At 66.9% G+C, this 47,537-nt stretch carries 48 protein-coding genes; 26 read left to right on the top strand and 22 right to left on the bottom strand.

All coding sequences use genetic code 11. The features are described 5' to 3' along the window. The 4 genes from Q0L94_RS06770 to metE form a co-directional block, all read right to left on the bottom strand. The coding region (locus tag Q0L94_RS06770; RefSeq protein ID WP_296751590.1) for an efflux RND transporter permease subunit at positions 1 to 965 on the bottom strand (965 nt) is incomplete at its 3' end. Beyond that, positions 962 to 2,074 (bottom strand): efflux RND transporter periplasmic adaptor subunit, encoded by a 1,113-nt coding sequence (locus tag Q0L94_RS06775; RefSeq protein ID WP_296751591.1) that lies wholly within the window; start codon positions 2,072 to 2,074, stop codon positions 962 to 964. The genes Q0L94_RS06770 and Q0L94_RS06775, both read right to left, overlap by 4 nt. Continuing rightward, the gene (locus tag Q0L94_RS06780; protein ID WP_296751592.1) at positions 2,071 to 3,471 is read right to left on the bottom strand and encodes a TolC family protein; all 1,401 of its coding nucleotides are present in this window, start codon (positions 3,469 to 3,471) and stop codon (positions 2,071 to 2,073) included. Before Q0L94_RS06780 ends, Q0L94_RS06775 begins: the two co-directional genes overlap by 4 nt. Positions 3,472 to 3,628: 157 nt before the next feature. Then, positions 3,629 to 5,914 (bottom strand): 5-methyltetrahydropteroyltriglutamate--homocysteine S-methyltransferase, encoded by a 2,286-nt coding sequence (metE, locus tag Q0L94_RS06785; protein ID WP_296751593.1) that lies wholly within the window; start codon positions 5,912 to 5,914, stop codon positions 3,629 to 3,631. A 62-nt stretch (positions 5,915 to 5,976) separates the two neighbouring features. Here metE and Q0L94_RS06790 point away from each other — a divergent pair, with 62 nt between their 5' ends. The 16 genes from Q0L94_RS06790 to Q0L94_RS06865 all read left to right on the top strand — a co-directional run bounded on the left by Q0L94_RS06790 (position 5,977) and on the right by Q0L94_RS06865 (position 20,046). Then, the gene (locus tag Q0L94_RS06790; protein WP_296751594.1) at positions 5,977 to 6,930 is read left to right on the top strand and encodes a LysR family transcriptional regulator; all 954 of its coding nucleotides are present in this window, start codon (positions 5,977 to 5,979) and stop codon (positions 6,928 to 6,930) included. After that, positions 6,927 to 7,283, top strand: coding sequence for a winged helix-turn-helix domain-containing protein (locus Q0L94_RS06795; protein ID WP_296751595.1), 357 nt, complete (start codon positions 6,927 to 6,929; stop codon positions 7,281 to 7,283). The genes Q0L94_RS06790 and Q0L94_RS06795 overlap by 4 nt, the downstream gene beginning before the upstream one ends. A 261-nt stretch (positions 7,284 to 7,544) precedes the next feature. Then, positions 7,545 to 8,660, top strand: a complete 1,116-nt coding sequence (locus tag Q0L94_RS06800) for a nitrogen fixation protein NifQ (protein ID WP_296751596.1) — start codon at positions 7,545 to 7,547, stop codon at positions 8,658 to 8,660. Positions 8,661 to 8,700: 40 nt separating this feature from the next. After that, positions 8,701 to 9,126 carry a TOBE domain-containing protein gene (locus Q0L94_RS06805; RefSeq protein WP_296751597.1) on the top strand — a complete coding sequence of 142 codons (426 nt, stop codon included), beginning with the start codon at positions 8,701 to 8,703 and terminating at the stop codon, positions 9,124 to 9,126. A gap of 13 nt (positions 9,127 to 9,139) precedes the next feature. Further along, positions 9,140 to 9,889 carry a molybdate ABC transporter substrate-binding protein gene (modA, locus tag Q0L94_RS06810; RefSeq protein ID WP_296751599.1) on the top strand — a complete coding sequence of 250 codons (750 nt, stop codon included), beginning with the start codon at positions 9,140 to 9,142 and terminating at the stop codon, positions 9,887 to 9,889. Positions 9,890 to 9,902: 13 nt separating this feature from the next. After that, positions 9,903 to 10,586, top strand: coding sequence for a molybdate ABC transporter permease subunit (gene modB, locus Q0L94_RS06815; RefSeq protein ID WP_296751600.1), 684 nt, complete (start codon positions 9,903 to 9,905; stop codon positions 10,584 to 10,586). 71 nt (positions 10,587 to 10,657) lie between these two features. Beyond that, a complete protein-coding gene (gene modC / locus Q0L94_RS06820; RefSeq protein WP_296751602.1) occupies positions 10,658 to 11,734 on the top strand; it encodes a molybdenum ABC transporter ATP-binding protein in 1,077 nt (358 codons plus the stop codon). Between the two features lie 174 nt (positions 11,735 to 11,908). Further along, positions 11,909 to 12,304 carry a LysR family transcriptional regulator gene (locus Q0L94_RS06825; protein ID WP_296751604.1) on the top strand — a complete coding sequence of 132 codons (396 nt, stop codon included), beginning with the start codon at positions 11,909 to 11,911 and terminating at the stop codon, positions 12,302 to 12,304. Between the two features lie 276 nt (positions 12,305 to 12,580). Beyond that, on the top strand, positions 12,581 to 13,456 hold the full coding sequence (locus Q0L94_RS06830; RefSeq protein ID WP_296751606.1) for a DUF364 domain-containing protein: 876 nt from the start codon (positions 12,581 to 12,583) through the stop codon (positions 13,454 to 13,456). 25 nt (positions 13,457 to 13,481) lie between these two features. Continuing rightward, entirely contained in the window at positions 13,482 to 15,479 is a 1,998-nt protein-coding gene (locus Q0L94_RS06835) for a TonB-dependent receptor (RefSeq protein ID WP_296751608.1), read from the top strand. Positions 15,480 to 15,512: 33 nt separating this feature from the next. Then, positions 15,513 to 16,526, top strand: coding sequence for an ABC transporter substrate-binding protein (locus tag Q0L94_RS06840; protein WP_296751610.1), 1,014 nt, complete (start codon positions 15,513 to 15,515; stop codon positions 16,524 to 16,526). Then, on the top strand, positions 16,523 to 17,527 hold the full coding sequence (locus Q0L94_RS06845) for an iron ABC transporter permease (RefSeq protein WP_296751611.1): 1,005 nt from the start codon (positions 16,523 to 16,525) through the stop codon (positions 17,525 to 17,527). The genes Q0L94_RS06840 and Q0L94_RS06845 overlap by 4 nt, the downstream gene beginning before the upstream one ends. Continuing rightward, positions 17,524 to 18,282, top strand: coding sequence for an ABC transporter ATP-binding protein (locus Q0L94_RS06850; RefSeq protein WP_296751612.1), 759 nt, complete (start codon positions 17,524 to 17,526; stop codon positions 18,280 to 18,282). The genes Q0L94_RS06845 and Q0L94_RS06850 overlap by 4 nt, the downstream gene beginning before the upstream one ends. After that, entirely contained in the window at positions 18,282 to 18,821 is a 540-nt protein-coding gene (locus tag Q0L94_RS06855; RefSeq protein WP_296751614.1) for a nucleoside-triphosphatase, read from the top strand. The genes Q0L94_RS06850 and Q0L94_RS06855 overlap by 1 nt, the downstream gene beginning before the upstream one ends. After that, positions 18,818 to 19,252, top strand: coding sequence for a hypothetical protein (locus Q0L94_RS06860; RefSeq protein ID WP_296751616.1), 435 nt, complete (start codon positions 18,818 to 18,820; stop codon positions 19,250 to 19,252). Before Q0L94_RS06855 ends, Q0L94_RS06860 begins: the two co-directional genes overlap by 4 nt. After that, complete coding sequence (locus tag Q0L94_RS06865) at positions 19,249 to 20,046, top strand: class I SAM-dependent methyltransferase (protein WP_296751617.1); 798 nt, start codon at positions 19,249 to 19,251, stop codon at positions 20,044 to 20,046. The genes Q0L94_RS06860 and Q0L94_RS06865 overlap by 4 nt, the downstream gene beginning before the upstream one ends. Before the next feature lie 7 nt (positions 20,047 to 20,053). Here the strand turns inward: Q0L94_RS06865 and Q0L94_RS06870 are convergent, their stop codons facing one another. Both Q0L94_RS06870 and Q0L94_RS06875 read right to left on the bottom strand, forming a co-directional pair. Beyond that, positions 20,054 to 20,419, bottom strand: coding sequence for a DUF202 domain-containing protein (locus Q0L94_RS06870; RefSeq protein WP_296751619.1), 366 nt, complete (start codon positions 20,417 to 20,419; stop codon positions 20,054 to 20,056). After that, positions 20,420 to 21,325: a LysR substrate-binding domain-containing protein gene (locus Q0L94_RS06875; protein ID WP_296751622.1), complete on the bottom strand. Its 906-nt coding sequence runs from the start codon at positions 21,323 to 21,325 to the stop codon at positions 20,420 to 20,422. 212 nt (positions 21,326 to 21,537) lie between these two features. Between Q0L94_RS06875 and Q0L94_RS06880 the strand changes: the two genes are divergently transcribed. Both Q0L94_RS06880 and Q0L94_RS06885 read left to right on the top strand, forming a co-directional pair. Beyond that, positions 21,538 to 22,455, top strand: coding sequence for a ZIP family metal transporter (locus tag Q0L94_RS06880; RefSeq protein ID WP_296751625.1), 918 nt, complete (start codon positions 21,538 to 21,540; stop codon positions 22,453 to 22,455). A gap of 28 nt (positions 22,456 to 22,483) precedes the next feature. Further along, entirely contained in the window at positions 22,484 to 23,041 is a 558-nt protein-coding gene (locus Q0L94_RS06885) for a ferritin-like domain-containing protein (RefSeq protein ID WP_296751628.1), read from the top strand. Between the two features lie 11 nt (positions 23,042 to 23,052). Here Q0L94_RS06885 and Q0L94_RS06890 read toward each other — a convergent pair whose 3' ends face one another. The 3 genes from Q0L94_RS06890 to Q0L94_RS06900 form a co-directional block, all read right to left on the bottom strand. Continuing rightward, the gene (locus tag Q0L94_RS06890) at positions 23,053 to 25,422 is read right to left on the bottom strand and encodes a glycoside hydrolase family 15 protein (protein WP_296751630.1); all 2,370 of its coding nucleotides are present in this window, start codon (positions 25,420 to 25,422) and stop codon (positions 23,053 to 23,055) included. 95 nt (positions 25,423 to 25,517) lie between these two features. Beyond that, positions 25,518 to 26,321, bottom strand: coding sequence for an HPP family protein (locus Q0L94_RS06895; RefSeq protein ID WP_296751633.1), 804 nt, complete (start codon positions 26,319 to 26,321; stop codon positions 25,518 to 25,520). 18 nt (positions 26,322 to 26,339) lie between these two features. Then, entirely contained in the window at positions 26,340 to 26,687 is a 348-nt protein-coding gene (locus tag Q0L94_RS06900; protein WP_296751636.1) for a TusE/DsrC/DsvC family sulfur relay protein, read from the bottom strand. A gap of 103 nt (positions 26,688 to 26,790) precedes the next feature. Between Q0L94_RS06900 and Q0L94_RS06905 the strand changes: the two genes are divergently transcribed. Together Q0L94_RS06905 and Q0L94_RS06910 are read left to right on the top strand one after the other, a co-directional pair. Continuing rightward, entirely contained in the window at positions 26,791 to 27,639 is an 849-nt protein-coding gene (locus tag Q0L94_RS06905) for a LysR family transcriptional regulator (RefSeq protein ID WP_296751639.1), read from the top strand. A 19-nt stretch (positions 27,640 to 27,658) separates the two neighbouring features. Then, complete coding sequence (locus Q0L94_RS06910; RefSeq protein ID WP_296751641.1) at positions 27,659 to 28,054, top strand: hypothetical protein; 396 nt, start codon at positions 27,659 to 27,661, stop codon at positions 28,052 to 28,054. Positions 28,055 to 28,080: 26 nt separating this feature from the next. On the opposite strand, the gene Q0L94_RS06915 is transcribed toward Q0L94_RS06910, so the two are convergent. From Q0L94_RS06915 to Q0L94_RS06950, 8 genes are all read right to left on the bottom strand, one after another. Further along, on the bottom strand, positions 28,081 to 28,692 hold the full coding sequence (locus Q0L94_RS06915; RefSeq protein ID WP_296751644.1) for a cyclopropane-fatty-acyl-phospholipid synthase family protein: 612 nt from the start codon (positions 28,690 to 28,692) through the stop codon (positions 28,081 to 28,083). Positions 28,693 to 28,694: 2 nt separating this feature from the next. Continuing rightward, positions 28,695 to 29,408, bottom strand: a complete 714-nt coding sequence (locus Q0L94_RS06920) for a DsbC family protein (protein WP_296751647.1) — start codon at positions 29,406 to 29,408, stop codon at positions 28,695 to 28,697. 26 nt (positions 29,409 to 29,434) lie between these two features. Continuing rightward, entirely contained in the window at positions 29,435 to 30,703 is a 1,269-nt protein-coding gene (locus tag Q0L94_RS06925; RefSeq protein ID WP_296751650.1) for an FAD-dependent oxidoreductase, read from the bottom strand. Beyond that, positions 30,700 to 31,836 carry an FAD-dependent monooxygenase gene (locus Q0L94_RS06930; protein ID WP_296751652.1) on the bottom strand — a complete coding sequence of 379 codons (1,137 nt, stop codon included), beginning with the start codon at positions 31,834 to 31,836 and terminating at the stop codon, positions 30,700 to 30,702. Before Q0L94_RS06930 ends, Q0L94_RS06925 begins: the two co-directional genes overlap by 4 nt. Further along, on the bottom strand, positions 31,833 to 33,131 hold the full coding sequence (locus Q0L94_RS06935) for an aminopeptidase P N-terminal domain-containing protein (protein ID WP_296751655.1): 1,299 nt from the start codon (positions 33,129 to 33,131) through the stop codon (positions 31,833 to 31,835). Before Q0L94_RS06935 ends, Q0L94_RS06930 begins: the two co-directional genes overlap by 4 nt. After that, positions 33,124 to 33,813, bottom strand: coding sequence for an N-acetylmuramate alpha-1-phosphate uridylyltransferase MurU (gene murU, locus Q0L94_RS06940; RefSeq protein WP_296751657.1), 690 nt, complete (start codon positions 33,811 to 33,813; stop codon positions 33,124 to 33,126). The genes Q0L94_RS06935 and murU overlap by 8 nt, the downstream gene beginning before the upstream one ends. Before the next feature lie 89 nt (positions 33,814 to 33,902). After that, complete coding sequence (locus Q0L94_RS06945; RefSeq protein ID WP_296751660.1) at positions 33,903 to 34,442, bottom strand: hypothetical protein; 540 nt, start codon at positions 34,440 to 34,442, stop codon at positions 33,903 to 33,905. Positions 34,443 to 34,929: 487 nt separating this feature from the next. Further along, on the bottom strand, positions 34,930 to 35,937 hold the full coding sequence (locus Q0L94_RS06950) for a phosphotransferase (RefSeq protein ID WP_296751662.1): 1,008 nt from the start codon (positions 35,935 to 35,937) through the stop codon (positions 34,930 to 34,932). 43 nt (positions 35,938 to 35,980) lie between these two features. Between Q0L94_RS06950 and Q0L94_RS06955 the strand changes: the two genes are divergently transcribed. From Q0L94_RS06955 to Q0L94_RS06975, 5 genes are all read left to right on the top strand, one after another. Then, complete coding sequence (locus tag Q0L94_RS06955; protein WP_296751665.1) at positions 35,981 to 38,173, top strand: LPS-assembly protein LptD; 2,193 nt, start codon at positions 35,981 to 35,983, stop codon at positions 38,171 to 38,173. Next, positions 38,151 to 39,461, top strand: a complete 1,311-nt coding sequence (locus Q0L94_RS06960) for a peptidylprolyl isomerase (RefSeq protein ID WP_296751668.1) — start codon at positions 38,151 to 38,153, stop codon at positions 39,459 to 39,461. Before Q0L94_RS06955 ends, Q0L94_RS06960 begins: the two co-directional genes overlap by 23 nt. A 16-nt stretch (positions 39,462 to 39,477) precedes the next feature. Next, on the top strand, positions 39,478 to 40,467 hold the full coding sequence (pdxA, locus tag Q0L94_RS06965; RefSeq protein ID WP_296751671.1) for a 4-hydroxythreonine-4-phosphate dehydrogenase PdxA: 990 nt from the start codon (positions 39,478 to 39,480) through the stop codon (positions 40,465 to 40,467). Positions 40,468 to 40,551: 84 nt separating this feature from the next. Beyond that, positions 40,552 to 41,331 carry a 16S rRNA (adenine(1518)-N(6)/adenine(1519)-N(6))-dimethyltransferase RsmA gene (rsmA, locus tag Q0L94_RS06970; protein WP_296751674.1) on the top strand — a complete coding sequence of 260 codons (780 nt, stop codon included), beginning with the start codon at positions 40,552 to 40,554 and terminating at the stop codon, positions 41,329 to 41,331. 92 nt (positions 41,332 to 41,423) lie between these two features. Then, positions 41,424 to 43,151 carry an EAL domain-containing protein gene (locus Q0L94_RS06975; protein ID WP_296751677.1) on the top strand — a complete coding sequence of 576 codons (1,728 nt, stop codon included), beginning with the start codon at positions 41,424 to 41,426 and terminating at the stop codon, positions 43,149 to 43,151. Positions 43,152 to 43,162: 11 nt separating this feature from the next. Here Q0L94_RS06975 and Q0L94_RS06980 read toward each other — a convergent pair whose 3' ends face one another. Then, positions 43,163 to 44,242, bottom strand: coding sequence for an alkene reductase (locus tag Q0L94_RS06980; protein WP_296751679.1), 1,080 nt, complete (start codon positions 44,240 to 44,242; stop codon positions 43,163 to 43,165). A gap of 242 nt (positions 44,243 to 44,484) precedes the next feature. On the opposite strand from Q0L94_RS06980, the gene Q0L94_RS06985 reads away from it, so the two are divergent. Next, complete coding sequence (locus Q0L94_RS06985; RefSeq protein WP_296751682.1) at positions 44,485 to 45,078, top strand: DUF4202 domain-containing protein; 594 nt, start codon at positions 44,485 to 44,487, stop codon at positions 45,076 to 45,078. 37 nt (positions 45,079 to 45,115) lie between these two features. Here Q0L94_RS06985 and gloA read toward each other — a convergent pair whose 3' ends face one another. From gloA to gmhB, 4 genes are all read right to left on the bottom strand, one after another. Then, entirely contained in the window at positions 45,116 to 45,520 is a 405-nt protein-coding gene (gene gloA, locus Q0L94_RS06990) for a lactoylglutathione lyase (protein WP_296751685.1), read from the bottom strand. 154 nt (positions 45,521 to 45,674) lie between these two features. Beyond that, on the bottom strand, positions 45,675 to 46,358 hold the full coding sequence (locus tag Q0L94_RS06995; protein WP_296751686.1) for a SprT family zinc-dependent metalloprotease: 684 nt from the start codon (positions 46,356 to 46,358) through the stop codon (positions 45,675 to 45,677). Positions 46,359 to 46,362: 4 nt separating this feature from the next. Then, positions 46,363 to 47,085 (bottom strand): lysophospholipid acyltransferase family protein, encoded by a 723-nt coding sequence (locus Q0L94_RS07000; RefSeq protein ID WP_296751688.1) that lies wholly within the window; start codon positions 47,083 to 47,085, stop codon positions 46,363 to 46,365. Further along, positions 47,082 to 47,537, bottom strand: a 456-nt coding sequence (gene gmhB, locus Q0L94_RS07005; protein WP_296751690.1) for a D-glycero-beta-D-manno-heptose 1,7-bisphosphate 7-phosphatase, incomplete at its 5' end; no start/stop codon positions are given. The genes Q0L94_RS07000 and gmhB, both read right to left, overlap by 4 nt.

Below are 47,537 nucleotides of genomic sequence, written 5' to 3' on the forward strand. Positions count from 1 at the left end.
CGGTCGGAGTGCACCTGCAGGCGGACGCCGTCGGGCAGTTCGGCCTCGATGTCCGGCAGCAGCGCGCGAATGCGCTCGGCGACCTCGACCGTGTTGGCGCCCGGCTGGCGCTGCACCGCGAGCACGATGGCGCGGGTGCCGTTGTACCAGGTGCGCGCCTTGTCGTTTTCCACGCTGTCGACCGCGCGCCCGAGGTCTTTCACGCGCAGCGCGGTGCCGTCGTGATAGGCCACGATGATGTCGCCGAAATCCGCCGCGTTGGCGAGCGCCACCGGCGCCTTCACCGTGTAGGCGCGGGTGGCGCCGTCGAGGATGCCGGACGGCAGGTTGGCGTTGGCGCGCTGCACCGCCTCGATCACATCGGCGAACGTCAGCCCGCGCTGTTGCAGCCTGGCGGGATCGAGATACAGCCGCAGTGCGTATTTCTGCGAACCGAATACCAGCACCTGCGCCACGCCGCTCAGACTGGACAAGCGCTGCGCCACGCGCGAATCGGCGATGGCGTCGAGCTCGGTCAGCGGCAGCCGTTCGGCCGACAGCGCCAGATACAGAATCGGCGAATCGGCCGGGTTGATCTTGCGCAGCTGTGGCGGATCCATGCCCTGCGGCAGATTGCGCGCCGCCTGCGCGATCGCGGTCTGCACGTCCTGCGCGGCGGCATCGATGTCGCGATCGAGCTCGAACTGCAGGGTGATATTGGTCGATCCCTGGCCCGACTGCGAGCTCATCGACTCGATTCCCGCCACCGTCGCCAGCTGCCGCTCCAGCGGCGTCGCCACGGTGTTGGCCATGGTCTCCGGATTGGCGCCCGGCAACGACGCCGAGATGCGCAGCGTCGGAAAATCGACCTGCGGCAGGTCGTTTACCGGCAGCATCCGGTAGGCGAGCGCGCCGAACAGCGCCAGCGCCAGAACCAGCATCAGGGTGGCGACCGGGCGCTCGATGAACAGCCGCGACAGGTTCATCCGCCGGCGCCTTCGAGCCTGACCGCGCCGCCCGCCTTCAGCCGCTGCGGAATCTCGATCAGCACCGGCTCGCCGGCGGCGAGTTCGCCCTCCACCACATGCTCGCCGTCGAGGCTGCGGATCAGCTTCACTGGCTGCACCACGGCCTTACCGCCGCGCACCACATAGACATAGCTGCCTTCCTGCGCGTGCTGCAGCGCCGCTTCCGGCACCACCTTGGCGTTCGGCTCGATGCCCAGCAGCAGACGCACCCGCACCCCCTGCCCCGACAGCAGCGCGGGGGGCGCCATGGTCAGCCGCACCTTGACCGGCACGGCACCGGTGGCGGCGTCGACCTGCGCATCGACGAAGACGAGCTCGCCCTGTGCCCGCACCGACGCGTCCGCATCGAGCGCGATCCCGGCCGTCACCTTGCCGCGCGCGCGCGCCGCTGCCAGTTCGGGCCAGTCCTGCTGCGCCACGCTGGCGCGCACGTCGAGCGTTCCGGGGGCCAGGAGCGTGGTGAGCGGCTCGCCCCCCGCCTGCACCAAGCTGCCCGGCCGCACCACGATGCGGCCGACGCGCCCGGCAATCGGCGCGCGGATCTGCGCATACGCGACATCCAGCCGCGCCGACTCCAGTTCGGCGCGGGCGCTGCCGGCGCGGGCACGGGCGGCGTCCAGCGCCAGCTGCGCGTCGTCGAATTCCTGCCGGCTGATGTAGCCCGACTGCAGCAACGGGCTCAGCCGCTCGCGCTTTTTTTCCGCCTCGGCGGTTTCGGCGCGCGCACCCGTCAGCGTTGCCTGGCTCTGCGCGATGCGCGCCTGCGCCGGCCGCGCATCCAGGCTGAACAGAAGCTGTCCGGCACGCACACTGTCGCCTTCCTGCACATGCTGCTGCAGCACACTGCCGCTGGCCTGGGCGGCGATGGCGACCTGATGGGCGGCTTCCAGGGTGCCGGGCAGATCGATCACCCGGGGGAAATCGCGCACCGCCACCGGCACGGTTTTCACGCTGAGCGCGCGATCTCCGCCGGCCTGCCGGTCGCCGCCCGCCTGGTTCTGGATGCGATACGCCACGCCCGCAATCAGCGCCAGCACGACAAGGACGACAAGAATACGGAGTTTCATGGCAGGTTCGCAGTAGAGGCAGCGGGCAGACGGCCCAGGGCATGATTCAAACGGGAAAAGGCCGCCAGCCAGTCGGCGTCGGCCTGCGCGGCGCTTTGCCGGGCGCGCGCCAGGTCGGCCTGCGCAGTCAGCAGTTCGAGCAGGCTGCCGATCCCGGCGGCGTAGCGCGCCTCGGCGGCGCGCGCCGATTCGCTGGCGCTGTCGAACTGCACCGCCACGCCGTCGCGCCGCTCCTGCGCGTGGCGCACATCGTGGTACGCCTCGGTCACGCTCAGCGCCACCTGGTTGCGCTGGCCGTCGGCCTCGGCCTGCAGCCGTTCGGCGTCGCGTTCGGCGGCGCGCGCCTGCGCCGCCAGCCGGCCGCCGTCGAACAGCGGCACGGACAGATTCAGGCCGACGCTGTAAGTGGTGGATGGCGTCCGCTCGTCTTCGAGGAAAAAGGTGCGGCCGCTGCTGGCGGCCAGCGACAGGCTCGGCCAGCGCGCCGCGCGCGCACGTTCGGCCTCGGCACGCGCGCTGGCCGCGGCGGCCTGCAAGGCTTGCAGGTCGGGGCGGTTGCGCTGCGCCTCGTGCAGCAAATCGGCCAGCAGGGTGCCGGCTGTCAGCGTATCGGGCAGCGCGGTTTCCCAGTCCAGTTCCAGCACTTGCGTCTGCGCGATGCCGGTGGCCTGCTTCAATGCGGCCATGGCCTTGGCGTGATCGCGCTCGGCGGTCTGGCGCGCGAGTTGCGCCTCGCTCAGGGCGGCACGCGCACGCAACTGGTCGGCGCGTGCCGCCAGGCCGCCGCGCACCCTGACCTCGACCGCATCGAGGCTGGCGCGCAGGGCGGCCTCCTGCTGGGCCTGCGCGGCCTCCTGCGCGCGTGCGGCCAGCACCGCAAAGTAGGCGGCCTCGACCTCGGCGACGGTGTCCTGCAGGGTGCGGTTGTTGTTCAGCAGGCTGGCGATGAGCTGATAACGCTGGGCGTCGATGCCGGCGGCGCGCGCGCCAAAGTCGACCAGCACGTAGGCCAGACTGAGGCTGGGCCCGTAGCGATGGAGCGCGGGCACCGACGCCCCCGAACTCGACAGCGCGCGGCTATGGGTGAAGTTGAACTGGCCGGTGAGCGTGGGCCAGTTGGCGGCCGCGGCGGCATCCAGCCGCGCCGCCTCGGCCTGGATGCCGAACCAGGCGGCGCGCGATTCCGCGCGTTCGCGCAGCGCATGCTCGGTCAGCGCGGCCAGGCTGGCAAAGCGCACGGCACCGGTTTGCGCGGCCGCAGCGGCTGCAGGCAGCGCGCCGGGCTGCCGCCAGAAGGCGCCGGCGCGCGCGGGCAGGTCGAGTTCGGCTGCATGGCCCCACGACGGCAGCAGCGCAAGCGGCGCGCACAACAGGAGGCAATACGGAACGGGTTTCAAGGTGGCAAGATTCTAAACGAGTCCCGACCCGGACCGAGAAAGGCAGGCGCAAGTTCCGCGCCGCGCGGGCCGGACAGGGCCGGCTCATACGGCGGTGAAACAGGCACGACGCATCGGCTCAACAGGATGCTCCGCAGGCGCAAGCCTGCGGAGCCTTTTAGTGCGCCGTCTCTTCCAGCCGGCGCGCCTGCCGCAGGCTTCGGGCCGCCGCCACCATCTGCGAGAGCGCCGCCTCGGTTTCAGCCCAGCCGCGCGTTTTCAGTCCGCAGTCGGGGTTGACCCAGAGTTTCTCGGGCGCGATCACCTGCGCGGCCTTTTCCAGCAGACGGACCATTTCCGCGGCATCGGGAATGCGCGGGCTGTGGATGTCGTAGACGCCGGGGCCGATTTCGTTGGGATAGTCGAAATCGCCGAAGCCGCGCAACAGTTCCATGTCAGAACGGCTGGTTTCGATGGTGATGACGTCGGCATCCATCGCCGCAATCGCGGGCAGGATGTCGTTGAATTCCGAATAGCACATGTGGGTGTGGATCTGGGTGGCGTCGTTCACCCCGGATGCGCTGATGCGGAAGGCGCGGCTCGCCCAGTCGAGATAGGCCGGCCAGTCGGCGCGCCGGAGCGGCAGGCCTTCGCGGTAGGCAGGCTCGTCGATCTGGATGATGCCGATGCCGGCCGCCTCGAGGTCGACCACCTCGTCGCGCAGCGCCAGCGCAATCTGCAGGGCAGTGGCCGCGCGCGGCTGGTCGTCGCGCACGAACGACCATTGCAGCATCGTCACCGGGCCGGTCAGCATGCCTTTCATCGGCTTCCCGGTGAGCGACTGCGCGTAGCGCGTCCAGCCCACCGTCATCGGCTGCGGGCGCGACACGTCGCCGTAGATGAGCGGCGGTTTCACGCAGCGGCTGCCGTAGGACTGCACCCAGCCGTTCTGCGAAAACGCGAAGCCGGCCAGCTGCTCGCCGAAATACTCGACCATGTCGTTGCGCTCGGCTTCGCCGTGCACCAGGACGTCGATCCCCAGGGCCTCCTGTTTTTCGACGGCATGACGGATCTCGCGCTGCATCGCGGCAGCGTAGTCGGCGGCGCCGATTTCGCCCTTCCTGAAGCGCGCGCGGGCATGGCGGATCTCCGCCGTCTGCGGGAATGAGCCGATGGTCGTGGTGGGGAAGGCCGGCAGCCTGAAGCGCTCGCGCTGCAGCGCCTGGCGCACCGCGAACGCGTTGTTGCGCGCATCGTGCAAAGACGTCAGCGCGGCCATCCGCGCCGCCACCGCCGCATCGTGCACGCGCTGCGAGGCATGGCGCGAAGCCAGCGCCCGGGCATGCTCGGACAGCGCCGCGGCCGCCGCCGGGCGGCCCGCGTTGAATGCGGTTTTGAGCGTGGCCAGCGCGGCGATTTTTTCGTTGGCGAACGCCAGCCAGCTCTTGAGTTCCGCATCCAGCCGGTCTTCCCCCGCCAGACTCACCGGCACGTGCAGCAGCGAGCACGAGGGGGCAAGCCAGAGCCGGTCGGCCAGGCGCAGATGCAGGCCTTCGAAGCGCTCGAATACGGCATTCAGATCGCTCTTCCAGATATTGCGGCCGTCGATCACGCCTGCCGACAGCACCTTGGTGGCGGGCAGCCAGTCGATCACCTGGGCCAGTTCGTCGCCGCCGCGCACGCAATCGACGTGCACCCCGGCCACCGGCAGTTTCAACGCCACCAGCAGATTCTCGCGCAGCGGCCCGAAATAGCTGGCGAGCAGCAGCTTCATGCCCGCCGCATTCAGATGGTGGTAGGCGCGCTCGAACGCGGCGCGCCAGGCGGACGGCAAATCCAGGCTCAGAATCGGCTCGTCGATCTGCACCCATTCCACTCCCTGCGCCTTCAGCCGCGCCAGAATCTGCGCGTAGACCGGCAGCAGCCGGTCGAGCAGGTCGAGGCGGTCGAAGCCGGCGGCCTTTTCCTTGGCCAGCCACAGGAAACTGAGCGGGCCGATCAGCACCGGCTTGGCGTTGAACCCGGCGGTCTGCGCCTCCGCCACTTCGTCGAACAGCCAGTCGGTGCCGAGCGAGAATCGGCTGTCCGGTTTGAGCTCGGGCACCAGATAGTGATAGTTGGTGTCGAACCACTTGGTCATTTCCATCGCATGGCAGGCGGTGTTGCCGCGCGCCAGCTGGAAATACTGCGCAAGATCGAGCGTCTCGCCGAAACCGAAGCGCGCCGGCACGCAACCCAGCAGCGCGACGTGGTTCAGCATCTGGTCGTAGAACGCGAAATCCCCCACCGTGACGAAGTCCAGTCCGGCCGCATGCTGCCGCTGCCAGTTGGCCTGGCGTATGCCGCTGGCGACCGCGTTGAGCGCGGCCGCGTCGATCTCGCCGCGCCAGAAGGCTTCCTGCGCGAATTTCAGTTCGCGGTTCGGGCCGATGCGCGGAACCCCCAGTACGTGTGCCAGTGCCATGTGTGCTCTCCTAATGAACGATGGACGCCATGATGCCGCTGCGGATACCATGAGACAAACGAATGTTTTTCATTGACCACATGAACAATCATCATATTGAACTGCGCCACCTGCGCCTGCTGCAGGCGGTGGCGGAAACCGGCGGGCTGACGGCCGCCGCCGAGCGCCTGCATCTCACGCAATCGGCGGTGTCGCACCAGCTGAAGGCACTGGAGGAAGCCCTGGAACTGCCGCTGGTCGAACGCAGCGTGCGCCCGCTGCAGCTCAGCGCCGCCGGACGGCGCCTGCTGGCGCTGGCGCATGCCGCGCTACCGCTGGCGGACGCCGCACTGCGCGACCTCGCCAAGCTGAAGGACGGCGACGCCGGCGAATTGCGCATCGCGGTGGAATGCCACACCTGCTACGACTGGCTGATGCCGGCGATGGACCGTTACCGCGATGTCTGGCCGGGGGTGGAACTCGATCTGCTGGGCGGCTTTCAGGCCGACCCGGTGGGGCTGCTGCTGGACGGCCGCGCCGACCTCGTCGTCACCTCGGACAGCGTGCCGCGTGCGGGCGTCGCGTATGCGCCGCTGTTCGGCTTCGAGATGCTGGCGCTGCTGCCGCCGGCGCATCCGCTTGCCGCCAGGAAATGGCTGGCGCCGGGCGACTTCGCCGACCACACCCTGATCACCTACCCGGTGCCGGAAGACCGGCTCGACCTGATCCGCCGCGTGCTCGCCCCCGTCGGGATCAAGCCGCCGCGCCGCGAGGCGCAGCTGACGGTGGCGATATTGCAACTGGTCGCCAGCCGCCGCGGGCTGGCCGCACTGCCCGCCTGGGCAGTCGCGCCCTATCTCGAACGCGGCTACGTCGCCGCACGCCGCATCGGCAAGCACGGCCTGTGGGCCGAGCTTTATGCCGCGGTGCGTGAGGCCGACGCGACACGCGCCTACGTCGCCGATTTCATCGAAACCGTGAAGCGCGACAGCTTCGCCCGGCTGCCGGGCATCCGCCCGGCCATCGTTGCACCATGACACCGCGCCTCGCCTTCCGCCTCATTCTCGGCGACGACATCGCGCTCGGCCCCGGCAAGGTGCAACTGCTCGAAGCCATCCGGGACACCGGTTCGATCGCGGCTGCGGGCCGCAGCTTGGGCATGAGCTACAAGCGTGCCTGGCACCTGGTCGACACCATGAACCACTGCTTCAAAAGCCCGCTGGTCGAGGCCAGCAAGGGCGGCGCCCGCGGCGGCGGCGCGCAACTGACCGCACGCGCACTGGAAGTCGTCGCCCTGTATCACCGTCTGGAAGCCCAGGCACGCAAGGCGACCGATGCCGAGATGACCCGCTTGAGCCGGCATCTGGCGAGCCACGCCGATCGATCCTGAGCCCTGGAACCTTGCCTCCGCAGACGTGGCGGGTTTGGCAGTGCGCTCCGGCCACGACCGCTGCCGGGGTCAATGCTTGCAGAGTTCATTTTCGATATGACACAATGAACATATCGAAAAGAGCATCCATTTACATGCGTCATTCGGCTGGGGGCTTCCATGTTGATCCGCTTGCCGGCCGCACAACGCCGGCGCCATGCCGCGGCGATGCGGCCGCATCGCATGCGCTCCGCTGAAGCACAGCTTTTGAAGGCTTACGCAATGAACCGTCTGCATCCCTGCGCCGTGATCCGCGGCACCAACGCCGCGGCCTCGGCAACGGCGTTGCGTCTGGCCGCGGCAGGCTATGCCGTGCTGCTGGCGGACACGGCCGCGTTCGCCGTCGCCCGGCGCGGCCCGTCTTGCGACGGCACGCTGTCCGACGGCAGCGTCACGCTGGATGGAGTCGCCTGTCGGCGCGTGGATTCCGCAGCGGACTGGCTGCGCTATGGCGCCCACGACATCGCCCTGACCGCGCAAGCGCTGGAACAGGTGCTGGCCGATCTTTCACCCGAAGTGCTGGTGGACGCGCGCATGACCAGGCACGGCGTAGCGGATAGCCCGCGCCGCCTCGCACCCTTGCGGGTCGAACTCGGGCCCGGCTTCGCCGCCGCCGGAAATGCCGGTCTCGTCGTGGAAACGACCCTGGACGATCCGCCGGAAAACCTGAGCGGACATAGCCCGGCCCGGGAACCGGTCGGCGCGCCGCAGCCGGCGCGTATCGCCGCCGCCGTGGTCGATGCGCTGCGCCGCCGCCTCGGCCTGCTGCCCTTGGCCCGCGCCGCCATCGCCGGCGTGCTGCGCAATGCCGAGGCGGGCGAACTGCCGCTGTTCGCGGCCACTCTGGGATTCGATCGGCTGGAATTCAACGCCCTGGTTGAAACCCTGCAGCCGGGTGCGCGGCTGTCGATGCCCGATCTCGGCGAAGGCTATGCGCTGTGCGCGGTTCAGGAACCCGAGCTGTTCGATCCGCTGGCGCGAATGTTATGGGAACAGCGCGCGCCGGACCTGTCCGAGCGCCGCGCCCGCTGGCTCGCCCATGCCGTCGCCGCTGCCAGCTTCGGCCACCGGCACCTGTGGCAGGACCTGGGGCTTGCCGGGCGCGCGGAAACCACGGCCCTGCTGGACCTGCACTTTCCGGCGCTGGCCGCGCGGAATACCGCCGACCTGAAATGGAAACGCTATCTCTTTCTCGCGCTGGGCGAGCGGCTGGGTCTGGACGATCTCCAACCACCCGGCTGCGCGGGCTGCGACAGCCATTCGAGCTGCTACGGAGCGGCGCGGCCTATCCCATCCGGACTGCCGTCCGGCCACCGTCGTCCGGCCCGACCCGCTTGACGGCACCTTTCCCTCTGAACCACGCATCAGGAGGTCCACCATGCATACCAGTGCCCGCAACCAGTTTTCCGGTACCGTCAAAACCGTGCAGAAAGGCGCGGTCAACGCCGAGGTGATTCTCGATCTCGGCGGCGGCGTCGAACTCGCCGCCATCATCACCAATGCCAGCGTCGATCACCTGGCGCTCGCGTCCGGCTCGCCGGCCATCGCCCTGATCAAGGCGCCGTGGGTGATCCTGACCACCGACGAAAAGCTCAAGACCAGCGCCCGCAACCATCTGTGCGGCACCATCGGCGCCTGCCGCGAAGGCGCGGTCAACGGCGAGGTCGTCCTCGATCTGGCGGGCGGCAGGCAACTCGTCGCCATCGTCACCAACGACAGCATCCAGAATCTCGGCCTCAAGGCGGGCGTGCGCGCCTGCGCCCTGATCAAGGCCTCCCACATCATTCTCGCCGTTCAACCCTGAAAGGAGCGTCACCGTGCTGAAGTTCAAATTCCCCGCTTTCCTGCTTTGCGCGCTGGTTTCGAGCGGCGCCTTCGCTGAAGAAGTCCAGGTTGCCGTAGCCGCCAATTTCACCGCGCCGATGAACCGGATCGCCGATGAATTTGCCAGGGACACCGGCCACCAGGCCAAACTGGCGTTCGGCTCCACCGGCAAGTTCTACGCGCAGATCAAGAACGGCGCGCCGTTCCAGGTGTTCCTCTCGGCCGACAACGAAACCCCGGCCAAGCTGGAGCAGGAAGGCATGACCGTGGCCGGCAGCCGGTTTACCTATGCCATCGGCACACTGGTGCTGTGGTCAGCCAAAGCGGATTTCGTCGATGCCAGGGGCGATGTGCTGAAGAAAGGCCAGTTCAACAAGCTCTCGATCGCCAACCCCAAGCTCGCGCCTTATGGCAAGGCGGCGGTCGAGGTGATGACCGGAATGGGCCTGCTGGATGCGCTTGCACCCAAGTTCGTGCAGGGGGAAAACATCGCCCAGACTTATCAGTTCGTGATGACCGGCAACGCCGAACTGGGCTTCGTGGCGCTGTCCCAGGTCATGAAGGACGGCAAGGTCGGCAGCGGTTCGGCGTGGGTCGTACCCGGCACGCTGCATAGCCCGATTCGCCAGGACGCGGTCATCCTTTCGTCCGGCAAGGGCAACGCCGCCGCCGAGGCGCTGATGACCTATCTGAAAGGCGACAAGGCAAGGGCCATCATCAAGTCCTACGGCTACGAAATCTGATCCGGGCTGACTCATGGGTTTTTCCGACGCCGACCTCACCGCGATCTGGCTGACCCTGCGAGTGGCGGGCCTGACCACGATCCTGCTGTTCATCGTCGGCACGCCGATCGCCTGGTGGCTGGCCAGAACCCGCTCGAAGTGGAAAGCGCCCGTCGGCGCGGTGGTGGCGCTGCCGCTGGTGCTGCCGCCCACCGTGCTGGGGTTTTATCTGCTGGTGACGATGGGGCCGAACGGCCCCATCGGCCACTTGACCCAGTCGCTCGGGCTGGGGGTGCTGCCGTTCACCTTCTGGGGGCTGGTGGTGGCCTCGGTGCTCTATTCCATGCCCTTCGTGGTGCAGCCGATCCAGAACGCCATCGTAGCCCTGGGCACGCGCCCGCTGGAGGTGGCCGCAACCCTGCGGGCGAGCCCCTGGGACCGTTTCTGGAGCGTGGTGGTGCCGCTCGCCCGGCCCGGCTTTCTCACCGCCGGCATCCTCGGCTTTACCCATACCGTGGGCGAATTCGGCGTGGTGCTGATGATCGGCGGCAACATCCCCGGCGTCACCCGCGTGGTTTCGGTGCAGATATACGATCACGTCGAGGCGCTGGAATATGCCGAAGCGCACTGGCTGGCCGGCAGCATGGTGATTTTCTCGTTTCTGGTGCTGCTGGCGCTTTACACCTTCAACCCCAACAAGCTTCGGGTCACGCCGTGACCCGTGTCGCCGCCGGACCGACCGGCCGGGACACGCCGGGCGGCAGCCAGCGATCTGATGAATCCGCAACCATGAACGACGACATTCAAGCCGGATTCCTCCTGAAATACCCGGACTTCACCCTCGATGTCGATCTCCGCCTGCCCGGCCGCGGCGTCACCGCGCTGTTCGGCCACTCCGGTTCCGGCAAGACCACGCTGCTGCGCTGCATCGCCGGGCTGGAACGCGCGTCCACCGGGCGCCTCGTCGTCAACGGCGAAGTCTGGCAGGACGCCGGCCGCTTCCTGCCGACGCATCGGCGCCCGCTCGGTTACGTGTTTCAGGAAGCCAGCCTGTTTCCGCACCTCACCGCGCGCGGCAATATTGAATACGGCATGAAGCGCGCCGCCGAACCGCTGGACCGCGCCGCGCTCGATCATGTCGTCGACTTGCTCGGCATCCGCGCGCTGCTGGATCACAAGTCGGACCAGCTCTCCGGCGGCGAGCGGCAGCGCGTCGCCGTCGCCCGGGCGCTGGCGGTCAGACCCCGGCTGCTGCTCATGGACGAACCGCTGGCCGCACTCGACCTCAAGCGCAAGCAGGAAATCCTGCCCTACCTGGAACGCCTGCACGACGAGTTGGACATCCCGATGCTTTACGTCAGCCACAGCCCGGACGAAGTGGCGCGCCTGGCCGATCACATCGTCGTCCTCTCCGAGGGGCGTGCGCTTGCCCAGGGCGGACTGGCCGAGACGCTGGCGCGCGTCGACGTCCCCATCCAGCTGGGCGAAGACGTTGGCGCGGTGCTGGAAGGCACGGTCGGCGAACGCGACGCCGCCTGGCATCTGGCTCGCGTCGATTTCGCCGGCGGCGGCCTGTGGGTGCGCGATACCGGCCTGCCGCCCGGCCGCCGGGTGCGCATCCGCATCCTGGCGCGCGACGTCAGCCTGTCGCTGACGCATCAGGACGGCACCAGCATCCTCAACCTGCTGCAGGGCACGGTGACCGAAATCGCCGACGACAGCCACCCCGCCCTGGCCCTGGTCCGGGTCGAGGTCGGCGGCACGCCTGTCGTCGCGCGGGTGACCCGGCGCTCCGCCGCCGCGCTCGCACTGGCGCCCGGCCGGCCGGTCTGGGTGCAGATCAAGTCGGTGGCGCTGATTGGCTGAGATCGCCATCCCGACCGGCTCGGCGTCGCATCGGGCAGCGGCGAAGGAGCCGAACGCGAGGTTCGCGCGTCGCCCCTGAGCCGCGCCGGCTGAACGACTGCCGCGCCGTCGTTCAGCCGGCCGTCGCAAGCGGGTAAACTCCCCCGCTTTCACGCTTGTCGACAGGCTGTCACGATGAAACGTAAAACCGGTTCCGGCCCCAGCAAACCGGCCCACCCGCGACTGCGGGTGCTGTTGGGCGAGCGCATCGCCATCGGCCCCGGCAAGGCCGCCCTGCTGGAGGCCATTGCCCGTTACGGCTCGATCTCGGCGGCGGCGCGCGCAAACAGCATGTCCTACCGGCGCGCCTGGAATCTGGTCGACACCATGAACAAATGCTTCATCACCCCGCTGGTGGTCACCAGCGCGGGGGGGCAGCATGGCGGCGGCGCAAGCCTGACGGATTTGGGGCGCGAGGCCCTGACCAGTTACCAGGCCATGGAAATCAAGGCGGCACGCGCGGTCGCGCGCGAGTTCGAGGCTTTCCAGCGCTTCCTGGCCGCGCCTGAAAAGCCGCCCGCCGACGACTGATCGCCGGGACGGCCGTTTGGGTTGACACGGATCGGGGACATCGATATCGTTATATACCGTTGTGCATTACGAAAATGATCGGGCCAGCTCCCATCGGGCGAAAAACCGTCTTTTTTTTGGCCAGCCGATATGCACGCACATACATAACGATTCACGGCTGCGCCTTGGCCTGCATCAACACGGGACCGGCATCGATCCGGTGGCACTGTCCATGCCGGGCCGTGCTTCACGAACAGGAGATCAAAGTGGAAAACGCGTTTCAGAACGGGGTCGCCCATGTCTGACTTGCTGCGTGAAATTTCAGACGAAGTGGCCGCGCGGCTGGGCCCGGCCCAGGATCGGCTGAGCATCGAGCGCGCGGTGCTGGGCCTGTTTTTCGTCGGGGTGAAGCTGAGCAACGGTGCGGGTGGCGTCTGCGCCACCCCGCTGAAGGGCATTCCACAGGCGGTGTGCTGTCCTAGCTCCGCCCAGGCGATGCCGGCACCCGGCAAACTGCACGGCCGCTCCGTCGGCCAGGCGCTGGAGGATTTGCATCGCGGCGGCCAGCTGCGGCGGGCGCTGGCCATCGCCACCCTGAATGCGCTGGTCGAGTCGGTTTGGCAGCAGGACGGCGTGCCCGACGGCGTCAGCCAGAACGGCCGCGATGCCCTGTCCGCCCTGGACATCCAGCCGCACCACCACGTCGTCCTGGTAGGCGGGTTCCCGCCGTACATGCGCGAGTTCATACGGACCGAACAGTCGTTCAGGGTCCTCGAACTCGACCCCACGGTACTGAAACCCGAGGAACTCCCCTACTACGTCCCCGCCGCGCAGGCGGCGCAGACGATTCCCCATGCCCATGCTCTGGTCGTGACCGGCACCACCCTGATCAACGGCAGCCTCGACGCGCTGCTCGATCTGGCCCGCCCCGGCACGCAAATCGCGCTGATCGGCCCCAGCGTGCCGCTGCTGCCGGGCCCCTTCCTCAAGCGCGGCGTCGCGGTGCTGGGCGGGGTGCGGGTCGGCGACCCGGATGCGCTGCTCGATTGCCTGGCCGAAGGCGGGTCTGGCTACCATTTTTTCGGCAAGTCGGCCGAACGGGTCACCTTGCGGGCTGCGCCGCCGCGGTCCGGCGGGCTGCCCGATTCGACCTTTTGTTCACGTTTCCACTGATCCAAACCTTCCCCGGAGTCAACGCATGTCCCTCGCCAAACCGCGCATCCTGCCCGCCCTGATCGCCAGTCTTCTCACCCCGGGCGTCAGCCTGGCAGACGACCCGGTATTCGACCTCGGCACCATCACCGTCACCGCCAGCCGCCCGCAGCTTGGCGTCGTCGCGCCGGAGCAGGTCGCTTCCGTGGTCACGCGCGACGATATCCAGACGCACAACCGGGAAACCGTGGGCGACGCCGTCAACCTGCTCTCCGGCGTCACGGTTTCGACCAACTCGCGCAACGAGCAGACGGTTTATCTGCGCGGCTACGATCCGCGCCAGGCGCCGCTGTTCATCGACGGCATTCCGGTCTATGTGCCGTACGACGGCTACGTCGATTTCGGCCGCTTCGACACCGCCGACCTGGCCGCGATCCAGGTTGCCAAGGGCTTCAGCTCGGTGGCCTACGGCCCCAACACCCTGGGCGGCGCCATCAACCTCATTTCGCGCAAGCCGCGCAAGGCCTTCGAGGGCGACGTCAGCATCGGCTTCGGCGAGGAAGGCGCCCGCCGCACCGCGGTCAACCTGGGCAGCAACCAGGGCAGCTGGTACATCCAGGCCGGCGCCGCCTACCGCGAGGCCGACGGCTTCAGCCTGTCCGACGACTTCACGCCGACCGCCACCGAAGACGGCGGCCGCCGCGACAACTCCTACTACAAGGACAGCAAGGGGACGCTGAAACTGGGTCTCACCCCCGGCGGCGGCGACGAATACGCCCTCACCTACACCAAGCAGGACGGCGAGAAGGGACAGCCGCCCTCCACCGTGCCCACCGCGCGCTACTGGCAATGGCCGTACTGGGACAAGGAAAGCCTGTATTTCGTCTCGCGCACCGGACTGGGCGCCCACGAAACGCTGAAACTGCGGCTCTACACCGACAAGTTCGACAACGAGGTGAACAGCTTCACCGACAACACCTACACCACGCTCAAAACCAGCGGCTCCGGCAGCGTCGGCACCGGCCGCAGCATCTACCACGACAAGAGCGTCGGCGGCTCGGTTGAACTGGAGTCGCGTCGTTTCAGCGGCCACACCCTGCGCGCGGTGGCCCATTACAAGGTCGACCAGCACGAGGAGCGCGACGGCAATGCCTTGCTCAATGCCGACTTCGAGGACACCCTGCGCTCGCTGTCGGTGGAGGATGGCATCCAGCTGGGCGACAAGACCCTGCTCTCCATCGGCCTTGCCCACCACGAACTGGCCCCGGACAAGGTTTTCAAATCCGGCCCCGGCCCGGCCTACGCATTGCCCGACAAGCAAAGCTCGACCGATCCGCAGATCGGCCTGTTCCACGACCTCTCGCCAACGGCGCGCCTGTACGCCACGGCCGCCGAAAAAACCCGTCTGCCCACGCTCAAGGATCGCTACTCCGCACGCTTGGGCAATTTCATCCCCAACCCTGATCTCGGTCCGGAACAGGCGCGCAACTACGAAATCGGCTACCAGGGACAAGCCTGGGCTGGCGCCACGGTCGAGTTCACCGTGTTCTGGAACGACATCCAGGACAAGATTCAGGAAGTGCGCCCCAACCCGGCGCTGAATTGCTCGGCGACCAACCAATGCCAGATGCAGAACGTCGGCGAGGCGCGCATCAAAGGCGTCGAACTGGGTCTCAAGACCCCGCTGGGCAGTCGCTGGGAAGTGGGCGGCAACGCCACCTTCATGGATCTGGAAAACCGCAGCGATCCCACGGTCAGGCTGACCGGCATTCCGGAAACCAAGATCATCCTGCACGCACTCTGGCGGCCGGCGGATGCCGTGAGCCTGATCGCCTTCGCCGAGCACGACGGCAGCCGCTGGGCCTCCAACACGGTCAAGCTGGATGGTTTCACCACCCTCAACCTGAAGGCCGCCTGGCGGCCGATGAAAAACCTGTCCGCCGAGGCCGGCGTGAACAACGTCGGCGACGAGAACTACGAACTCGACCAGGGTTTCCCCGCCGCCGGACGGATGTGGTTCGCCAACCTGAACTACACCTTCTGAACGCGAGGCCGCCATGGCTGGAGATGCAACGACATGAAGCGACGCGAATTCCTTGGCGCGCTGGCTGCCCTCTCGACTGCGCCCTGGGCCCACGCCCTGGCCGCGCCCGCCAGCGGCCTGCATGTCTTCGGCGCGCCTCCCGCGCCGGAGCGGGTGCACCGGGTATTTGCCGCCGGCGCGCCGGCGGCGGTGCTGGTGCATGCCCTTGCGCCGGACACGCTGCTGGGCTGGCCCTGGCCGCTCGCCGACGAGGCGCTGGCGCTGCTTGCGCCCGCGGCGCGGGCGCTGCCGATGCTGGGGCGGCTGGCAGGACGCGGCAGCACCCTGCCGCTGGAAAAGCTCGTCGCACTCAAGCCCGATCTCATCGTCGACGCCGGCACGGTGGATGCCACCTACCTCTCCACCGCCGAGCGGGTGTGGCGGCAGACCGGCATTCCCACCGTGCTGGTCGACGGGCGGCTGGCCGACAGCGCCCGCCAGTTGCGTGCGACCGGACGGCTGCTGGGCGTGGCCGAACGCGGCGAGTGGCTGGCTCGATACGCTGAAACGACGCTCGTCGCCTGCGGCGGCATCGCCGCCCAGCGCCGGCCGCGCGTCTATCTCGCCCGCGCCGCCGACGGTCTGGAAACGCCGCTGCCCCGTTCGGTCAACGGCGAGTGCATCGAAGCCGCCTGCGGCATCAACGTTGTCCAGGGCGGGGGCGGCAGCCTGGCGCGCATTTCCCGCGAACAGATCCTCGCCTGGTCGCCCGAGGCTATCGTCACCCAGTATCCGGAATTCCATGCGCTGGCCTTGCGGGATGCTTTCTGGAAACGCCTGCCCGCCGTGCGCGAAGGCCGCTTGTTGCTGGCGCCTGCGGCGCCTTTCGGCTGGCTCGACGGCCCGCCGAGCGTCAACCGGCTGATCGGCGTGCGCTGGCTGGCCGCGCGCCTGCACGGCAGCGCCGCCCGCGTCGACTGGATCGAATTCGCCCGCGAATTTCACGCGCTGTTCTACGGCCATGCGCCGACCCGCGAGGAACTGGCGCGGCTGCCCGGCCTGGGATGAATCTGGTTCGCCACAGCGTCGGCATGCGCTTCGCCATCCTCTCGGCGCCCCTCGTCGCGGCGCTGCTGGCGGCCTTCGCCTTCGGGCCGTACCCGTTGTCGCCGCAACAAGTTCTGGCCGCCGTGTGGGCCGGGCCGGCGGCCGACAGCGACGCCGCCACCGTGGTCTGGCAGTTGCGCCTGCCGCGCATCGCCGCCGGGCTGCTGGTCGGCGCGGCGCTTTCCGCCGCCGGGGCGGCCTATCAGGGCATGTTCAGGAACCCGCTGGTTTCGCCCGACATCCTTGGCGTGTCCGCCGGCGCCGGGCTGGGCGCGGCGCTCGCCATCTACCTCGGCCTGCCGCTGGCGGCGGTGCAGGCCATCGCCTTCGTCGGCGGACTGCTGGCGGTGGCCGCGGTGGTTTTCGTCGCCGGCCGGGTGCGCCGCCACGACCCGGTGCTGGTGCTGGTGCTCGCCGGCGTCGCCGTGGGCACACTGTTTTCCGCCGGCATTTCGCTGGTCAAGGTGCTGGCCGATCCCACCGTGCAACTGCCCGCCATCACCTTCTGGCTGCTGGGCGGACTCAACGCCGTCGCGGCCGGCGACCTCTGGGTTGCCGCGCCCCTCGTCGTCGCGGGTCTGGTCCCCATGCTGCTGCTGCGCTGGCGCGTCAACCTTCTGTCGCTGTCGGACGAGGAAGCCGCCGCGCTGGGCGTGAACGTGGCGCGCCTGCGCGGCATTCTGATCGTCTCCGCCACGCTGATGACGGCGGCCGCCGTCTCCATCGCTGGCATCGTCGGCTGGATCGGCCTGGTGGTGCCCCATGCCGCGCGGCTGCTGGTGGGGCCGGAGTTCTCCCGGCTGTTGCCGGCCTCCCTGCTGCTGGGCGGCGGCTTCCTCGTCGCCGCCGACACCCTGGCCCGCTCGGCGGCGGCCATCGAACTGCCGCTGGGCATTCTCACGGCGCTGGTCGGCGCGCCGGTGTTCCTGTGGCTGCTGGCGCGGACGGGGCGGAGCGGATGAATGTGCTCGAAGCCCGCGGCCTCGCCATCGGCTACCGCCACCGGCCGGTGGGCGAGGACATCGATCTCGTCCTCGATGCGGGCGAGGTGCTGTGTCTGCTCGGCCCCAACGGCGGCGGCAAGACCACGCTGTTTCGCACCCTGCTGGGCATCCTGCCGCCGCTTTCCGGCACGGTGCGGGTCGCCGGCCGCGCACTTGCCGACTGGTCGCGGCAGGCGCTGGCGACGCAGCTCGCTTACGTGCCGCAGTCCCACGCCGGGCTGTTCGCCTTCACCGTCGAGGAGGTGGTGCTGATGGGCCGCACCGCGCGCCTGCCGCGTTTTTCCACGCCGTCGGTGCGCGACCGTGAGATGAGTCAAGCCTGCCTCGCGCGCCTCGGCATCGGTCATCTGGCTGACCGCGTCTACACGGAAATCTCCGGCGGCGAGCGGCAGCTGGCGCTGATCGCCCGCGCCCTGGCCCAGGAGGCGGCGGTCCTGATCCTCGACGAGCCCACCGCCAGCCTCGACTTCGGCAACCAGTTGCGGGTGCTGAAGGAGATCGATGCGCTCAAGCGCCAGGGATTGGCGATCCTGATGTCCACCCACCAGCCCGAACACGCCCTGCGCGCGGCCGACCGCATCGCCCTGCTCAAGGCCGGCCGCATCGTCGGCCAGGGCCCGCGTGCCCTGGCGACGGCGGATCGGCTCGCCGAACTCTACGGCGCCGATGCCGGCGATGTGGCGCGCAGCCTGCCGCAACTGGCGGGAGCGTGATGAGGCGCGCCGTACCCGCAGCGGAAACGCTGGCCGAATCCCTGCGCGACGCGGCGCAGCCTCGCCTGGTTCTGCTCACCGGCGGGCGCGGGTCGAGCAAAACCCGCTGGTGCGGCGAACTGGCGCAGGCCGCCCGCGACGCCGGGTTGAGCCTGGCGGGGGTGATCTCGCCGCCGGTGTATGCGGCGGGCAAGATCGCCATCGACCTGCTGGCCGTCGCCACCGGCGAACGCCGGCGGCTGGCCGAGCGGCCGCCGCCGGGCGAACCCGGCACCGCCGGCCTGGGCTGGCGCTTCGACCTCGCGGTGCTGGCCTGGGGCAACGCGATGCTGGACAATACTTCCGCTTGCGATCTGCTGCTGATCGACGAACTCGGGCCACTGGAATTCCGCGGCGAGGGCGGCTTTCTCGCCGGCTTCGCGGCCATCGAAGCGCGCCGTTATCGCCTGGCCGTCGTCGTGGTTCGCCCCGAATTGCTGGACACCGCCCGCGCCCGCTGGCCATGGTTCTCGCTGATTTACGACAAGGACATTTCATGAACCGCCCGCATCGCCTGCTGCCGCCTGCACCGCGTTTCTTCCCCGGCCAGCGCTGGCTCAATATCGGCCTGCGCTGCGCCCACCTTGTCGGCATCGCGGGGATGAGCGGCGGCTACCTGTTCGACCTGCCCGAGGCGCAATGGCGACCGTACTGGCACCTGACTCTGGGCACCGGCGGCTTGCTGATGCTGCTCTATGTCTGGACCGATTTCGCCTGGCTGCTGAAACTGAAAGGCCAGGCCATCCTGCTCAAGCTGGCGCTGCTCGCCCTGGCCCACTTTTATTTTCCGGACTGGCGCGACGCGGCCTTCATCGGGGTCATCGTCCTGTCCGGATTTTTCGCCCACGCGCCGGATCGGCTGCGTAGTTACGCCTGGGGCCGCACGGTGCGTCCGTGCGGTTCGGCCCGAATCGGGGAGACCCTGAAATGAACATTTCCGACATCGACTTCGGCCAGCTCTATCGCGAGCACATGGCCGCCGCCGGCGGGCGCGAGAAGCCGCCGGAGGAATGGGACGCCCGCGCCGCCTCGATGAATGCGCACGCGGGCGAAAGCGGCTACGTGTCCGAATTCGTCCGCCGCATGGACCTGTCCGGCTGCGCGACCCTGCTCGATGTCGGCTGCGGCACCGGCGCCATCGGCCTCGCCCTGGCCGACCGCATGACGCGGGTAGTTGGCCTCGACTACAGCCGCGGCATGCTCGACGCCATGCTGGACAACGCCGCTCAGCGCGGCCTGACCAACGTCGAAGCGATCCGCTGCGCCTGGGAGGACGACTGGAGCGGCGTGCCCGCCTGCGACATCGTCGTGGCCTCGCGCTCCACCACGGTGATGGACATGGCCGATGCGCTGGCAAAACTGGATGCCAAGGCGAAACGACGGGTCTATCTCACCAGCATGGTTGGCGGCCGTTTCATCGATGCCGAGGTGGCCGGGCTGCTCGGCCGCTCGCGGCCGCCGCTGCCGGACTACATCTACATCCTCAATATCCTCTACCGCATGGGGCGGCGCCCCCGCCTCGACTACATCGAAAGCGACAACCGCCTGGCCGGCACGGAGGATCTCGACGCATTCCTGCGCAAAGTGGCCTTCTCGGTGGGCGAATTGTCCGAGGACGAACGGGCACGCCTGGCCGACTGGCATGCCGCCAATCCGCAACGCGCCCGCCAGGGCGGCGCGCCCTTCCACTGGGCATTCGTGTCGTGGGACACGCAGCCCGCCTAATCGACGCCTACAGTTCGGAAAATAGATACACCAGCATCGCGATGCCCAATACCACCACCGTCAGGTTCATCGCGATCCCCGACCAGGTGCAATAGCGCGCGGGAATTTCGATCGGCTTCAGCGTCGCCAGCACACGTCGGAACTGCACGATGGAGAACCCGATCGCCGTCAGCGCCAGAACGATGAAGGCAATGCCGATCCAGAACGACAGGTCGCGCCCCGAGTGGCCCGGGTCCTGGCGCAGCAAGTGGAGAAACAGACCGAAGCGCTCCAGCACGAAGCCGAACGCCATCAGGGTGAGCCCGGTGCGGTTCCACGCCATCAGGGTGCGCTCGGCGGCGAAAAAGACGCGCGGATCGTTGAGATCGGACATTTAGACAGGCTCCACTTCGCCGGGCAGCGCGTTCTTCAGTGTCTGCGCCAGCTGCTCGAAGGTTTCGGGAAACGGCGCCCGCTTGCGCCACGCCAGGGCGATGGTGCGCCCCGGCGGCGGCGACTTGAAGGGGCGGATTTCGACCGCCTTTTTGCTGACGCGCGGCCCGGCGTCCACCGCCAGCGCCGGCAGCAGCGTCAGCCCCAGCCCCATCGCCACCATCTGACGCAGCGTTTCCAGACTGGTGGCGCGCACTTCCTCGCGGCCGCGCGAGCCGCTGCCGCAGACGTCGAGCGCCTGGTCGCGCAGGCAGTGCCCTTCGTCGAGCAGCAGGAGTTTCTCGTTGACGATGTCGGACACCTTCAGGACATCGCGTTTGGCGAGCGGGTGACCGGCGGGCAGCGCGGCCAGAAACGGTTCGTAGAACAGCGGCTCGACGCGCAGGCTGTCGTCAGGCACCGGCAACGCCAGCAGGCCGGCGTCGAGCTTGCCGTCGACCAGATGTTCGAGGATCTGCGGCGTCGTTTCCTCGCGCAGCAGCAGGCGCAGCCCGGGATGCTTTTTATGCGCCAGGGTCAACGCATGCGGCAGGTAATACGGCCCCAGCGTGGGAATCACGCCGAGGTGAAGCGTGCGCGCCATCGGATCCTGCGCGTGCCTGGCCAGTTCCTTGATGCGCTCCGCCTCCTCGACGACGTTGCGCGCCGCCTGCAGGATTTCGCGGCCGATCGGCGTCGGCGTGACGCGCTTGAGGCTGCGGTCGAACAGCGTGACGCCGAGAAAGTCTTCCAGTTTCTTGATCTGCGTCGACAGCGTCGACTGGGTGATGAAACAGGCCTCGGCCGCACGCCCGAAGTGGCCGTGATCGGCCAGCGCCACCAGATATTTGAGTTCCTGCAGGGTCATGCCGCTTATTCGATTTCATCAATCGGTTCATTCTAGACTATTCACGGGACAGCTTTGCGTTTGTGGTCTTTAATGCAATTCATCCGCTGTTCGAGCGCCGGTCAAACGCAGGAGAACCCCATGCCGCAATGCCCTTGCATGACCAGCGCCGCCGGCGAGGAGAACAGGCATGACGAAACGCAGACCGCGCCCACGCGGCCAAGCGTGAACGCATGAATACCGCCGCCCGCAGTCTGCAGGATTTCCTCGCCGACCCGCGCCATGCCCGCGCGGCGCGGCGCGGCAGCGGCATGCTGGCGCTTGCCCTGTTGGGCGGGCTGGCGTGGGTGGCCGTGGCGCAGGACGGCGCCCGCATCGATACCCCGATGGGGCAGGCGCTGGCCGGTTCGGCCATAGCGGCGCTCGCCACTGCCGTGGGTGCCCTGCCCGCCCTGTTCGTCCGCCACATCTCGGCACGCTGGGAAGACATCATGCTCGGCTTTGGGGCGGGCGTGATGGCGGCGGCCTCGTGTTTCTCGCTGATCCTGCCGGGGGTCGAGGCGGGCTCGGCGATACTGGGCAGCAAGCCAGCCGGCGCCGCCATCGTTGCCGCGGGGCTGGTGCTGGGCGCGCTGTTTCTGCTGCTGGCCGACAAGGCGGTGCCGCACGAACATCCCGGCGCCGGCCGCCACGGTCCCGACTGGATGCAGTTGCGCCGTGTCTGGCTGATGGTGTTCGCCATCGCCCTGCACAACTTCCCCGAAGGGATGGCGATCGGCGTCGGCTTCGCCGGGGGCGACGCCTCGGTGGGCATCCCGCTGACCGCGGCGATTGCCATTCAGGATATTCCGGAAGGCCTGGTGGTGGCGGTAGCGCTGCGCACCGTGGCGTATACGCCCTGGAAGGCCGCCGGCGCGGCCGCGTTGACCGGGCTGGCCGAGCCGCTCGGCGCCATCGTCGGCGTCGCGTTAACCTCCGGCTTCGCGCCGCTCTATCCGGCCGGCCTGGGTTTTGCCGCTGGCGCGATGATCTGGGTGGTATCGCACGAAATCATTCCGGAAACCCATCGCAAGGGGCACGAGCAGGCCGCCACGCTGGGAATCATCGGCGGCTTTGTTGTCATGATGCTGCTGGACACTACTCTGGGGTAAGTACTCAACGAATCGAAAGGAATCCACCATGGCCAAGACCTCATCCGCAACCCAACAACCCTTCCTGACCGACATCAAGACCCTGCGCGCCCGCGCGCGCAAGCACATCGAGGACGGCGCGGTCACCGCGGGCTACCAGGCCGACCGCGCCGTCGTGATCAAGCTACTGAACGAGGCGCTGGCCACCGAGCTGGTCTGCATCCTGCGTTACAAGCGGCATTACTTCATGGCCGGGGGCATCAATGCCGACACGGTGGCGCAGGAATTCCTCCAGCACGCCACCGAAGAACAGGGCCATGCCGACCTGATCGCCACGCGCATCGTGCAGCTGAATGGCGAGCCCAACTTCAGCCCCGACGGGCTGGCGATGCGCTCGCACGCCGAGTACGTCGAAGGCGGCAGCCTGATCGAGATGATCAAGGAAGACCTGGTTGCCGAACGCATCGCGATCGAGAGCTACGGCGAGATGATCCGTTACATCGGCGACAAGGACATCACCACCGGGCGGATGCTGGAGACCATCCTGGCGATGGAAGAGGAGCACGCCAACGATTTGTCGAGCCTGCTGGAGGATCTCAAGCGCTGAGCTGCGCAGGATCAGCCCGGCAGGGCGACGCGGGCCCTTTCCTGCATCGGCAGGCCGCGCCGGCCCTGCCAGTTGAATTGCAGGCGGCTGCGCCCCGCCAGCCGGGCCGCGTCCAGCCATAGCCCGTGCAGGCCCAGGCCGCAGGCAACGGTTGCCTGATCGGCCGGCGTGCTTGCGTCGTCCAGCCACAGCCGGACCGCCGCCGCCTCCGGCAGCACGATCCACAGCGCCTGGCCTTGCGCCACCCGGCGCACCGGGGCGCCGGGGGTCCAGATGGCGGCCGCCGCACTGGGCCGCTCGCCGCCGTAGCGCCGCCACACCGCAGCCGGGCGATCGAAGGGGTATCCCTGGATGCGCGAGGCGGCAAGCTTGACGAACTCGGCATGCGCCCACGCCAGCGGCATGGCGCTGCCGGTCGGCCGCCCCGGCCGGAACCGGCCGAGCGCCGGGGCGTCCCATATCTGTTCGGGGATCAGGCCATGGCTGGCCATGGCATTCATCGCCACCAGATACGGCAACGCGTCGCGGCCGGCGGCGAGCTCGTAGTGGCCGCGTTCGCCGCTGAGCAGCGGCCAGCCGCGCCCGCGTCCAGCTCCGTCGAATGCGCGGCCGTCGTCATGTTCGCCATAGCCGTCGCCGTTGTAACGGTGCCATACCGGCCCCAGCGGCGTTTCGGTTTTCAGCAGCGCGTCGGCGAGCGCCAGGGTATCGACGATCAGGGCGTCGTCGGCACGGCGCAGGCCGAGCCGCACCAATTGCAGGAAATCGGTGGCGATCTGCGCGTCGGCTGCAAGCCGGAGACCGTCGCCCCGGTTCTTGATCGGCAATACGCGCTGCATGGCATAGTCGTCGCACAGAATGTCCGGCGGCGCTTCGCGCACGTAATACGCAGGCACGCCGTGACGCGCGCCCAATGCGGTACCGCGTGCCACACACCAGTCTTCCAGCCGGGCATTCCAGAAATCGGCCACCGCCAGCGGCAAGTCACGTTCGGCCTCGGGCAGCAAGCCGGCGCCGGCCACCAGCGCGGCAATGCACACCGCGAGCGTAAACGGGCTGACGCCGGCGTCTTCCTCCCAGCGATCCTGCGGGCTGGCGGGACCCGCCTGCACCAGGAATGCCAGCGCGCGGCGCATGCTGGCCGCCACCACCATGCCGCCCAGCGCATCGCGTTCGGCCAGACTCGCGGCGAGCAGCACGGGAAATGCCGTCTCGTCGAGCTGGATTCCCGCCCAGTACGGCTTGCCGCCGAGCCACTGGTTCTGGTTCCAGTGGCCGTCGGCATTCTGCGTTGCCAGCAGATAGCCCAGCACCGCCTGCGCTTCGCCGACGCTGCCGAGCGCCAGCAGCGCCTGCGCCGATTCGACCAGATCGCGCGGCCATACCAGGTGGTAACCACCGCGCTCTTCGCCGTGATTGCCCCACGGCACCGACAGGCTCGCCACCATCGCCCCGAGAAAAGTCTTGTCGCTGTGGGTTTTCAGCACCTGCGCCGAACAGGCGAGCTGCGCCCGCAGTTCGTCCGGCAAGCCGGCCGACAGGGCTGCGCTATGGCACCCCTGGTGCCATCCCGTCCAGGCCGCATGCTGCAGCTCCAGCATGCGGGAAAAAGGCTGCATCAACGCCGCGCGTGCCAGTGCGGCGGCGGCCTGCATCGATGTCGCCAATCCCAGCGCCAGGGTTGCACGCGGCGCGACTTCCGCCATCAGCGCCACATTGCCCGGCCCGGCTGCGGCGTAATGCCAGGCCATGCGCCCGTTGGCGGCGAAATCCTGCCAACCGTCGGAAACGCCGACGTAGCCCGCCGACGCCGCGCCCAGCGCATCCTCGCCATCCGCCGTGCGCGCCAGCAGCGCCATCCCGAACGCCCCCTGCTCCGCCCACAGCACTCCTTGCCCCAGATGAGTCGCCGCCCATGCGCAATTGTTCCCGCCGGTGCCGCCCAGGTGCGGCGCGAGCAGGGCGTAGACGCGCAAGCCCGCCTCGCCGTCGAGCGCCAGATCGATCAGCAGCACATCGCGTGCCGCATCCGGACAGAAACACAGGCTGAGCGTGAAACGCGGGTGGCGGTGCACGACGGTCGGCAGCGGCACCCCCGGCGCGGGCACGGCCAGCGTGTAATCGGCGCCGCGCTTGACCTCGACCCAGAAACCGGCATCGTCGGCGACGATGAAGCCGAGGTCGCGAATCTGCGGAATGTCGATGCGCGGGCAATAGATCTCGTTGACGATGCCGTGGCCGAGGGTAAACCACAGCCGCGACGAGCCGATCGCGGTGCCGACCAGATCCTTGTCGGACGAGGTCCAGCTGGGTGCGATCCCGGGTGCGCCCGGGGCGTGTCCGGCCGCGGCATGCGGGGGAGGAATCCAGGGCGTATCCATTCGCGGCCCCTTCGTGGCGGTGTCATGACGACACCTTCACTTTACTGCAAACGTCTCCCTACTGCAGTGCCGCCCGGGAGCGCCGGGCAGCGGGGTCATGTCGATTCGACGGCCGGCACCGGGAGCGGTCCCGTTGTCTCGGGCGTCGCATGCTGATGTCCCAGCGCCAGCGCATAAATCTTCTGCAAATCCTCTTCGCTGACGTCGACGAAGGTATCGATCTGGCTCAATGCGTAAACCAGGTCGCTGTGCGGGATCATGCACTTTTCCTCGGAACCGGCGGAGTCCGCCGCCGCAGGCGCGCATACCGCAGGCTGACGCCACCACGCCTGCGGATAACGCCGCCAGGCAAACGGGTAGTTGAACGCCACCGCCACGATCAGCAGCACGACGACGCTCAGCAGCACGGGACTGAGCACGTAGCCGTAACCCATCGCATGCATGGCCTCGCCTCCCAGCACGGCATTCAGCGCAGTAGCCCCGCCCGGGGGATGCAGGCAGCGCAGGCTGTACATGGCCGCGATCGACAAGGCCACCGCCAGCGATGCGGCCAGCATCGGATCGGACAACCAGCGTGCGCAGGTGACGCCGACCAGCGCCGACACCAGATGGCCGCCGAACACCGACCAGGGCTGCGACATCGCACCATGCGGGGCGGCGAACAGCAGCACGGCGGAAGCCCCCATCGACGCAATGGTCAGCACACCCGCATTGCCATGCTCGGCCACCCAAAAGTTGCCGGCCCACAACACCGCGAGCAGGCCCAGCAAGCCGCCGACCGCCGACACCCAATGCTCGCGCTCCGAAACCGTGTAAGCGATCTTCAGCCCGCTCCAGCCCCGCATCAGGCTGACCTTTCTTCTGAGCGCGCGCTCCGACATCCTGTAGACAGTCTTCATCGTATCGGTGTCTCCGCTTTACACATCGAGCATCAATTTCAGCGGCTTGCGCATGCCGGCGACGCGGCAGGCCTGCTGCCCGTAGCCATGCGGAAACAGTTCGTACAAGGCCTGCTTGGCGGCGCGTTTGTCGCTGCCCTGCGCAGCCAGATGCTGAATGACCCGGCGCGCTTCGGGCACGCTCTCGTTCTCGGCGTACCAGGCGCGGATGAAATCGAGCACCTGCCAGTGGGCTGCGCTCAAGGTCAGGCCATCCTCGGCCGCCAGCAACGGCGCAAGCGTCCGGCTCCACTCGGCGGGATTCAGCAAAAAACCTTCGTTGTCGCGTTCGGGCATCAGGACGGCAAGGTCGGCACGGCTGTTCATCGCAGGCTCCCGGTTTGAAGAGGGGCCTAGTTTAGAGATCTCTTATATATCCTTCTAACGATAAATTTTGGTATCTAATATCGGAAAAACCGATATCTGAAAAATGGACACCGAACTCGCCCGTACTTTTCTCATGGTCGCCGCCAACGGCAACTTCGTCGCCGCTGCCAGCCGTCTGCACGTCACCCAGTCGACCGTGAGCGCGCGCATCCACACGCTGGAAACCACGCTCGGCGTGCGCCTGTTCCAGCGCGGTCGCAACGGTGCGGAATTGACGCCGGCAGGCAAGCGTTTCCTGCGCCACGCCAAGCATCTGGTGCGCACGGTGGAGCAGGCGCGCCACGATGTGGGCTTGCCCGAGGGGTTTCACGACGTACTGACGCTGAGCGGACGGATCGCGGTATGGGAGGGGTTCCTGCCGCACTGGGTGGCGTGGATGCGCGGGGCGGCGCCGGACGTGTCGCTGCGCCTGGAAGTCGGCTTCGAACCCGACATCATGCAGGGACTGATCGAGGGCACGGTGGACATCGGCGTCATGTACACGCCGACTTCGCGCCCCGGGCTGGTGGTGGAGCCGCTGTTCGATGAAACCCTGCTGCTGGTGACCAACGACCCCACCCGCCCCTGGCCGGATCCCGACTATATCCACATCGATTGGGGAGCGGAGTTCCACGCCTTGTTCAGCGAGCACCATCCCGAGATGGGGGCTCCCACCCTGGTTGCCAACGTCGGCTGGCTGGGCGTGCAGCAAGCGCTCATTTATGGCGGCAGCGGGTATTCCCCGCTGCGGCTGGTGCGGCATCACCTCGAAGCCGGACAGCTGTGGCGTGTCCCGCAAAGCCCGCAGTTCAAACTGACGGCCTACATGGTGTTCCCGCGCGACAGCGACAGCGCCACCCTGAAGCAGGCGCTCGACGGCTTGCGTGAACTGGCTAAGGCAGAGGAGTCGTGATATGGGCAGGACATGCCGCATGAACCGGCGCCTTGTACGCGGGTTGGGCCTGCTGGCCGCCGTGCTTTTTCTGACAGGCTGCTTCACCGATGCCGCGACCCGGCTTGCCTACGACATCGAGTCCGGCGTGAACCGCATGAACCGGCTGAACGAAGCGCGCTACAGCATCCGCCACACGCCCGCGGAGTCCAGCGAATGCACCGGTCCTTACACCGTGCAGCTCGACAAGGTCGGGGCCTTGATCGTGTGGTGCAGGGATGCGGCCGGAAACATCGTCGCAAGCGGCAGCACGTCGTACCACGCGCGCTTCATCGATACGCCGGCAAGCTTCATTCTGGACAAGCCGGCCGGTTCAACTCTGGCGATAGACCTGGAGCGCCGCGCAGGCCGTGGGGTTGTGACCGGCGTGCACTGACCTCCTTCGCAGGGCTGAAACGAGATTCAACTGCCCGGCTTGCGCGCCACCAGGTCGATCAGGGCCGACCTGCCGTGATGATGACTGCCTTCGCGGATGACGGACTCATGCTCGGCCAGATGCAGGATGTCCCAGTCGCCGAACCAGTCGCGCAGCAAATCGGCGGTATACATGTTGGCCGCACTGGGCGGGCCGCCGGTGCCGAACTCGAGTTGCTTCGGCGTGTAGCCCTGCAGAATCAGCAGCCCGCCCGGCTTCAGGCAGCGGCGGATGCCGGCGATGACATGATCACGCTCGGGCGGCGGCGCGAACTGGATGAAGATGGCGGCCACCAGATCGTAGGCCGCTTCCGGCCAATTCCAGTCGAGAATGTCGGCCTGCTCGAAGTCCAGCGCCACGCCGCGAACGGCCGCCAGCTTGCGGGCCTTTTCGAGCGCCAGCGGCGAGACGTCGATGGCGTGCACCGAGGCGCCCTGCTCGGCCAGCCACACGCCGTTGCGGCCTTCGCCGTCGGCCACCGCCAGCGCGCGCATGCCGGGGCGAATCAACGCCGCCTGACTCGCCAGAAACACGTTCGGCGCGGTGCCGAAGATGTATTCGTCGGTCGCGAAGCGCGCGTTCCAGAAATCGGAACTCATGCTTACTTGGCGTTGGCGGCGAGCAGTCGCTCGAGTTGCGCGGCCGGAACCATACCGGGCACGCGCACGCCGTTGGCGAAGACCAGGGTCGGCGTGCCGTTCACTTTGAGCTTGTTGCCCAGCGCGATGGTGGCTTCGACCGGGTTGGCGCACTTGCCGTCGTTGTTCGGCACGCTGCCGCGCGTGATGTAGTCGTCCCATGCCTTGTTGCGGTCGGGCGCACACCAGATCTGCTTCGAGGTCTGCACCGCCTTCGGATGCAGGCCTTCGATCGGGTAGAGGAAGGTGTAGACGGTGATGTTGTCGACCTTGGCGAGCTCAGCCTCGAACTTGCGGCAGTAGGGGCAGTCGACGTCGGAGAACACCACCAGCTTGCGCTCGCCCTTGCCTTTGACGGTCTTCAGCGCGTTGTTGAGCGGCAGCGTGTCCCACTTCACCGCCTGCAGCCGGTTCAGTCTGGCCTGGGTGAGGTTGGTGCGGTTCTTCAGATCGATCACGTCGCCAGTGAACACGTATTGCGCCTTGGCGTCGACGTAGATGAGCTGGCCGTCGAGATAGACCTCGAACAATCCGCTGTAGGGCGTCGCCTGCACCGAAGCGATGTTGGCGCCCGGAAACTGCTGCGTCAGCGCCTTGCGAATGACGGCTTCGTTGGCCTGCGCGGTCGCGGCGGCGAACATCAGGGTGGCGGCCAGCGCCAAGGGGGTGAATTTCATTCAGTGCTCCAGTAAAAAACGAAAACTCAGGACATCGCCTCGCGCACCAGCGCCGCTTTCAGCGACGGCAGGCGGTCGACGAGAGACATTCCGGCATTGCGCACCCATGCGGCGCGCTCGTCGGCAAACAGATGATGCAGGCCGTGGGTGAGCGCCTGCATGCGCTGAACCGGTTCGGCACGCTCGCGCGCATAGCGTTGCAGCACGCGCACATCGCCGCAATTGCCCCGGCGCTGCTGCGCCAGCACGTCGACCAGCGCTTCGGCATCGCCGAATCCCAAGTTGACGCCCTGTCCGGCCAGCGGATGCACGCCGTGGGCGGCATCGCCGATCAGCGCCACGCCGGGGGCAACGGCAGCCGCCACCCGGATCAGCCGCAGCGGGAACGCCGCCGCCGGGGTCAGCGCGCGCAATGCGCCGAGCCGGTCGTGGCCCGCTGCCCGCACCTTGTCGGCCAGCGATTCCGCGTCCAGCGCGACCAGTTCGTCGGCATGCGCCGTCCGGGTTGACCAGACCATCGACATGCAGTTCCCGCTCAACGGCAGCCAGGCCAGGATGTCGCTGTCGAAAAACCACTGGAACGCGGTTCCGCGATGCGCGCGTCCACATTCGAAATTCGCCACCACCCCGCTCTGGCCGTAGGGCGTCAGCGTCGAACCCAGCCCCGCCCAATCGCGGATGCGCGAGGCAGCGCCGTCGGCGCCGACGATGAGCTCGGCCTTGATGGCCGTTCCGTCGGCCAGCGTCAGCTGCGTGGACGCGCCATTCCTGACGAGCGATTCGATCGTCGCCGGGCAGTGCAGCGTCACGTTGCCGTCGGCCTCGATCGCCTGCCACAAGGCAGATTGCAGGCGTCCGCTTTCGAGGATGGTCGCGAGGCGCGGGACGCCGGCCTCGTAAGCGTCGAGACGGACCGCGCCGCCGCCGTCGCCCGCCACGTCCATGCGGAACACCGGCTGGATGCGTCCGCCATCGAGACGGTGCCAGGCGCCGATGCGTTCGAGGAAGCGCTGGCTGGCAGGGCTGATGGCGTAGATGCGGGTATCCCAGGTTTCCTCCGGCAATGGCCCCACAAGGGGAGTCCGACTTTCTCCCCGCAAGGGGGAGGCCGATGGGGGCCCAACGGCTACGCCGTTACCCATTCGCTCTACGGGCTGAAGCCCGTGAAAGGTCGTATCCGGCAGCTGGCGCTCGATCAGCGCGACCCGCAACCCTTGCCGCCCGAGCGCCAGCGCGGCGGCGGCGCCCACCAGGCCGGCGCCGACGATGACAGCCTGATAGCGCTCGCCGCTCATCCGCGCGCCCCGAACATCATGCGCCGCGCGACGAAGGTCTTCAGCGGCGGCAAGGTTTCCAGTGCCAGCAGGCCGAGGCCGCGTGCGTGCCGCAACAATCCGATGTCATTGGAGAAGGTGCGCACCAGGAAGTCGGTGAAGCCGAGGCCGCCGAACACGTCGGCGCGCCGCCCGCGGGTATAGGCGGCGAGCATGGCCGCGCTGCCGATCTCGCGCGCCGCCGTGTCGCCGCACAGACTCGCCAGTTCCCAGGCGTCGCGCAGGCCGATGTTGAAGCCCTGCCCCGCGACCGGGTGCAGCGTCTGCGCGGCGTTGCCGATGCGCACCACGCGGGCGGCCGCCTCGCTGCCGGTCCAGGCGAGTTTCAGCGGGAAGGTCTTGCGCGGGCTGGCTTGCAGAAACAGCCCCTGGCGCCCGCCGAAATGGCGGTACAAGGCGGCGAGAAATGCGTCGTCGGGCAACGCGGCAATCCGCTCGGCGTCTTCCCTGCTGGCAGTCCATACCAGGGCGTAGCGATCACCCTTCGGCAGCAGCGCGGCCGGCCCTTCCGGGGTGAAGCGCTCGAACGCCTGGTTGGCGTGCGGCAGTTCGGTCTGCACTTCGCACACCACCGCCATCTGGTCGTAGTCGCGTTCGAGTTTGGGTTTGGGCGCCGCCTCGCCGCGCCCGCCGTCGGCCACCGCCACCAGCGGTGCGGCATGGACACGGCCGTCTGCCGCATGCAGGCTTGCCATCTCGCTGCCGGATTCGATGCGCGTCACCGCCACGCCATAATCGACTGCGATGCCGGCATCGGCCAGCACCCGCTTCAGCACCGCGGTGAGCGAGGCGTAGGGCAGCACGTAGCCGAGTGCCGGCACGTTCACCTCCTCTGCCGACAGCCGCGCCACGCCGAGCGCACCGCGCTGGGAAATGTGAATGCGGTCGATCGGGGTGACGCCATCCAGCCGCGCCCACACACCGAGGCGCTCGAGGATCTGCCGTGAGCCATGCGACAGCGCCAGCGTGCGGGTGTCGACGCGTGCGTCTTCCGGCTGCGCTTCCAGCACCTGCGCAGCGACCCCCTGCTGCTGCAGCGCCAGCGCGCACACCGCGCCGACCGGGCCGGCGCCGACGATCAGCACAGGCTTCATCCGTTCATCCACGCTTCGATTTCATCCACGGTTTTCGGCGGCGAGGTCAGCACCTCGCAGCCGGACTCGGTCACCACCACGTCGTCCTCGATGCGGATGCCGATGTTCCACAAGGCCTCGGGCACGTCGTCCGCCGGGCGGATATACAGGCCCGGCTCGACGGTCAGGGTCATGCCCGGCACCAGCGGGCGCCATTCGCCATGCAGCTTGTATTCGCCGGCATCGTGCACGTCCATGCCCAGCCAATGGCCGGTACGGTGCATGTAGAAACGCTCGTAGGCTTTCGACTCGATCAGGCCGTCGACGCTGCCGGCAAGCAGCTTGAGATCGACCATGCCCTGCGTCAGCACGCGCACCGCCGCCTCGTGCGGTGAATTCCAGTGGCTGCCCGGACGGACCGCGTCGATGGCCGCCGCCTGCGCCGCCAGCACCAGTTCATAGGCGTCCTTCTGCGCCGCCGAGAAGCGGCCGTTTACCGGGAAGGTGCGGGTGATGTCGGCGGCATAGCTGCCGAACTCGGCGGCGGCGTCGATCAGCAGCAGGTCGCCGTCGACGAGCGGCTGGTTGTTGAAGACGTAATGCAGCACGCAGGCGTTGGCGCCGCTGGCGACGATGGACGTATAGGCCGGCGCCTCGGCGCCGCCGCTGCGGAAGGCGCACAGCAGTTCGGCCTCGATCTCGTATTCGTGGCGGCCCGGCCGGGTCGCGCGCATCGCGATGCCATGCGCGCGGGTGGATATCTCGGCGGCACGGCGCATCAGGGCCAGTTCGTGGGCATCCTTGACCAGGCGCATCTCGTCGAGCGCATGCCGCACGTCGACGATCTCGCCCGGCGCGACGATACCCTGCCGCGTCTTCGCCCGCACCGCGTTGAGCCAGCCGATCACCCGCGCATCCCATGCCGGGTCCTGCCCCACCGCGTAGGCGAGGCGCGCGCGGTTGCCCATCAGCTCGGGCAGCCTGGCGTCGAGTTCCGCGACCGAATGGGCGGCATCGAAACCGAACTGCTGCTGCGCCGCCGCCGGGCCATGGCGGAAGCCGTCCCAGATCTCGCGCGTCTCGTCCTTGTCGCGGCAGAACAGGATCGATTGCGGCGCCGCGCCGCCGACCAGCACCACCACCGCCTCGGGCTCGGCGAAGCCGGTCAGCCAATAGAAATAGCTGTCGTGCCGGTAGGGATAGTGGGTGTCGCGGTTGCGCGGCACCTCGGGAGCGGTGGCGACGATGGCAATGCCGTCGCCGAGGGCGGCGGCCAGCCGCGCGCGGCGGTTGGCGTAAACGGAGGCGTCAAACATGGGTGCGCAGGCTTTGGTCGAGTTGGTGCAAACGTTCGGGCGTCCCCACATCGACCCAGCGTCCGGCGAAACGTTCGCCGCTCGCGCGTCCGGCATCGATCGCCAGCCTCAGCAGCGGGGCCAGCGGCGCCTTCTCGCCCGCCCGGGTATGGGCGAACAGCGCGCGGTGATAGACGCCGATGCCGGAGAAGGTGAGGCGTGAGGGGGGAGGCGTAAGGAGTGAGGCAACGATCCGGCTACCGTCGAGCACGAAATCGCCTTGCGGGTGGTGAGGCGGATTGTCGACCAGCACCAGATGCGCCTGGTCGCGCCCCGCAGCGAGCCGCGCCATCGGTTCGGCCAGACGGCTGAAATCGTATTCGCAGTAGATGTCGCCGTTCACCACGGGAAAGACGTCGCCTTCAATCAGCGGCAGCGCGGTGGCGATGCCGCCCGCGGTTTCCAGTGCGCTGACTTCGCGCGAATACTCAATGGCCACGCCCAGCGCCGCTCCGTTCCCCAGCGCGGTTTCGATCTGCTGGCCGAGATGAGCATGGTTGATAACGATGTGGGTGAAGCCCGCCGCACGCAGGCGTTCGATATGCCAGACGATGAGTGGCTTGCCGCCGACCGGCAAGAGCGGCTTGGGCGTGTGGTCGGTGAGCGGGCGCATGCGCTCACCGCGGCCGGCGGCGAGGATCATGGCGGTTTGGGTGTGTTCGGTATTCAATATAAAAAACTCACTGCAATCATCAGCCCTGGTGGCCAAACGAGCCAAGATGAAATTGACTCTCAACTTACTATTCTGTGATCCCTTGAATCATAAACAAATAGCTCCTCATAGCCGGATTCATACCTAACCCGTATATGGAACCGATTCAACGCGCTTTTCAATGCTTCTGGGTCATCATGAATGGTGGGAACCATTGCCAGATGCACAATCGTGACTACCTCATCTTTTGCCATCACATGCCCTGGTCGAAGAACCGTGATATAGCATTCATCACTGATCAACGCGGCTGGTATGGTTTTCGCGACCACAGGAAATAAATCATCAGGCTCATCGGCCTTCAAAGGAACACCATCTAACAGCGGTTCAAAGCTTTTAATAATTGCGGGGCCAAGCCCACTATTTGTAATTCTGACTTCAATTAGCCTAACGCCTGCACGCTCCAGGTCTTCTTTGCTACCCGTATAGGTGGCAATATGCGGCCTGACAGTCAGACGGTTATGTTTATGTGTTGCTCTAGTTTGGCTGATGGTGAGAAACAAGGCACAAATTGAAATCAGAAGAGCTGCATAATCCCGTGCTAATTCTGCAAGAAAACTCATATGCCCCCTATCAACTCTTGTAGGGCGCATAAATCGCAGAGGCAATGCGCCGGATCTAAGTCCAAATAGTAATCGCAAACCCCCTGTCATCACCGCCTGGTTTTGACTTTCCTCCCCTTGCAGCCCCGCCGAAAATCGGGTCTGCCGGGCGGATCAGCGGCGAAGGTGTTTGAGCCCCGCTCACGAAAAACAAAATTCAAAACAGCAAAGCGGGGCGAGTTCTTCGCCGCCCGTCCGGCAGGCTCGATTTTCGGGAAGCCGGGGATGTCGGGGTCGCCTTCTTTTGGTTACTTTTCTTGGCGAGACAAGAAAAGTGACTAGCCGCCGGGCTACCCCCGGCCAACGGCCAGCGGTCCTGCACAGTTTCCGGCTACAGCGTAGAACCCTCTCCCCCAACCCTGATGAAACTACTAAGCAATCGACATAAGCCGCTAAAGCGGCAAGTCGCTGCTTATCTCCCGCTTGCGGGCGAGGGACTTGATCCCCATCAGAACGTATACCCCACCTTCACTTCCCTGTTCTCCAGCCCATCCAGCAAAAACAGCAGCGGCTTCAACTCGTCATACCGCTCGCACACCTTGCGCAGGTAATGCATCACCCGCGGCATATCCTTGAGATACCCGTCCTTGCCGTCGCGGTGATACAGCCGCGCGAAAATGCCGAGCACCTTGATCTGGCGCTGCGCGCCCATCCATTCGAAATCGCGCCAGAACTCGCCGAAATCCTCGCGCACCGGCAGGCGGGCCGCGCGCGCCTTTTCCCAGTAGCGGATCACCCAGTCGAGCTGCTGCTCCTCGTCCCACTGGACATAGGCGTCGCGGTAGATCGAGGCGAGGTCGTAGGTGATGGGGCCGTGGACCGCATCCTGGAAGTCGAGAATACCGGGATTGGGGTCGGCGACCATCAGGTTGCGCGAATGCCAGTCGCGGTGCACGTAGACCCGTGGCTGCGCCAGATTGTTGGCGAGCAGGCGCTCGAACACGGTGTCGAGGATGGCCTTCTGGTCGTCCTTCATCGTGACGCCGAGATGTTTCGCCACATACCACTCGGGAAACAGCATCAGTTCGCGGGTCAGCAGCGCGCGGTCGTATTCCGGCAGCGCGCCGGGACGGCTCGCCTGCTGGATGCGGATCAGCGCATCGTTCGACGCCAGATACAGCTCGCGCGCCACGTCCTGATTGAGTGCGGCCTGGTCGAGCGCCGACAGGTAGGTGACGTTGCCCAGATCGCTCAGCAGCAGAAAGCCCTGCTCCAGGTCCTGCGCCAGCACCTGCGGCACGTGCACGCCGGCGTCGCCGAACAGCCGCGCCACCGCGACGAACGGGCGGCAATCCTCGTGCGCCGGCGGCGCGTCCATCACGATATAATCGCGGCCTTTGGCAGTCACGCGAAAATAACGGCGAAAGCTGGCGTCCGCCGACGCCGGGGCGATGTCCAGCGCACCCCCCCCCAATTGACGGGCGGCCCAGCCTTGTAATGCTTGCAAACGCTCCACAGCCACACTGCTCCGAATAACGAACTTCCGGATTTTACATCGCTTGTCCATCCTGCCCGGCTTTGCGCTTGTCGTGTTGTTGCTGACCGCTGCTTCTGCGGCAGCGAACGGACTCGCGCTGAAAAAAGACGTCGAGCTCGCCGGCTCGGCGGCGGCAGGCAAGGCGGGGCCGCTGTTCGTGACGGCCGATCGCATCGAATCGACCGCCGCCAACGTCATCGAAGCCAGCGGCCAGGTGGAAGCCCGCCAGGCCGGGCAGAACTTCTTCGCCAACTGGCTGCGCTACGACACCACGCTGAGCCGGGTGGAAGCACGCGGCCAGGTGCGGCTGGAGCAGGCCGCGCTGCAGGTAGCCGGCGACACCTTCAAATTCAACCTCGATGACTACAGCGGCGAGCTCACCCAGCCGGTATACCGGTTCCCGTCGCAGCAGGGGCGCGGCAACGCCGACCGCATCGAGTTCATCGACGAAAATCACTTCAAGCTACAGGACGCCACCTATACCACCTGTTCGGCGGACAACGACGACTGGTTCCTCAAGGTGAGCGACCTCGACATCGACCGGACCCGCAGCGTGGGCACGGCGCGCCACGCTTCCCTGCGGTTTCTCGGTGTGCCCATCCTGTATACGCCGTGGGTGGATTTCCCGCTCAGCGATGCACGCAAGACCGGCATGCTGGCGCCCACTTTCGGTACCACCGAGCGCAGCGGCCTCGATATCCTGGTGCCGTATTACCTCAATCTCGCGCCCAACTACGACGCCACACTCTACCCGCGCCTGCTGTCCAAGCGGGGCGTTCAGCTGGGCGGTGAATTCCGCTACCTGCTGGCGGGCGCCCACGGTGAAAATCGCCTCGAATACCTGCCCAACGACAGCGTGGCCGAACGCACGCGCTGGAGTGTGGCGCTGAAGAACGAAACCGCCCTGAACGCGAACACCCAGGCCGGCATGGTGTTCAATCGCGTGTCCGACGACGATTATTTCCGCGACCTGTCCAATCTCATTTCCATCACCTCGCTTACCCATCTCAATCGCGAAGCCTGGCTGACCACACAACACGCCAACTGGCATGCCGAATTGCGCGCGCAAAGCTACCAGACGCTGCAGGACTCCACGTCGACCCTCCCTATTCTCGAACCTTACGCACGGTTGCCGCAGGCCCGCCTGGGCATGACGAAAACCTTCGGCAACGGGCTCGAGTTCAAGCTGGACAGCGAAGCCACCCGCTTTGCCCACCCCACGCAGACCGAAGGCACCCGCGCGCTGGCCTACCCGACGCTGCGCCTGCCGCTGACCAACTCGTTCGGCTTTTTCACCCCGCAGATCGGCTGGCACAGCAGCTATTACGACCTGGACGACAGCGTGGACAAACAGCGCATCTCGCGCAACCTGCCCATCCTCAGCCTCGATTCCGGCGTCACTTTCGACCGCCCGTTCCGCTTTGCCGGCCACGATTTCGAGCAGACGCTGGAGCCGCGCGCCTACTATGTATACGCTCCGTATCGCAATCAGGATGCGATCCCGGTGTTCGACACCGCGCTGCTCGATTTCAGCTACGCGCAGATGTTCACCGAGAACCAGTTCATCGGCGGCGACCGCGTCAACGACGCCAACCAGCTGACGCTCGCCGTCACCAGCCGCTTCATCGAGGCCGAAAGCGGACTGGAGCGCCTGCAGGTCACCCTTGGCCAGCGCTATTACTTCAGCACGCAGCAAGTCGGCCTGCCCGGCGTGCCCCCGCGCACCAGCAGCGCCACCGATCTGCTCGCCGCCGTCAGCGGGCAGATCACGCGCGACTGGCGCATCGACACCGCTTGGCAGTTCGACACCCAGAACGGCACCACCATCCGGCAGAACCTGGGCGCGTCCTATCGCCCCGGGCCCGGCCGCACGTTGAACTTCGGCTACCGTTTCATCGACCAAGCCACCGAGCAGATCGATTTGTCCGCGCAATGGCCGCTGACCAGGCGCTGGTACGGCATGTTCCGCTACAACTATTCGTTCCAGGACGACAAGCTGGTCGAAGGGCTGGCCGGGCTTGAATACAATGGCGGCTGCTGGGCGGTGCGCGGTGTGTTCCAGCGCCTGGCCACCAAGGAAGACCAGTCCACCGATGCGTTTTTCATCCAGCTCGAGTTGAGCGGCATGGGGCGCCTGGGCGCCAACCCGCTCGACGTTTTGAAACAAAGTGTTCCCGGATACAGGCCAAGCAATGAAATTCTTCAAACACCCTGAATGGCGCCGCCCGCACTGGGTACTGGCGCTGCTGATCGCCGCCTCGACCCTGCTGCCGGCCCACGCCGCGGTGCAGCCGCTCGACCATATCGTTGCCGTCGTCAACGACGAAGTCATTACCCGCCAGGAGCTCGTCAAGCGTTACGACGAAGTCGTGCGCAACCTGTCGCGGCAGAACACCCCGCTGCCGTCACGCGAGATACTGGAAAAACAGCTGCTCGAGCGCATGGTCACCGAACTCGCCTTGCAGCAGCACGCCCGCAGCACCGGCGTGCGGGTCGACCCGACGCAGGTCGAACGCGCCCTGCAGCGCATCGCCGCGCAGAACAAGCTCGACATGGCCGGGTTGCAGGCCGCGCTGGAAAAGGACGGCCAGAGCCTCGACCACATGCGCAGCACCATCCGCAATGAAATCCTGATTGCACGCGCCCGTGAACGCGACGTCGACAACCGCATCGCCGTCAGCGACGCCGAGATCGAAGGCTATCTGCAAACCCAGGCACAGCAGGGCGTGGAGACGGAATACAACTTCGCCCACATCCTCGTCACCGTGCCGGAGAACGCCTCGCCCGAACAGATCCAGGCGCGCCGCGACCGCGCCGAGGATATCCTCGCCCAGCTCGCCAGGGGCGCCGATTTCGCCCAGCTGTCGGCCAGCCATTCCGACGCCCCCAACGCGCTGCAGGGCGGCGCTTTCGGCTGGCGCGCCAGCGGCAAGATGCCGGCCCTGTTCGCCGACGCGCTGAAGCCGCTGCAGCCGGACCAGGTCGCCCCGCTGCTGAAAAGCAGCAACGGCTTTCACATCCTCAAGCTCAACGACAAGCGCGGGCTGGACGTGGCGCTCAACGTCACGCAGACGCACGCCCGCCACATCCTCATCAAGACCAACGAGCTTACCTCGGAATCGGATGCCCGCAACCGCCTGCTGCAACTGAAAGAGCGCGTCGACAACGGCGTGAAATTCGACGAGCTCGCACGCCTGCACTCCGAGGACGCCAGTGCCTCCAAGGGCGGCGACCTCGGCTGGCTCAATCCCGGCGACACCGTGCCCGATTTCGAGAAAGCGATGGACGCCCTGCAGCCCGGCGGGGTCAGCGCGCCGATCCAGTCGCCTTTCGGCTGGCACCTGATCCAGGTGCTGGAGCGCCGCGAGCAGGACGTCACGCAGGAACGCCAGAAACTGCTGGCGCGTCAGGCCATCCGCGAGCGCAAGGGGGAAGAAGCCTTCCAGGACTGGGTGCGGCAGATCCGCGACTCGGCCTACGTCGAACTGCGTCCGCTCGATTGATCCGGGTACCCCGAGGGTGAGCGAAGCCGCGAATCTGCCCGTTCTCGCCCTCACCGCCGGCGAACCCGCCGGAATCGGGCCCGACCTCTGCATCGCGCTGTCGCAGCAGGCGCTGCCATGCCGCCTCTCGGTATTGGGCGATATCGGAGTGCTGCGCGCACGCGCCGTCCAGCTCGGCATCGCGCCCGATTTCGTCAGCGGCGACGCCGTCCCCGCGCAGCGGCCGGGCCGCCTGCATGTGCGCCACATTCCGGCCGCGGCCCCCGTCACCGCAGGCGTGCTCGACCGCGGCAACAGCGCCCACGTGCTCGCCCTGCTCGACGCCGCCCTCGCCGGCTGCATGGACGGCAGCTATGGCGCCGTCGTCACCGCGCCGGTGCACAAGGGCGTCATCAACGATGCCGGCTTTGCCTTCACCGGCCACACCGAATACCTGGCCGACCGCAGCGGAACCGAAAAAGTCGTGATGATGCTTGCCGGCGGCGGCCTGCGCGTCGCGCTCGCCACCACCCATCTGCCTTTGCGCGAGGTGGCCGACGCCATCACGCCCGCGCTGCTCGACGAGGCGATCCGCATCCTGCACGCCGACCTGCAAAGCAAATTCGGCGTCATTCGACCGCGTATCCTGGTGGCCGGGCTCAATCCGCATGCCGGCGAATCCGGCCACCTCGGGCGCGAGGAAATCGACGTCATCGGACCCGCGCTCGACCGCCTGCGTGGCGAAGGCATGAACCTCGTCGGCCCGCTGCCCGCCGACACGCTGTTTTCGCGCATCCGCCGCGAGCGCTGCGATGCCGTGCTGGCGATGTATCACGACCAGGGCCTGCCGGTGCTCAAATACGCCAGCTTCGGCGCCGGCGTGAACGTCACGCTGGGCCTGCCGTTCATCCGCACCTCGGTCGACCACGGCACCGCGCTCGATCTCGCCGGCACGGGGCGGGCGGAAGCGGGCAGCCTGCTTGCCGCGATTGAAATGGCCTTGGAGATGGCGAGCGGCAAACGGTAAGCCGTGAGCGCCAGGGCGTACGCCCGCCCCTTGCAACGTGGATCTTGCATCCTGAAACTTGCCCCTTGAGTCCAGCCCCCTGACATGCACCCCCCCCGCAAACGCTTCGGCCAGAATTTCCTCATCGACGACGGCATCATCCATGCCATCGTCAATGCCATCCACCCGCAGATATCCGACATCGTGGTCGAGATCGGCCCCGGCCTCGGCGCACTGACGCGGCCCCTGCTCGAGCGCCTGCCGCACCTGCACGCCGTGGAACTCGACCGCGACATCGTCGCGCGCCTGCAAAGAACCTGGCCGGCCGAGCGGCTCAGCGTGCACGGCTGCGACGCGCTGAAATTCGATTTCGCCGCGCTGGGCCACGATCTGCGCATCGTCGGCAACCTGCCCTACAACATCTCCACGCCGCTGCTGTTCCACTTGATGGCGTTCGCCGGGCACATCCGCGACATGACCTTCATGCTGCAGAAGGAAGTCGTCGAACGCATGGTCGCCGCGCCTTCGACCGCCGATTACGGACGCCTGTCGATCATGCTGCAGCGCCGTTTTCACCTGGAATGGCTGCTCGACGTCCCGCCTGCCGCCTTCAACCCGCCACCCAAGGTCGATTCCGCAGTCGTCCGCCTGATCCCCAAAACCCCGGCTGAAATCGCCCCGCTCGACGAGGCGCTGTTCGCGCGCGTCGTCGCCGCCGCGTTTTCGCAGCGTCGCAAGACCCTGAAGAACACGCTCGGCAGCCTGCTCAAGCCCGCTGACTTTACCGCGCTCGGCATCGACCCCGGCAAGCGCGCGGAAAATCTCGCCGTCGCCGATTACGAAGCCATCACCCGGCATCTGGCCGGGCAAAACCGCGCAGCGTAAACCTCACCTGCAGGCAAGGTGAGCGAAGCGGACTGGCGGCTCAAGCTTGATGGCCCAAATCCGATACTCAGGTAGTCGCCTGCCCCAACCTTATGGACACCCGCACTCAATACCCACCCTCAGCCTGCCCGCCGGGCCTGGAGCCCGAAATCGAGCGTGAGTTGCTGCGCGCCTATATCGATAGCGCCAACGACGGCATTTTTGTCGTCTGCGACGAGATGAAATTCCATGTCGCCAACCCGCTCATGGCCACCTGGCTCGGGGTCAGCGAAACCGAGCTGACCGCGCATGGGCGGCGCATGCCGATTACCGAGCTATTTGGCCTGACCGAGACCGGCGCCCTGTTCCGCGAGCATTTCCGCACCGTGCTTGAGGGGCGGGCAACGCGCTTCGAAATGGAGATCGATCCGCCGCGCGGCGAGCCGCGCTGGGTTGAAATCAGCATGAACCGCGTACGCCTGAATAGCGGCGAACTGGTGATCGGCATCCTGCGCGACGTCACCGAGCGCAGGCTGCTGCAAACCGCGTTGCAGCACCATACCCGCCACGACGATCTGACTGGACTGGTCAACCGGCGCGAATTCCAGCAACGCCTGCATGCCCTGGTCGGCAACGCGAAAACCCGCCGCGGATCGCATGTCCTGGTTTATATCGACCTCGACCAGTTCAAGCTGGTCAACGACAGCTGCGGCCACCTGGCCGGCGACGAGCTGCTGCGCCAGCTGGGCCGGCATCTGAAGCGGCTGACGAGCCAGCGCGACGTGATCGCTCGCCTGGGCGGCGACGAATTCGGACTGCTGCTGCATGACCAGTCGATCGAAGAAGGCATGCGGGTGGCGGAAACCTTGCGCGCCGCCATGGCCGGCTATCGCTTCGCCTGGAATGGACGCAGCGTCGAGGTGACGGCCAGCGTCGGCCTGTGTTCCATCGGCAGCGACACGGTTTCCGCGGAAGACGCGTTGAGCGCGGCCGATGCCGCCTGTTACGTTGCCAAGGACCGGGGACGCAACCGCGTACAGGCCTATTCCGGCGGCACCGCCTGCACCGGCAGGCGCCAGGAAATGCAATGGGTGGCTCGCCTGCAGAAGGCGCTGGACGAAAACCGCTTGCAGATCTGGCAGCAGCAGATTCTCGACCTGAGACACGTTCCAGGGGAGGGAGCCGGGCATGTCGAAATGCTGCTGCGCCTGATCGACGAGGACGGCGCGATCGTTGCGCCGGACCGGTTTTTCCCGGCGGCCGAACGCTACGGGCTGATGCCTGCCATCGACCGCTGGGTCATCCAGCATCTGCTGCTGGACGGGCAAGGCGGTCGCCTGCAGGCGGAAATGGCGCGCATCCGGGCCACGCATTGCGCCATCAACCTGTCCGGCGCCAGCCTCAACGACGATACGTTCATGGACTTTCTGGAAGACGCGCTGCGCCGTACAACGCTGGCGGGGGACCGGCTGTGCTTCGAAATCACCGAGACCGTGGCGGTGAGCCATTTCGGGCGCACCCGCGAAGTGATGCACGCCATCAAGCGGTTCGGCTGCCAGTTCGCGCTGGACGATTTCGGCAGCGGCATGTCTTCATTCAGCTACCTGAAGAACCTGCCGGTTGACTATCTCAAGATCGACGGCAGCCTGGTGCGGCATATCGCCGAGGATGCCGCCGATTTCGCCATGGTCGAGGCCATCAACCGCGTCGGCGCTGCGCTCGGTCTGAAGACGATCGCCGAATTCGTCGAGAGCGAGGCGGCGTTGCGGCGGCTGCGCGAAATCGGCGTCGACTATGCCCAGGGCTACGCCATCCACCGTCCCCAGCCGCTGTTCGGCTGAGCGAGGCCGGTTCAGCCCGGCAGGAAGGGATAGTCGGTATACCCCTTCTCATCCCCGCCGTAGAACGTTGCGTAATCGGGCGGATTCAAGGCCGCGCCGCGGCGGAATCGTTCCACCAGATCGGGATTGGCCAGCAGCAGACGGCCGAACGCAATCGCGTCGGCGGTACCCGACGTCACCGCAGCCTGTGCCATTGCAAAATCGTAATCGTTGTTGAGGATCAGGTTGCCCGAATACAGCGCACGCAGCCTGTCGTAATCGAATGGCGGCCACTCTTCCCGGGGGGTGCCGCCGGCTCCCTGCAACACGTCCAGAAAAGCGAGTTGCAGCGAATTGAGCTGGCCGACAACGTAATCGAACGTCTCCTGTGGATGGTCGTCGCTGATGTCGTTGAATGGCGTCACCGGAGACAGCCGCAGACCGGTGCGGTCGCTGCCGATTTCCCGGCACACGGCATCCAGCACTTCCAGCAGCAGGCGCGCCCGGTTTTCCTTGCTGCCGCCGTAGGCATCGGTGCGCCGGTTGGTCGACGAGCGCAGAAACTGATCCAGCAGATAGCCATTGCCGGCGTGGATTTCCACGCCGTCGAAACCCGCATCGGCGGCATTGCGCGCGGCCTGCCCGAAGTCGGCGACCAGGGCGGGGATTTCCGCAAGTTCGAGCGCGCGCGGCGTGACGAAATCCTTCATTTCCTGCCCGGTGAACACCTGGCCGGGCGGACGGATCGCCGACGGCGCGACCGGCAGGGCGCTGCCCGGCTGCAGATCGGGATGCGAAATCCGCCCCACATGCCACAGTTGCAGCGCGATCTTCCCGCCGGCGCCATGCACCGCATCGGTCACCTGCTTCCAGCCCGCGATCTGTTCGGGCGTATGGATGCCGGGCGTGCGGGGATAGCCGTGGCCCGCCGCGCAGACCGGCGAAGCCTCGGTCAGGATGAGCCCGGCCGAGGCGCGCTGGCGATAGTATTCGGCCACCTGCGGCGTCGGCACGTTGCCCGCACCGGCGCGGTTGCGCGTCAGCGACGACATCACCACGCGGTTGGCAAGTTCGATGGCGCCGAAGCGGGCGGGGGAAAAGAGATCGGTCACGGCGGGATTCCTCTGGGTCGAGTCGGCTGGGGGTTGATGAAACACATTCGACGTATCTTGGGGCCCGATCCGGAAATGCAAGCTTCGCCGGCGCCGATCGATGGGATAGCCGGGCCGCTGGCCCGGATGTTTGAGATAATCGAGGATGGAAACCGACACCGGCCGTGCGGCCCAGGAAAATATTCCGGCCTATCCAGGAAACGACTCTGGATAGCCTACCCCCCAACCCAGGAATGCTAACGATGATCGAGAATCAGGAACGCTTCAGTCGAGCGATGGCACTGTTTGATGCCGCCAATGCGGAAGACCCCAATCAGGATGAAGGCCAGCCCAAGGAACTGCTTTACGGCCGCCGCATGTCGGACATGATCGCCCGCTTTGCACCGCAAGCCTCCGAGGTGGCGCAACTGGCAGTGCGCGCCCAGCACATCCAGCGCTGGAAGGTGCCGCGCAGCAGCTATCCGATGAACAAGGAGGGCTATCACGCGTGGCGCACCGGGCTTTACACGTTTCACGCCGATACCACGGGCGAGCTGATGCGCCAGGCCGGCTACGACGACGCAAGCATCGAACGCGTCAAGAAGGCGGTGAGCAAGCGCGGCATCAAGAGCAATCCGGAAACGCAATTGCTGGAAGACATCGCCGACCTTGTCTTCATCGAGCATTACATGCTGGCCTTCGCCCAGGGCAAGCCCGACTACGACGAGGCGAAATGGCTGGATATCATCCGCAAGACATGGCAGAAGATGTCGAAGACCGCCCAGGGCTTCGCGCTGTCCGGCAAGATCGCATTGCCGGAACCCCTGGTGCCGCTGATCACCAAGGCAATCGGTTAGCGCGCGCTGCGGCGCGGGCGCATACCCGTTACTCCGCTCATTCCTTCACCCACCCGGCGGTTCCCTTCTGGATGAATTCGATCGGGTAGCCGTCGGGATCTTCGATGAACGCGATCACCGTGGTGCCATGCGACATCGGCCCGGCCGGGCGCAGCACCTTGCCGCCCCTGGCTGCGACGGCGTCGCACGCGGCGTAGGCGTCGTCGACCTCGATGGCGATGTGGCCGTAGCCGCTGCCGGTTTCGTATTGGTCGACGCCCCAGTTGTAAGTCAGCTCGAGCACCGCCGCCTTGTCCTCGCTGTCGTAGCCGACGAAAGCAAGCGTGAACTTCCCACCGGGGTAGTCCTTGCGGCGCAGCAGTTTCATGCCGAGCACGCTGGTGTAGAAATCGATCGAACGGTCGAGGTCGCCGACGCGCAGCATGGTGTGCAGGATTCTCATGACAGCAGGCCTTTCATTCTGTTATCCGCGAAGGGCGCGAAGAAAATCCAAAAGCAAAGACGAATCCTTGCCGGAAGATGGGTTCTTCGCTCGACGAGCGATCCTGGTTTTTCCTTCGCGCGCCTTCGCGTCCTGCGCGGAAGAAAAGTCAAACTCAAACCTGGAACAGCGTTGTACTCATTGTGCGCAACTCGGCGCGCCGCGCAAGCGCGTCCGGACACAGCGCCGCGACCTGCGCCCAGAAGCGCGGCGAATGGTCGAGGTGGACGAGGTGGGCGAGCTCATGCGCGGCAACGTAGTCGATATGCGCGAGCGGCGCCTGCACCAGCCGCCAGTTGAGGCGGATGTGGCCATGCCGGGTGCAGCTGCCCCATTGGGTTTGCGCGTCGGACAGGGCAAAACGGCTGGGCGTGCGCCCCAGTTTGCGGGCGATGCGTGCGAGCCGCCAGGCCAGCAGGCGTTCGGCGCGAAGTTGCAGCCAGTTGCGGATCAAGGATCCGGCGTCGGCATCGTACGGCGCATGAATGCGCAGTGTGCCGCCATGGCGGCGCACCTCGCTGAACAATGAAGGCCGGATATCGAGCGCAAGGACGCGCCCCAGATAACGCACCTCGTTCGCGGCGAGCGCCCCGGGTTGCGCTGCGCGCGCCTGCATCCGTGCCCAGGCGCGGGTGAGCCAGCCGCGCTGCAGCACGACATAACGCTCGATCTCGGCGCGCGGCGTCCAGCTCGGCGCATGAATGCGCACTTCGCACGACGTCACGGTCAAGCCGAGCGTGCGGCGGCGGCGCGAGCGCTTGAGCGCAAACGGCACCGCGATGCCGCCGAGCTGCAACACCCCGTTATTGGCGTGCGGCAGCAGGGGGCAGCCTCGCCATTTCGGCCTCGATCCAGGCCTCGACCGCGCGGGTGAGTTCGGCCGCACTTTTGCCGGCCGTGTCGATGGCCGGGCCAATGCTGACGGTGATGGTGCCGGGACGTTTGATGAAGGCATTTTTCGGCCACACCTCGCCCGCGTTGTGCGCCACCGGCACGATGGGCACGCCGCTTTCCGCCGCCAGCCAGCCGCCGCCTATGCCATAGCGGCCTTTTTCGCCGGGGGCGACGCGGGTGCCTTCGGGAAACACCAGCACCCAGAATCCCTGCGCGATTTTTTCCTTGCCCCGGGCGACGATCTGCTTGAGCGCTTCGCGCCCGGCACCGCGGTCGATGGCGATGGGCGAGAGCATGCGGAATGCCCAGCCAAAAAACGGCACGTTCAGCAGTTCCTGCTTGATGACCGGCGAGACCGGCGGAAACAGGAACAGGAACGCCACGGTTTCCCACGCCGACTGGTGCTTGGCGAGAACGACGGCAGGCTGATCCGGCAGGTTTTCAGCGCCCTTCACCACATAGCGGATGCCGAGCACCCAGCGCGCCAGCCAGATCACAATGCGGTTATAGCCGGTAATCATCCGGTAACGCGTATGCGCCGAAAACGGAAAGCTGAGCAAGGCAACCAGACTGAAGAAAACCGTCAGCACGGTTTGCAGAACCATGAAAATCAGCGAGCGGAGCAAATTCATGCCGCCGCCTTGAGCAGGTAATCGACCACCTCGCTCAGGTTGGCAAATACCGGCGTGTTCTCGGGCAGGCTGCCCGCCGCCAGGGTTTTTTCGCCCTTGCCGGTCCGCACCAGCAGCGGACGGGCGCCCACGCTGGCCGCCGCCAGCAGGTCGCGCAGCGAATCGCCTATAGCCGGCACGCCGGCGAGATCCCGCCCGTAGCGTGCGGCGATCTCGTCGAACAGGCCCGGTTTCGGCTTGCGGCAGGCGCAGTTCATGTCGGCCGCGTGCGGACAGTAGAACACCGCCTCGATGCGCCCGCCCGCCTGCGCCACCGCCTTGTGCATCTTGGCGTGGATCGCGTTCAGGGTCGCCATTTCGAACAGCCCGCGCGCAAGCCCCGACTGGTTGGTCGCCACCACCACGCGCCAGCCCTCGCGCGTCAGCCGCGCGATCGCTTCCAGGCTGCCGGG

This window comes from Thiobacillus sp. (assembly GCF_024708915.1).

What these genes read in the sequence shown, in the direction of transcription:
- Q0L94_RS06915 (WP_296751644.1), bottom strand. Translation starts at nt 28,692, where the DNA reads ATGAGTTCCGATTTCTGGAACGCGCGCTTCGCGACCGACGAATACATC.
- Q0L94_RS06835 (WP_296751608.1), top strand. Translation starts at nt 13,482, where the DNA reads ATGTCCCTCGCCAAACCGCGCATCCTGCCCGCCCTGATCGCCAGTCTT.
- Q0L94_RS06875 (WP_296751622.1), bottom strand. Translation starts at nt 21,325, where the DNA reads ATGACCCTGCAGGAACTCAAATATCTGGTGGCGCTGGCCGATCACGGC.
- Q0L94_RS06830 (WP_296751606.1), top strand. Translation starts at nt 12,581, where the DNA reads ATGTCTGACTTGCTGCGTGAAATTTCAGACGAAGTGGCCGCGCGGCTG.
- Q0L94_RS06910 (WP_296751641.1), top strand. Translation starts at nt 27,659, where the DNA reads ATGAACCGGCGCCTTGTACGCGGGTTGGGCCTGCTGGCCGCCGTGCTT.
- Q0L94_RS06880 (WP_296751625.1), top strand. Translation starts at nt 21,538, where the DNA reads ATGAATACCGCCGCCCGCAGTCTGCAGGATTTCCTCGCCGACCCGCGC.
- Q0L94_RS06850 (WP_296751612.1), top strand. Translation starts at nt 17,524, where the DNA reads ATGAATGTGCTCGAAGCCCGCGGCCTCGCCATCGGCTACCGCCACCGG.
- Q0L94_RS06920 (WP_296751647.1), bottom strand. Translation starts at nt 29,408, where the DNA reads ATGAAATTCACCCCCTTGGCGCTGGCCGCCACCCTGATGTTCGCCGCC.
- murU (WP_296751657.1), bottom strand. Translation starts at nt 33,813, where the DNA reads ATGATCCTCGCCGCCGGCCGCGGTGAGCGCATGCGCCCGCTCACCGAC.
- Q0L94_RS06840 (WP_296751610.1), top strand. Translation starts at nt 15,513, where the DNA reads ATGAAGCGACGCGAATTCCTTGGCGCGCTGGCTGCCCTCTCGACTGCG.
- Q0L94_RS06845 (WP_296751611.1), top strand. Translation starts at nt 16,523, where the DNA reads ATGAATCTGGTTCGCCACAGCGTCGGCATGCGCTTCGCCATCCTCTCG.
- Q0L94_RS07000 (WP_296751688.1), bottom strand. Translation starts at nt 47,085, where the DNA reads ATGAATTTGCTCCGCTCGCTGATTTTCATGGTTCTGCAAACCGTGCTG.
- Q0L94_RS06860 (WP_296751616.1), top strand. Translation starts at nt 18,818, where the DNA reads ATGAACCGCCCGCATCGCCTGCTGCCGCCTGCACCGCGTTTCTTCCCC.
- Q0L94_RS06960 (WP_296751668.1), top strand. Translation starts at nt 38,151, where the DNA reads ATGAAATTCTTCAAACACCCTGAATGGCGCCGCCCGCACTGGGTACTG.
- Q0L94_RS06795 (WP_296751595.1), top strand. Translation starts at nt 6,927, where the DNA reads ATGACACCGCGCCTCGCCTTCCGCCTCATTCTCGGCGACGACATCGCG.
- Q0L94_RS06900 (WP_296751636.1), bottom strand. Translation starts at nt 26,687, where the DNA reads ATGAACAGCCGTGCCGACCTTGCCGTCCTGATGCCCGAACGCGACAAC.
- Q0L94_RS06895 (WP_296751633.1), bottom strand. Translation starts at nt 26,321, where the DNA reads ATGAAGACTGTCTACAGGATGTCGGAGCGCGCGCTCAGAAGAAAGGTC.
- Q0L94_RS06855 (WP_296751614.1), top strand. Translation starts at nt 18,282, where the DNA reads ATGAGGCGCGCCGTACCCGCAGCGGAAACGCTGGCCGAATCCCTGCGC.
- rsmA (WP_296751674.1), top strand. Translation starts at nt 40,552, where the DNA reads ATGCACCCCCCCCGCAAACGCTTCGGCCAGAATTTCCTCATCGACGAC.
- Q0L94_RS06925 (WP_296751650.1), bottom strand. Translation starts at nt 30,703, where the DNA reads ATGAGCGGCGAGCGCTATCAGGCTGTCATCGTCGGCGCCGGCCTGGTG.
- Q0L94_RS06805 (WP_296751597.1), top strand. Translation starts at nt 8,701, where the DNA reads ATGCATACCAGTGCCCGCAACCAGTTTTCCGGTACCGTCAAAACCGTG.
- Q0L94_RS06790 (WP_296751594.1), top strand. Translation starts at nt 5,977, where the DNA reads ATGTTTTTCATTGACCACATGAACAATCATCATATTGAACTGCGCCAC.
- Q0L94_RS06935 (WP_296751655.1), bottom strand. Translation starts at nt 33,131, where the DNA reads ATGTTTGACGCCTCCGTTTACGCCAACCGCCGCGCGCGGCTGGCCGCC.
- Q0L94_RS06870 (WP_296751619.1), bottom strand. Translation starts at nt 20,419, where the DNA reads ATGTCCGATCTCAACGATCCGCGCGTCTTTTTCGCCGCCGAGCGCACC.
- Q0L94_RS06945 (WP_296751660.1), bottom strand. Translation starts at nt 34,442, where the DNA reads ATGAGTTTTCTTGCAGAATTAGCACGGGATTATGCAGCTCTTCTGATT.
- Q0L94_RS06930 (WP_296751652.1), bottom strand. Translation starts at nt 31,836, where the DNA reads ATGAAGCCTGTGCTGATCGTCGGCGCCGGCCCGGTCGGCGCGGTGTGC.
- Q0L94_RS06800 (WP_296751596.1), top strand. Translation starts at nt 7,545, where the DNA reads ATGAACCGTCTGCATCCCTGCGCCGTGATCCGCGGCACCAACGCCGCG.
- modB (WP_296751600.1), top strand. Translation starts at nt 9,903, where the DNA reads ATGGGTTTTTCCGACGCCGACCTCACCGCGATCTGGCTGACCCTGCGA.
- Q0L94_RS06775 (WP_296751591.1), bottom strand. Translation starts at nt 2,074, where the DNA reads ATGAAACTCCGTATTCTTGTCGTCCTTGTCGTGCTGGCGCTGATTGCG.
- metE (WP_296751593.1), bottom strand. Translation starts at nt 5,914, where the DNA reads ATGGCACTGGCACACGTACTGGGGGTTCCGCGCATCGGCCCGAACCGC.
- Q0L94_RS06890 (WP_296751630.1), bottom strand. Translation starts at nt 25,422, where the DNA reads ATGGATACGCCCTGGATTCCTCCCCCGCATGCCGCGGCCGGACACGCC.
- Q0L94_RS06975 (WP_296751677.1), top strand. Translation starts at nt 41,424, where the DNA reads ATGGACACCCGCACTCAATACCCACCCTCAGCCTGCCCGCCGGGCCTG.
- Q0L94_RS06825 (WP_296751604.1), top strand. Translation starts at nt 11,909, where the DNA reads ATGAAACGTAAAACCGGTTCCGGCCCCAGCAAACCGGCCCACCCGCGA.
- Q0L94_RS06865 (WP_296751617.1), top strand. Translation starts at nt 19,249, where the DNA reads ATGAACATTTCCGACATCGACTTCGGCCAGCTCTATCGCGAGCACATG.
- Q0L94_RS06885 (WP_296751628.1), top strand. Translation starts at nt 22,484, where the DNA reads ATGGCCAAGACCTCATCCGCAACCCAACAACCCTTCCTGACCGACATC.
- Q0L94_RS06905 (WP_296751639.1), top strand. Translation starts at nt 26,791, where the DNA reads ATGGACACCGAACTCGCCCGTACTTTTCTCATGGTCGCCGCCAACGGC.
- modC (WP_296751602.1), top strand. Translation starts at nt 10,658, where the DNA reads ATGAACGACGACATTCAAGCCGGATTCCTCCTGAAATACCCGGACTTC.
- Q0L94_RS06985 (WP_296751682.1), top strand. Translation starts at nt 44,485, where the DNA reads ATGATCGAGAATCAGGAACGCTTCAGTCGAGCGATGGCACTGTTTGAT.
- gloA (WP_296751685.1), bottom strand. Translation starts at nt 45,520, where the DNA reads ATGAGAATCCTGCACACCATGCTGCGCGTCGGCGACCTCGACCGTTCG.